Genomic DNA, 54391 nt, shown 5'->3' on the forward strand with positions numbered 1-54391 from the left:
GGCATGAATGTCCTGCTTCTGGGACCCGTGCCGACGCCGGCGGTGGGCTTCCTGACCCGCTCGATGCGGGCCGATCTGGGCGTGATGATTTCGGCCAGTCACAACCCGCACCACGACAACGGCATCAAGTTCTTTGGCCCCGACGGCTTCAAGCTGTCGGACGAGGCGGAGGCAGAGATCGAGGCGATCCTCGAAGGTGAGATCGCCCCGGCGCAACCGCAGAACATCGGGCGCGCGAAACGGATCGAGGATGGCCGTGGGCGGTATCAGGAATTCGTCAAGACCACCTTCCCGGCCGGGCTGCGCCTCGATGGCCTGAAGGTTGTGATCGATTGTGCCAACGGCGCCGCCTACAAAGCCGCGCCCGAGGTTCTATGGGAACTAGGGGCCGAGGTCATCCCGGTGGGCGTGTCGCCCAACGGCACCAACATCAACGACCGCTGCGGATCAACCCACACGCAGACGGCGGCCGAGGCGGTTGTCGCGCATGGCGCACATGTCGGCATCAGCCTTGATGGTGACGCGGACAGGGTGATGATCCTTGACCAGAACGGCCAGGTCGCGGACGGCGACCAGATCATGGCGCTTCTCGCCGCCCGTTGGGCCGAGGAGGGCAGGCTGAACGGCGGCACGCTGGTCGCAACGGTCATGTCGAACCTCGGCCTTGAGCGGTTCTTGTCCGCGCGCGGCCTGCGACTGGAAAGAACCGCCGTGGGGGATCGTTATGTCGTTGAAGCGATGCGTCGGGGTGGGTTCAATCTGGGGGGCGAACAGTCGGGCCATATTGTGATGACCGACTTTGCCACTACGGGTGACGGGCTGATCGCCGGGTTGCAGTTCCTGGCCGAGATGGCGCGGACGGAAAAGCCCGCGTCCGAACTGGTGCGGAACTTTGAAACCGTGCCGCAGCTCTTGAAGAACGTCCGATATGGCGCTGACAAGCAACCGCTATCTGTCGATAGCGTGAAGGCGCGGATTGCCGAGGCCGAGGCGCGGCTTAACGGGCTTGGGCGCGTGCTGATCCGCAAATCGGGAACCGAGCCCCTGATCCGCGTCATGGCGGAATGTGAGGACGAGGCGCTGTTGCTGCAAGAGGTTGAGGGCATCGTCGCTGCCGTCGAGGCCGCGGTCTAACGGCGGCAAGAGGCGCTTGCCCCCTCTGGGCATTCACCCCCGGAAGATGTTCGGACCAGAGTGAACAGGGTCCAAGAATGAAAAAGGGCCGGCGTGTGGTGACGCCGGCCCTTGGTCTTTGCTGCCTTCGCGTCAGTTGCGCGAACGGTCCACCATCTTGCCCTTGGAGATCCAGGGCATCATTTCGCGCAGCTTGGCGCCGACCTGTTCGATCTGGTGCTCGTCATTGGCGCGGCGCGAGGCCTTGAGGAAGGGCTGGCCGACCTGGTTTTCCAGCATGAAGTCACGCACGAACTTGCCACGCTGGATATCCTCGAGAACCGCCTTCATGCGGGCCTTGGTCTCGTCATAGGGCAGGATGCGCGGGCCGGTGACATACTGGCCGTATTCGGCAGTGTTCGAGATCGAGTAGTCCATGTTGGCGATGCCGCCTTCATAGATCAGGTCGACGATCAGCTTCACTTCGTGCAGGCATTCGAAATAGGCCATCTCGGGGGCGTAGCCCGCCTCGACCAGCGTTTCAAAGCCGCAGCGGATCAGCTCGACCAGACCACCGCAGAGCACGGCCTGTTCGCCGAAGAGGTCGGTTTCACATTCCTCGCGGAAGTTGGTCTCGATGATGCCCGAGCGGCCGCCACCGATGGCCGAGCAGTAGCTGAGGCCGATTTCCAGCGCGCGGCCGGTTGCGTCCTGATGTACGGCAACGAGGCAGGGCACGCCGCCGCCCTTGGTGTATTCGCCGCGCACGGTGTGGCCGGGGCCCTTGGGCGCCATCATGATGACGTCAACGCCGGGTTTGGGCTGGATCAGGCCGAAGTGCACGTTCAGGCCGTGGGCAAAGGCGATCGCCGAGCCTTCGCGCAGGTTGTCGTGGACGTATTTCTTGTAGGTCTCGGCCTGCAGCTCGTCCGGCATGGTGAACATGATGACGTCGCACCATTTCGCGGCTTCGGCGATGTCCATCACCTTCAGTCCTTCGGCTTCGGCCTTCTTGGCCGAGGGCGAGCCCGGACGCAGGGCAACGGCGAGGTTCTTCGCGCCGGAGTCACGCAGGTTCAGCGCGTGGGCGTGACCCTGGCTGCCGTAGCCAAGGATGGCCACTTTCTTGTCCTTGATCAGGTTGATGTCGCAGTCGCGATCATAATACACGCGCATGGGCGTTTCCTTCAGTTGGTTTACCCGGCAGAAGATATAGTGTTCCGCGCGACTGATCGTGCAAATGTATCGATTTTCGCGGCATGTATCAGGTAATCAATCTTCATTTAGCGGTATGGTGAAAAAGTCATGCGCGATCTATGATGGGATGCGCAAGGTGATTGCATGGCCGCATGGATCGCATCCTCCAATTCGATGGCAGGGAGGCCACCTGCGTAGGTGCGAAGAAACGAAAACGGGTTGTAGGACATGATCGATGAGGCAGACCGGCGTATCCTGCGGCACCTATTGGCCGATCCTGCGCTGACGACGGCAGAGCTTGCCGAGCGCGCCGGTGTCACGGCGGCGACCTGCTGGCGGCGGATCGAGAAGCTGACGGATGCTGGCGTGATCCGGTCGCGGCAGGCGGTGATCGACTGGCGCCGTCTGGGCTATGAGGTGGAGGTCTCGCTCCGCTTCACGCTGGACAAGACGAACCCGCGCGCCTTTGACGAGTTTCTTGCTGCCGCACGCGAGGTGCCCGAGGTGATCGGGATCGAGACCTTTCTGGGCCGGGTCGACGTGCGGTTGAACGTGATTGCGCGCGACATGGTGCATTACCAGCAGATCTACCGGGAACGGATCCTGACACTGCCACACATCGCAGATATCGAGGCGCTGATGCTGATCTCGACCATCAAGGATAGTGCGGGGGTGCCGCTATGAGGACAGGGGCGTGATCGACCTTGATGATATCGACCGGGCCTTCCTGCGCGAACTGGCCCGCGATGGCACGCTTTCGGCGGGCGAACTCGGGCGGCGCCACGGGCTGAGCCAGCCTGCCGCCTGGCGGCGAATCAAGCGGCTGGAAGAGGCGGGTATCCTGGCCGGTCAGCGGGTAGAGGTTGACCGCACGGCGCTTGGCTTTGGCGTCACGGTCTTTCTGGGGATCAAGCTTGCCACCAAGGGGCGCGTCAGCCTTGAGGATTTCGAGCGCGCCGTGACGGCCATTCCCGAGGTGCAGGTGGTGCAGCACGTTCTGGGCCTGTTTGACTATCGCCTGCGCGTGGTCGCCCGGGATATCGCTGATTTTGAGCGTGTGCTGCGCCGCCGGATCATGACTTTGCCCGGCGTGGGGCAGGTTGAGGCGAATGTCCTTTTGACCGAAGAGGCACGGCCGGGTCCTCTTGGCTAGCGTCGATTGGGGTATTTGGGCCAAGAGGAAGCGGGAAGGTCGGTTTTGGGTGACTTACCTGATCCCGATGCCTGCGCGCATCAGCGTGCGCCGCACCGGGTCAATCGAATAGAGCGCATCAAGCGTTGACGCGCGCAGGTCTCGCAAGGGTTGCGCGCCGATCTGCGAGGCGCGGTTCAGCATGTCGATCCCCATGACGCGGGACTGCACGTCCAGGTGGCGCTTGCGGTGATAGCTCTCCAACATTGCCGCGCTGCCAAGGGCTGAGGGCTGGGCCTCGGCCAAATCCAGAAGGGTGGTCAGGTCAGCAAGGCTCATGTTCAGCCCCTGCGCGCCAATGGGTGGCACCACATGCGCGGCCTCGGCCATCAACGCAGTGCGCTCGGCCACCATGCGATGTGCGATCTGCGCGATGATGGGCCATGCGGTCAGTCGGCTGATCTGGCGAAGCGGGCCAAGCAACCCGCAGGACCGTTCCATCATCTCGGCCGCGAAATCCTCGGTCGGCAGGGCGAGGCGGCGGTCGACTTCTGCGGCGTGATCCATCCAGACCACGGCAGAGCAGGGCTGGCCGTCACGATCCGGCAGCGGCACGAAGGTGAAGGGCCCGCCGGAACGATGGATCTCGGTGGAGATGTTGTGATGTGGAACGGTGTGGCTGACCGCAAAGGCCAGCGCCTTCTGGCCGTAGCGCAGGGTCTTGACCGTGATCCCGACCGCCTCGCGCACGGTACTGCCGCGACCGTCTGCACCGATCAGCAGCCGGGCGGAAATGCGCCGCCCGTCGGAGAGGGTGATCAGGGCCTCGGATTCGCGGGTCAGGACTGCCGCCGTTGCCACCCCCGGCAAGAAGCGCACATTGGGAAGTTCGGCGATCCGCGCCAGCATCTCGCGCCGCAGAAGCCAGTTGGGCAGGTTCCAGCCAAAGGGTTTGTCTGAAAGGTCAGCCGCGTCGAAATCCTTGACGATGCGGGGCTCAGGGCGCGCGCCCCCGGCATCGACGATGCGCATTATCTGCAGGGCCGCCGCATGGGGGGCAAGGCGGGTCCAGAGCCCGGCTTTTTCCAGCACCGGGATTGAGGGGTGGAGGAAGGCCGTGGTGCGCAGGTCCGACCCTTCGGCCTCGCCGCGAGTCACGGGTGGGTTCGGCTCCACGCAGATCACCTCAAACCCGGCGGAACCAAAGGCACAGGCCGCAGCAAGGCCGGCGACGCCGCCGCCGGAAATCAGGATGTCGGTTGTCTCGCGCATCTCGCCCTCCGTTTCGGCTCTAGATAGGGCAAAGGGCCCGGGGCGTCCACGCGGCAAGCTATCCCAGGGTGATGCAGATCAGGATCACGAACATGACCGGCACGAAGGCGAGTGCCGTCATGGCGAGGGCGACCACCCCCCAGGTTTTCACGGCCAGAACCACCAGCGTGACGAAGATCGTCAGCAGGTAGAAGACAACGTTGATATCGCGCGCAATGTCGCGGGCGATGAAGCCGATGATCGGCAGGCGCTCGGCGCCAGAGGGGGCATTCACGGGAAGGGTTGTCATGGATGGCATCTCCTGTTCGCGCGGCCAAATATGCCGCTGCGCAAAAGATGAATCCACGCCGCATCTTGTCGCAGGGGCGGATCAGTCGATCAGCCGCGCGAGGAAGCCCGAGAGGTCATCGGTGTGGTGGTGGATATACGGCGCAGGTGCGGCCTCAGGGGCGACATGGACCGTGCGCAGACCCATCTCATGCGGTGCAGCCAGATTTCGGGGATCATCTTCGAACATGGCGGCGCGGGTTGGGTCAAGACCGTCGACGGCAAAGACCGTCTCAAAGGCCGCGCGATCGGGCTTTGGGCGGAAGCCCGCGTGCTCGACCCCGTAGATCGCATCGAACGTTTCCCCAAGTCCACGTGCAGCAAGCACTTTTTCGGCATAGGGGGCGCTGCCGTTCGTATAGACGATGCGCCGTCCGGGCAGGGCGCTGATGCGGGCGGCAAGGGTGGCATCGGGCGAAAGCACGCCAAAGTCGATGTCATGCACCTCATGCAGATAGGCATGGGGGTCCACGGAATGCTCGGCCATAAGGCCCGCAAGTGTGGTGCCGTAAAGCTGCCAATAGTGCTGGCGCAGCCGGTCGGCCTCGGTGTTCGGAACGCCCAGTTCCCGCATGACATACTGCGTCATGCGTTGCTCGATCTGGTCAAAGAGCCGCGCGGATGGCGGGTAAAGCGTATTGTCCAGATCAAAAACCCAGGTCCGGACATGCGAGAAAGATTGCCTGATCATGTGAACGTCCTAGCCGATTGTACTGTGGCCGACAACGCAACGCACTTGCATGTCATGGCTTTGTGATCCTAGGGTCGCGGCCAGGGAGGCGCGGACTGGACTGCCGCGCAAGACAGAGGACCGATCCGTGCAGAAAGACGCCTACACGCTTATTCTCGAGGCCATCGAGGCGGGTGTGTACAAACCCGGCGACCGGCTGGTGGAATCAGAGCTGGCCGAGCGTCTTGGTGTGTCGCGCACCCCTGTGCGTGAGGCTCTGCAACGGCTTGAGACGCAATCGATGCTGACACGTGACGGGCGAAGCCTGATCGTGGCTTCGCTCGATCACAACCAGCTGGCCGAGCTTTACGCTGTCAGGACAGAGCTTGAAGGACTGGCCGCGCGTCTTGCGGCACGTCATGCAACGGATGAGGAAATCCGCGTCCTGCGCCTGATGGCGGAGGAGGACCGCGCGCTGACAGGTGGCGATCCGCGCGCGCTGAGCCGGGCAAACAAGAGGTTCCACAAGCAGATCCACCTCGCGAGCCACAACCGGTTTCTTGTGCAGCAGCTTGATCTTGTGCACCGCTCCATGGCGTTGATGGCCAATACATCCTTTGCCGCCGAGGGGCGCGACGAGGTTGCGCTGGCCGAACATGATGCGATCGTGGCTGCCATTGCCGCGCGAGATGGCGATGCGGCCTACACGGCGTTGAAGGCCCATATCTCGAAAGCCTTCGAGACGCGGCTCAGGGTCGAGGCTGGAGAATTGAAACTGCGTTAGCCGCCCGTGTGGCTCATGTGGCGCGACATCTGGCCCGCGACCTTCTGGCGGGAATAGTCGAAGTCATGTCCCTTGGGCTTGCGTGCGATGGCGGCGCGGATCGCCTCTGTCAGCACCGCATCGTCGCTTGACGCCCGCAGGGGCGCACGGAGATCAGCCACATCCTCTTGCCCGAGGCACATGTAGAGCTCGCCCGTGCAGGTCAGCCTGACCCGGTTGCAGCTTTCGCAGAAATTATGCGTCATCGGGGTGATGAAGCCGATCTTCTGGCCTGTCTCCTCGACGCTGACATAGCGGGCAGGGCCGCCGGTGCGTTCTGCCAGATCGGTCAGGGTAAAGCGCTGCGCGAGCTGATCGCGCAGGTCTTTCAGTGACCAGTATTGGTCTAGCCGGTCCTCGCCACCCAGATCACCCATCGGCATAACCTCGATGAACGTCAGGTCATGACCCTCACGCGCGCACCAGTCAGTCAGGGTGAAAAGTTCGTCATCGTTCACCCCTTTCAGGGCGACGGTGTTGATCTTGACCCGCAGTCCGGCACGGCGCGCGGCATCAATCCCGTCGAGCACCTGCGGCAGGCGCCCCCACCGGGTGATCCTCTCGAACTTTGCGGGATCAAGCGTGTCGAGCGAGACGTTGATCCGCCGGACACCGCAGTCGGCAAGCTCGGTCGCAAAACGCGCGAGCTGGCTGCCGTTGGTGGTGACCGTCAGTTCTTTCAGCGCCCCGGTATCGAGATGGCGCGACATGGCACGGAAAAAGGTCATGATCCCTTTTCGCACCAAGGGCTCACCCCCGGTGATGCGAAGCTTTTCGACCCCGAGGTCCACGAAAGTGGTGCAGAGCCGGTCAAGTTCTTCCAGCGTCAGCAGATCTGCTTTCGGCAGAAAGGTCATATGCTCGGCCATGCAATAGACGCAGCGGAAATCGCAGCGGTCTGTCACCGATACCCGAAGGTAGCGGATCGCACGGGCAAAGGGATCGATCAGGGGCGCGTTCATGGGCAGAGTCTATGCCCAGTACGTGGGGGCGGCAAGGCGCGGCTTAATCGGCGGGGATAAATTTGTCGGTGGGTGCGGGGCCCATGCGGTAGGTGGGGGGCTGTCTGCCCCCCACGCTTCCCTTCGGGAAGCTCCCCCCGAGGATATTTGTGAAAAGAAGAATGAGGGGGCTATTTTGGCAGATAGAGCGCGGCTTCCTTGCGGGCAAAGGCCTTCATCCCGGCGCCGTGCTCGTCAAGAAAGCGGGCCGTGCGGACCGCGTTATGCTTCGAGAGGTCCCGGAGCCACCAGCCGATGGCCTTCTGGATGAACCAGTCGCGGTCGGGGACATAACTGGCCGCCCAGCCGAGGACACGCTCACGAGCCGCAACCTCGTCGGGTTTGGGGAAATTCAGCTTGGTCAGCGGCAGGGTGATGACCAAGGCCGCTCGGCGCTGCCACACAAGCGGGCTTTGCGTCCAGCGCTCCACCGTGTCGAGGCGCGAGAGGTCGGCCATGATGCGCTTTTCACCGGCCTTGCAGGCATGGTCGGCGATGGCCCAGGCATCGAATTGCGGAACCCAAGACTGGATCAGCGCCCAGACATCGTCATCCGGGCGGATGCGCGCCTGCGTCAGCAACCGGGCGGCTGCAATACGGGCCTCATGGATGTCGGTCTGCCAGAGGGCGTCTGCCAGGTTCAGGCGGTCATCGACCGTGAGGCCCGCGCGCCAGGCACGGGTCAGGGTGTCAATCGCCGGAACCGGGGTGCCCAGATAGCGGCGCGGCGCCTTGTGATAGGCGGCCATCTCGGGCGCCTTGGCCGGATCGGCAGCAGCCTCTATCTGCGCCAGCGCCTCGGTGACGTTGGCGGGCACCGGGATCGCCGGTGCATCGGGCTCGTCCCCCCAGTCCTCGTCGCTCCAGTCCTCGGTACTCATTTGGCGGGGTCCAGGTTGGCCTCGATCCCGGTCGGCAGGCCGTCGATCGAGGTGCGGTTGCGTTCGTCCCAATAGGCGGTGAGGCCATCCTCTCCCTTGAGTTCGGCCCAGTTGCGCAGCACGGGGCGTTCGCGTGCGCCCTCCATCATCGGAACCGCGTAGCCGCAGGAGGTTTGCACCATCTCCACCTGCATATCGACGATCTGCCGGGCACCCGGCACGTCTGGCAGTTCGGCGGCGAGTGTCGTCCAGTCGGCATGGCTGCGATGGACAACCCGCGCCACGCCATAGGCGCGCAGGATCAGCGGGCGCGTACCAAAGCTGCACCACATCACCGTCATGCGCGGATCATGGGGCAGGTGGGCCGCCGTCTCGTTCCCTGATCCGGTGAGGTTCAGCCAGACCAGCCGGTTGGGGCCGAGGATCCGCAGCGAATCCATCCCCTTGGGCGAGAGGTTGATGCGGGCCCCGGGCGCCGATGTCGCAACGAAGAAGATCGCCTGTTCGGCGACGAAACTGGTGTGATCGTCGGTAAAGCCGTCGAACTGCTTTGCCATCACTCCACCGTCACGGATTTTGCGAGGTTTCGCGGCTGATCGACGTCGGTGCCTTTGGCGATCGCGGTGTGATAGGCCAAAAGCTGCGCGGGGATCGCATAAAGGATCGGGGCAAAGACGTCGGGCACCTTTGGCAGCGTGAGCGTGCGCCAGCAGCCCGCGCCCGCCTCGGTCACACCTGCGGCATCCGACATCAGAAGCACCTTGCCGTGGCGCGCCATCACCTCTTGCATGTTCGAGACGGTCTTTTCGAACAGATGGTCGCGCGGGGCGAGCACGATCACGGGTACACGGCTGTCAATCAGTGCGATGGGGCCATGCTTCAGCTCGCCGCTGGCGTAGCCTTCGGCGTGGATATAGCTGATTTCCTTAAGCTTCAGCGCGCCTTCCAGCGCAAGCGGATACATCTGGCCGCGCCCCAGGAACAGAACGTCCTGTGCCTCGGCCAGTTGTTCGGCCAGCTTCTCGATCTCGGGCGCGAGGCTGAGCGCGTGGTTCATCAGCCCGGGCAGAAGGCGGAAGTCGGCGATATGGGTGGCGTGTTCCTCGGCTGTCAATCTGCCACGGTCGCGCCCGGCCTTCAGCGCCATCAGCGCCAGAACGGCAAGCTGGCAGGTGAAGGCCTTGGTCGATGCGACGCCGACCTCTACCCCTGCGAGAATGGGCAGTGCCAGATCGCTTTCCCGCGCGATTGACGATGTGGGCACATTGACGACCGAAAGCACCTTGGCAACCTTGTCGCGGGCATAGCGCAATGCGGCCAATGTGTCGGCGGTCTCGCCCGACTGGCTGACGAACAGCGCCCAGCCCTTATCGGACAGTGGCGGTTCGCGGTAGCGGAACTCGGACGCGATATCGATATCGCAGGGAAGACCAGCGAGGCTTTCGAACCAGTACTTCGCAACGTGGCAGGCGTAATGCGCCGTGCCGCAGGCCACCAGCGTCAGCCGGTCAACGCCGGAGAAGTCGAGCGCCTGAAGCGCGCTGTTCCCATCGTCGGCGACATAGTGCTTCAGCGCATCAGCCAGAACGACAGGCTGTTCGGCGATCTCTTTCGCCATGAAATGCTTGTAGCCGGCTTTTTCGATCCGGGTGGCATCAACCTGGATGCGGGTCATGGCGCGGTTTGCGCGGCGGTTCTGCGCGTCGAAGATCTGTGCGCCCTTGCGGGTGATGACAGCCCAGTCACCTTCCTCGAGATAGGTGATCCGGTCGGTCAGGGGGGCAAGGGCAATGGCGTCAGAGCCCACGAACATCTCACCATCGCCATGGCCGATGGCGAGCGGGCTGCCCTTGCGGGCGCAGATCATCAGGTCGTCCTCGCCCTCGAACAGGAAGCAGAGCGCAAAAGCGCCGTGCAGGCGGGGCAGGACGGCCTCGACCGACTCTGTCGGGGTCTTGCCTTGCGCCATTTCGCCCTGGATCAGCGCAACCACCGTCTCGGTATCGGTTTCAGATTCAAAACTGTGGCCGGCGGCGACCATCTCGGCCCGTAGGTCGCGGAAGTTTTCGATGATGCCGTTGTGAACGACGACGACGTTCCCGGCGCGATGGGGATGGGCATTCGCCACCGTCGCAGCACCGTGCGTGGCCCAACGGGTGTGGCCGATTCCGGCGCGACCTGCGAGGGGGTCATGCACCAGAAGGTCGCTCAGGTTGGCAAGCTTGCCCACTGCGCGGCGGCGGTCGAGCCGGCCGTCGTTGACCGTTGCGATGCCCGCACTGTCATAGCCGCGATACTCCAGTCGCTTCAGGCCTTCCACCAGCAGCGGTGCAACCTGATGATTGCCAAGGATACCGACAATTCCGCACATTATGCTTCGCCCTTCTGGCGTTTGGCCTTGATCGCCTTGTACATTTCGAACAATTTCGGGGCCAGGCCCGGTTTCGTGACCTGACGCGCGCGACCAAGCGCCACGGCCTCAGGCGGGACGTCCTCGGTGATGGTGGAGCCCGACCCGGTCATGGCGTCATCCCCCACCGAGACCGGGGCCACCAGCATGGTGTCAGAGCCGATGAAGGCGCGCCTGCCGATCCGGGTGCGGTGCTTGTTCACCCCATCATAATTGCAGGTGATGGTGCCCGCGCCGATGTTTGTGTGCTCGCCCACATCGGCATCGCCAAGGTAGGTCAGATGTCCGACCTTCACACCCTCGTCGAGGATGGCGTTCTTGATCTCGACGAAGTTGCCGACATGCACGTCCTCGGCCAGTTCCGCACCGGGGCGCAGGCGCGCGAACGGCCCTACAGTGGCCCCGCGCGAGACATGACAGCCCGTCAGGTGGCAAAAGGCCAGGATCTCGGCGCCGCTTTCGATGGTGACGCCGGGGCCGAACACGACATTTGCGCCGATGATGGCATCGCGTCCAACGACCGTATCCAGTGCAAAGAAAACGGTCTCGGGCGCGGTCAGCGTCACACCGTTTTCCAATGCCTCGGCGCGCGCGCGGGATTGAAAGGCGGCCTCGGCCTCGGCCAGTTGCGCGCGGGTGTTCACGCCCATCGTCTCGGCCTCGGGGCAGGTGACGACACCGGCTGACAGCCCGCGGGCGCGGGCCAGTTCGACAATATCGGTCAGATAGTATTCGCCCGCCGCATTCTGGTTGCCCACTTCGGCGACAAGGCTGAAGAGGGTCTGCGTGTCGGCGCAGATCACGCCCGAGTTGCAGAGGGTGATTGCCCGCTCCGCCTCGGTCGCGTCCTTGAACTCGACAATGCGCTCCAGCCGGTCTCCATCGGCGATCAGCCGTCCGTATCTGCCCGGATCGCGCGCCTCAAACCCCAGCACGACCACGGCATGCCGCGCGCGGGCCTCTTGCATGGCCTCCAGCGTTGCAGGCTGGATAAAGGGGGTGTCGCCGTAAAGGACGACCGTGTCGCCTGTTGCGTCCGCCAGGACAGGTGCCGCCTGTGCGACGGCATGGGCGGTGCCCAGCTGTTCTTCCTGCACGACAATGGTGCAGCCTTCATCAAAAGCCTGTGCCGCCTTGCCCACCGCCTCGGCGCCATGCCCGGCCACCACAACCACGCGGTCGGGTTCAAGCGCCTGACCGGCCTGCATGGCGTGATGCAGAAGCGGGGCACCCGCCACGTGATGCAGCACTTTCGGCAGGTCGGAGTTCATCCGCGTGCCTTGCCCCGCGGCGAGAATGACGAGAGAAACCGACATAAGACCCCTTTCAATGGCGCGGCACCCGTTTTAACCCGTGCAGGCCGGGGCGCAAGTCATGCCCCTTCACACATCCTTTCGGCAGGTTTCAAGCCCATGAAAACGGTGGTTTTCGATCTGGACGGCACTTTGGCCGATACCTCGGCAGATTTGATCGCGGCGGCGAATGCCTGCTTTCGTGGCCTTGGCCATGGTGATCTGCTTGATCCGGTGGGCGATGCGCTGACCGCATTTCACGGCGGGCGCGCCATGCTTCGGCTTGGGTTCTCGCGGCTCGGGCAGGGGGATGAGGCGGCGGTGGATGCGCAGTATCCTGTGCTGCTGGCGGCCTATGCTGATGCGATTGACACCCATACCCGTCTCTATCCTGGTGCCGCCGATGCGGTCGTGGCGCTGCGCACGGCTGGCTTCGCGACGGCGATCTGCACCAACAAGCCCGAGGGGCTGGCCGAGACACTGCTGCAAAGGTTGGGCGTGCGCGATTTGTTCGGGGCGCTGATCGGGGCTGATACGCTGCCCACGCGCAAGCCTGACCCTGCGCCCTATCTGGCGGCGGTGCGGCTGGCGGGGGGGAACCCGACGCGCTCTATCCTGATCGGGGATACCGACACCGACCGCAAGACCGCAGCGGCGGCGGGTGTGCCGTGCATCCTTGTCAGCTTTGGGCCCGAAGGCCCCGGCATTTCGCGGCTGCGGCCAGAGGCGATGCTGCACGACTACCGCGACCTGCCTTCGTTGGTGGCGCGGTTTCTGGGCTGATCACTCTTCAGGTTCAAGCTGGGCCGCGCACCAGTCAACGGTGCTGCGGAATTCATCGATCAGTTGGGGCATGGTGCGGGTCGCCATGATCTTTTCCGACCGCTGAACCAGCGCGCGCACGCGGTCACGTTCCGACCCCGGAAGCTGCGCAAGCAAGGCAACGGCAGTGAACTGCGCCTGCTTCAGCGCCTCGGGCGGGATCAGGCCCACGCTTTCCAGCCGGTCGGCCAGAACCACCAGAATGGCCGCGCAATGCAGCTTTTGCGCGTCGCGCCCCTCAATCACCAGATCGGCCTGGGCGGGGGATGCCAGCAGGGCGAGGCAGAACGCCATGGACTGGGCAGAGATAGTCAGGAAACGGGGCATCGGCCGACTCGCGCGTCAGGGGTTGTCCCCTGTGACACGCGCGCCGGGGGAATCCAAGTCACGTTGACAAGAGCCGGGGCCGCGGCGCATGGATCGGGGCATGGAACCATTGACTGAGCGTTTTTCGGGTAGCTTCACCCAGCAGGAACCGCTGCCGGACGAGGCGGTTGAGGCTGCGTTGCGTGTGATGCAATCGGGGCGGCTGCATCGCTACAACACAATCCCGGGTGAGGTGGCCGAGGCGGCCGCGCTTGAGGAAGAGTTCGCCTCCCAGACCGGCGCGCGCTATTGCCTTGCCGTCGCCTCGGGGGGCTATGCGCTGGCTTGCGCCTTGCGCGCAGTGGGGGTGCAGCCGGGCGAGAGGGTGCTGACCAATGCCTTTACACTGGCGCCCGTGCCGGGGGCCATCGCTTCGGTCGGCGCGGTGCCGGTATTCGTGGGGGTGACCGAGGGCTTGGTGATCGACCTTGATGACCTTGCGGCCAAGGCGGGCGAGGCGCGGGTTCTGATGCTGTCGCACATGCGCGGACATATCTGCGACATGGAGGCGCTGATGCGCCTGTGCGATGCGCGTGGAGTTATCGTCATCGAGGACTGCGCCCATACGATGGGGGCAGGCTGGAACGGGCGACTTACGGGGCGTTGGGGCGTTGCCGGATGCTTTTCGACGCAGACCTACAAACACGCCAATTCAGGCGAGGGTGGGCTTCTGATCTCGGACGATCCGCAACTCATGGCGCGCGCAATCCTGCTGTCAGGCAGCTACATGCTCTATGACCGCCACCGTGCCGCGCCGCCACCCGAGGCGTTTCGTGACCTGCGATTGAGCACGCCCAACATATCGGGCCGCATGGACAATCTGCGCGCGGCCATCCTGCGCCCGCAGTTGCGCGATCTGGATCGCCAATGCGCGCGCTGGAATGAACGTTACCGGGTAATCGAGGCGGGTCTGGCGGATACGCCGGGGCTGACACTGGTTGCGCGGCCGGATGCCGAGGGCTTTGTGGCCTCGTCCTTTCAGTTCCTGTTGCTCGACTGGGCTGCTGAGGCGATCCGTGCAGTTGTCGCACGCTGCGCGGCGCGCGGAGTGGAGCTGAAATGGTTTGGCGATCCGCAGCCGGTGGCCTTTACCAGCCGCTATGACAGCTGGACCTATGCGCCGAGCGTGCCGATGCCGGAAAGCGACCGCATCCTGCACGCCATTCTTGATATGCGCCTGCCACTGACCTTCAGCCTTGAGGATTGCGAGCTGATCGCGCAGATCATCCGCGCCGAGGTGTCAGCAGTGTTTCAGGGCGATATGACGTTCCCCGCAGCCTCGGGCCGTGCCGAGTGAGATTGCGCCGGGAGGGGGCTGTCTGCCCCCTCTGGGCCTTGCGGCCCATTCACCCCCGAGGATACTTGGGAAAAGAAGAAGGCCGGAGTGGCGCTGCATTGCGCCGCGGATACCTGCTGTTGGCAGACGCATGTGAAGGTTGAACCCGCCCGCGTTTTCCGACATTTTGCGCGCCAGTGATTGCCACCCCCAAAAACAAGGCCTCCCATGACCGCTGCCGATAACCCCACCGCCCCCGTGAAATACAAGCGCGTCATGTTGAAGATTTCGGGTGAGGCGCTGATGGGCGATCAGGGCTATGGCCTGCACCCGCCGACCGTCGCCCGCATCGCGCAGGAAGTGAAATCGGTCCGCGACATGGGTGTCGAGGTTTGCATGGTGATCGGTGGCGGCAACATCTTCCGCGGGCTGGCCGGATCGGCCCAGGGGATGGAGCGGACGACCGCCGACTATATGGGGATGCTGGCAACGGTCATGAACGCGCTGGCAATGCAGTCGGCGCTGGAGCAGTTGGGCGTCTTTACCCGCGTCATCAGCGCGATCCCGATGGATCAGGTCTGTGAGCCCTATATCCGCCGTCGTGCCGTCCGCCACCTGGAAAAGAAGCGGGTCTGCATCTTTGCCGCGGGCACCGGGAACCCCTATTTCACCACCGATACCGCAGCGACACTGCGCGCCAACGAAATGGCCTGTGAGGCGATCTTCAAGGGCACCAAAGTGGACGGGGTTTACGACAAGGACCCCAAGAAGCATGCCGATGCCAAGCGCTATGAAGAGGTCAGCTATGACGAATGTCTGGCCAAGCATCTGGGCGTGATGGATGCCTCGGCCATCGCGCTTGCGCGGGACAATGACCTGCCGATCATCGTCTTTTCACTGGACGAACCCGGCGGTTTCAAGGGCATCCTGGCCGGGCAGGGGACCTACACGATCGTGCGGGGCTGATCCCACGCCTTTCCGGCAGAGACTGGAAATTCCCCGGCCCGCACGACGCAGGGCCGAGGGACTCGGTCAGACGAGCAGGATGTCGTCAGCCAGATCGGCTTTCCGGTCGACGCCTGCCAGAAGCAGCGTGCCCTTGGCGCCAAAGTCGAAGAACACGCCCTCGGCCGTATTGGTGGCATAGGTGTTCAGAAGCGCGGCCACGGTCTTTGGCCCACTGCCCAGCAAGGCCAGCGATAGTTCCAGCGTGTCGACATCGTCCTGAAAATCAGTGATTCGGTCGCGCCCGTCGTCCGAGTTGAAGACAAAGGCATCCTTGTCGGCATTGCCCGTCATCGTGTCATTTCCCCTGCCGCCGGCAAGAACGTCGCGACCTGCGCCGCCGAGCATCCGGTCGCTTCCGCCGCGGCCGTGGATGTAGTCGCGCCCGGTGCCGCCATCGAGCAGATCGCCCGAGGCCGACCCGATCAGAATATCACCGCCATCGCGCCCATAGAGCTTCGATCCGTTCGGGTCGGCCTGCAAGACGTCGTCTTGCGCCGTGCCCACAACCTTCACCCCCGCCAAGGTGGCCGCCCCGTAGACGGTGATGCTTGCCGGCAGTTCAAGCTGCAGCGTCACGGCGCCCGTATTGGGATTGATGAGGTAGACATCGTTGCCTGCCAGGCCATAAAGCTTGCCGCCCTCGGAGTGCAGGCCGTAGAGGGAGTTGATGTTATGGGCCACGTTGCGGATGACGTCGCCCGTATCAAGGTCGATCGTCAGCAGGCGGTTGCTGGTCGTGGAATAATAGAGTTTGTCGCCGTTGATGTGGATATCGCCCGCCGACTGTACGCCCGCCGGCAGGTCGATGGTGCGGATCGTGTTGAATGTGGTGGAGGAGAGGACGACGATCTCGTTACCCGAGCCGCCGAGGTAGAGCCGCCCCTGACTGTCAGACGCAAGGCCATTGAAAAATCCGGATGGGGTGGGGCGCAAGATCGCGGTATTGGTGTTCAGGTTCAGCTCGTAAAGCCCGGTCCCGGTATTGGCGAAGACCTTGCCGTTGGGCAGGACTGCGATGTCGGTCCAAAGCTGGGCATAGTCTGCCAGTCTTGTGATGTTTCCGGTGGTGATATCGCTTCGGTAGACGCCGCCTTGGCTGTCGATCAGCAGAATTGCCATAACCTTGTTCTCTCTTTTCAAGAATGCGTTCGGCCGGTCCAAATCGATTCCGACCGGGACGGATAGTGGGTGCGCAGAGCCGTTCAGGCAAGCCCGGACAAAGGCTGCTCAGGCATGCGCGGAAATCCCGCAATGCGCGACGTGACCTATACACCTTGCGCCCGAACAGGTTATAGAGGCGGGAAACCCGGCCGACCCGTGCCCCGACCGCAAGGTCGCGACACGCACCGGATGCGGACATTGATCGAAGAGGATAAGATGGCAGACGATATCGAGATCGACCTTGATGCAATCCAGCGCCGGATGGACGGTGCGATGGGCGCGCTCAAGACCGAATTCGCCTCGCTTCGCACGGGGCGCGCTTCGGCGCAGATACTCGATCCGATCCAGGTCGACGCCTATGGCCAGATGACACCGATCAACCAGCTTGGCACCGTGAACGTGCCCGAGCCCCGGATGGTGGTGATCAACGTCTGGGACAAGGGCATGATTGGCAAGGTAGAAAAGGCGATCCGCGAATCCGGTATCGGCATCAACCCCGTGACCGATGGTCCACTGATCCGTCTGCCCATCCCCGAGTTGAACGAAGAGCGCCGGCGCGAGCTGACTAAGGTTGCCGCGCAATATGCCGAACAGGCCCGTATCGCCATTCGTAACGTCCGGCGCGACGGGATGGACCAGATCAAGAAGGCCAAGGGCTCCGGCCTGTCGGAAGACGACCAGAAGATGTACGCCGACGAGATCCAGGAGCTGACCGACAAGGCCATCGCCTTGGTCGACAAGGCGCTGGAGTCCAAGCAACAGGAAATCATGCAGGTCTGAGGGCCTGCATGTTCCGTGCCGCAAGGGGACAGACCTTGGCCTCCAGTTCCACGCATTCGACAAGCGCCGCTGCCGGTTCGGGCCGCAAGGTTGAACATGTCGCCATCATCATGGATGGCAACGGCCGGTGGGCGACCAATCGCGGCTGGCCGCGTCTGGTGGGGCACCGCAAAGGGGCCGAGCGGGTCAAAGAGATTGTGCGCTGCGCGCCCGACCTCGGGATCAAATGGCTGACCGTTTACGCATTTTCGACCGAGAACTGGAAACGCTCGACCGAGGAAGTGCTTGGGCTGATGGCCATTTTCGCCCGCTACATCGAGCGTGAGGCCGACCGGCTTGCCGCCGAAAGCGTCCGGATGCGATTTATCGGGGATCGCAGCCGGCTGGACCCCAAGTTGCAAAAGCTGATGGCGGGGATCGAGGCGCGGACAGCCGTTTACAACCGCCTGAACTTTACAATCGCCATCAACTATGGCGGCCGGGACGAAATCGTGCGGGCGACGCGCGACATTGCCCGCGCCGTAGCCGAGGGCCTTCTGTCGCCAGACCAGATCAGTGACGCGCTGATCAGCCAGCATCTGGATACTGCCGATCTGCCCGACCCCGACCTGGTGATCCGCACCAGCGGCGAGACGCGCACATCGAATTTCCTGCCCTGGCAGACCGCCTATGCGGAATATGAATTCACCGAAACGCTGTGGCCCGATTTCACACCTGAGGAACTGGGGCGCATCGTCTCGCGCTTTGGTGCGCGCGAACGCCGCTTCGGCGGGGTCGTCGGCGCATGAGCGCGCAATGGGGCGACCTTGGCCCGCGCGTAGCATCGGCGGCAGTGATGCTGGCCGTGGGGGGCGCCGCGCTCTGGATCGGGGGCTGGGTCTTTGCCGCGCTGATCGTGCTCGCCGTCGTCGCCATGCTGTGGGAGTTGTGGTCGATGACGCTCCGGCAGGGGCGGGATGGGGTGATCGCTCTGTTCTACGGGGTGGCAATTCTGCTGGCCGGGGCCGCGCTGATCTGGCTGCGCTGCCAGCCGCAGGGGCTGGTGCTGACGCTCTGGTTGCTGGCGGTGGTGATCGCATCCGACATCATGGGATATTTCGGCGGGCGACTTCTGGGTGGGCCGAAGTTCTGGCCGCGTGTCAGCCCCAAGAAGACATGGAGCGGCACAATCGCCGGCTGGATCGGTGCGCTGATCGTAGGCTGGGCTTTCTCGGGCACATTGGGGGCGGTCGTGATCCTTTTCTCGCCCATCGTCGCCTTTGCCGGGCAGATGGGTGACATCGCCGAAAGCGCCATAAAGCGCCGCGTTGGGGTCAAGGACAGCTCCAACCTTATTCCGGGGCATGGCGGCGTACTGGACAGGTTCGATGCGGTAATTTTGGCAGTGCTCGTCGTTGTGGGGGTTCAGATGCTGTTCCCCCAGCTTTGGTAGGGAAGACTGGGTCATGCGCAGCGTATCGATCTTCGGCGCAACCGGGTCCATCGGCGAGCAGACTTTCGATCTGATGCGCCATCAGGGCGGTGCCGCGACCTTTCGCACCGTCGCATTGACCGGTGGGCGCAATATTGCGCGGCTTGCTGAAATGGCGCGCGAGTTGCGGGCCGAGGTCGCCGTGACTGCGCATGACGAGTGCCTGCCTGCGCTGCGCGAGGCGCTGGCCGGATCGGGGATCGAGGCCGCGGCGGGCGCACAGGCGCTGATCGAGGCCGCGGACCGTCGCGCCGACTGGATCATGTCTTCGATCGTCGGGGCGGCGGGGCTGGCGCCGGGCTTTCACGCGCTGCGCCATGGCACCACGCTTGCGCTGGCAAACAAGGAAAGCCTTGTAACCGCCGGGCCGCTATTGCTGGCTGAAGCCGCACGGCATGGCGCACGCATCCTGCCGGTCGACAGCGAGCACAGCGCGATCTTTCAGGCGCTGGTGGGCGAGGATCTGGCCTCGGTCGAGCGTATCGTGCTGACCGCATCGGGCGGGGCGCTGCGTGACTGGCCTGTAGAGCGGTTGCGCCTTGCCACGCTCAAGGATGCTCTGGCGCATCCGAACTGGTCGATGGGCCAGCGCATCACCATCGATAGCGCGTCGATGTTCAACAAGGCGCTGGAAGTTATTGAAACACGTGAATATTTCGGCGTGCAGCCCGATCAGGTCGAAGTGATCGTCCACCCTGAAAGCATCATTCATTCCATGGTGGGCTACCGCGATGGGGGGATCATGGCGCATCTGGGTGCGGCTGACATGCGCCATGCCATCGGATATGCGCTGAACTGGCCGCAGCGTTCCGATCTGCCGGTGGCGCGTCTCGATTTCGCAGCGCTTGGGCAGCTGACGTTCCGCCCGGCGGATGAGACGCGCTATCCCGCGCTGCGCCTTGCGCGCGAAGTCATGGCTGTGCGCGGTCTTGCGGGGACTGCCTTCAACGCGGCCAAGGAGATCGCTCTCGATCATTTCATTGGCGGCGGAATCGGGTTTGCCGATATGTCGGGGATCGTTGAAGATACGCTTGCCGCGCTTTCGAGCGGCGGCGGCCTTGGAAATACCCCGATCCATCTGGATGAGGTTATGCAGATGGATGCCTTGGCCCGACTCGAGGCGACAAGGGTTGCCAAGGCGCTGACCACGCGCCGCGCCGGGTAAGACAGACGGATTCGGTGCCTTGGTGCCGGTTGAAGACAGGATTGGATGAATGGCTGGGTTGATCCCCGATTTCGGGAATATCGCGCTGACGGTGGCGGCCTTTGTGGTGGCGCTCTCGATCATCGTGGCGGTGCATGAATACGGCCATTACATCGTCGGGCGCTGGTGCGGCATCCATGCCGAGGTGTTCTCGCTGGGCTTTGGCCCGCGCCTGTTCAGCCGTGTCGACAGCCGTGGCACGCGCTGGCAACTGGCCGCCCTTCCCTTTGGGGGATATGTGAAATTCATGGGCGACAGCGATGCCGCCTCACGACCGGACGGCGCCGCCCTTCAGGGGCTCAGCGCAGATGAGGCGCGCCATACGATGCAGGGGGCACCCCTGTGGGCTCGGGCGGCGACGGTGGCAGCTGGCCCGCTGTTCAACTTTGCCCTGTCGATCGTGATCTTCTCGGGCTTCTTGTGGGTGTCGGGCATCGCGCGTGACGAGGCGGTCGTGGGCGAGGTGATGGCCGTTCCGGGCGCCGAAGCATTGCAGCCGGGGGACGCAATCCTCGCGATTGATGGCCAGCCCGTCGCCGATCTTGCAGCCTTTTACGCGGTTGCCAGAAGCCTGCCGCCAGCTGCCTCCACGCAGTTCCTGATCAATCGCGGTGGCACCGAACTGGAGGTGACCGGCCCCTATCCCTTCCCGCCACTGGTGAGTGGGGTGCAGCCGATGACCCCCGCAGCTGAATCAGGCATGCAGGATGGCGATTTCGTCACCTCGGTGAATGGAACACCCGTTCTGGCCTTTGACCAGATGCGCGAGATCGTCGGCAATTCAAATGGGGCACCGGTCACTTTGGGTATCCTGCGCGGGGATGAGAGGCTGGAAATCACGATTACTCCGCGCCGCACCGATCTGCCAAAACCCGAAGGCGGGTTCGAGACGCGATGGATGGTCGGCCTCGGCGGCGGACCGGCGATCCTGCCAGCGCTGCGGACACCAGGCCCGATCGAGGGCGTCAGCATTGCCGCCGCGCAGGTTTGGGGTGTAATCACGACCAGCCTTTCGGGGCTGTGGCACATGGCGGCGGGGAATATCTCGACCTGCAACCTGCAGGGGCCGCTCGGGATTGCGGAAACCTCGGGCGCCGCGGCCTCGCTGGGCGCCGAGAGCTTCATTCTGTTCATCGCCACCCTTTCGACCGCAGTGGGACTGATGAACCTGTTTCCGATCCCGGTGCTGGATGGCGGACATCTGCTGTTCCACGCGTGGGAAGCCGTGACGCGGCGCAAGCCTTCGGACCGGGTGGTTCAGGGGCTGATGACGGCCGGTCTTGCGGTTCTGCTGGCGCTGATGGCTTTTGGTCTGTCGAATGACACGGTGCTCTGCCCGTAAGAGGTCAGGGCGAGCCATCGACGCCGCCCAATTCATGCCATATTCAGCATCTAGAACTGCGGCTACGCAAAACTTTCGGGTGCCATCATGAAAACCGTCATCAATGGATATCGCGGGCTTTCGTTCCTCATGGGCCTGAATCTGGACCTGCTGTTCATGCTCGCGACCATTCTGGTCGGCCTGCTGGCAGGTACCTTTGTCAGCTCGTTTCTGACCGCGATTCCATAATCACATCGCTAGTGTGGGGGCGGCTGATAACCGCTAGTTCTTGCATCGGAAACGTGCCCCGCCTTTTGACAATGCATCGCTTTGCGGCTAGTCAGAACGGACTGGAAGGTCTTTGAGATAGGGCAAGTCATGGTGCAGGCACGGAATGCGGATTCGCCGCGGCGCAAACGCAGGTCGCAATTGGTGCGGGGCGCTGCAATCGGCATCCTTCTTGGTACCTCGGGCCTGTCCAGCCCCTTGATTTCACCGGCGATTGCGCAAGGCTATTCCTTCTCGCAGGTCACGATCGAGGGGAACCAGAACGTCGAGGCGGCTTCGATCCTGAAACTCGCGGGAATCACTCGCGGGCAGCAGGTGACGGCGGCGGACCTCAACAACGCCTACCAGGGCCTGCAGAATTCGGGTCTGTTTGAAGAGATCGAGGTTCTGCCGCAGGGCTCTCGGCTTGTGATCCGCGTCAAGGAATACCCGATCATCAACGTCATCGCCTTTGAGGGCAACGCGCGCCTGAAGGACGAGGTGATTTCGAGTGTGATCCAGTCGAAGCCCCGCCGGGTCTACTCGCCCGCGTTGGCCGAGGCTGATGCCGCGTCGATCGCCGAGGGATACCGCGAGCAGGGCCGTCTTGCCGCGACAGTCACGCCAAAGATCATCCGCCGCGACGACAACCGTGTCGATCTGGTGTTTGAAATCACCGAGGGCAAGGTGATCGAGGTGGAACGCCTGTCCTTTGTCGGCAACCGGGCCTTCAGTGACCGCCGTCTGCGGCAGGTTCTTGAAACCAAGCAGGCGGGCGTGCTGCGGGCCTTCATCAAGCGTGACGCGCTGCGCCCCGAACAGATCGAGCTCGACAAACAGCTTCTGCGCGACTTCTACCTGTCGCGCGGCTATGTCGACATGCAGGTCATTGATGCCACGGCCGAGGTTGCACGCGAGCGCGACGGGTCTTTCGTGACCTTCACCATCAAGGAAGGACAGCAGTTCCGCTTTGGCAACATCACGGCCGTCAGCGAGGTTGAAGGCGTCGATGCGGCGGAGTTCCAGCAAGCGCTGCGCTTGCGGTCTGGTTCGGTCTACTCGCCGCAGGATGTCGACTCCAACATTGCCCGGCTTGAATCCCTTGCGCTCAAGAATGGTCTGACCTTCGTCAAGATCGAGCCGGTCGTCACCCGCAACGAGCGGGACATGACGCTGGACGTGGCCTTCACCCTGCGCCGGGGCGAGAAAGTCTTTGTTGAACGCATCGACATCGAAGGCAACACGACCACGTTGGACGAAGTGGTGCGTCGCCAGTTCCGCACGGTCGAAGGCGACCCCTTCAACCCACGTGAGGTGCGTCAGGCTGCGGAGCGGATCCGGGCGCTTGGCTATTTCGCGGACGCCCAGGTGAACGCCGAGCCGGGAACGAACCCGAACGAGGTGATCGTCAATGTCGATGTAGAAGAGCAGCCGACCGGCTCTCTGTCGCTGGGCGCGTCGTATGGTGTCTCTACCGGCATCGGGTTCAATATCGGTTTGCAAGAGACAAACTTCCTTGGCAGGGGGCAGACCGTTGGTCTGAACCTCGCCGTGACATCGGACAGCGGCGACAGCTCGATCCTGTTCATCGAGCCGGCCTTCCTTGGGCGTGATCTGAAGCTCAAGTTCAACGCCTTCTACCGCGAGACCGATAACGACAACGCCACCTACGACACCCGGATGATCGGGATCGTTCCGGCGCTGGAGTTCCCTGTCAGTGAAATGGGCCGGCTTGAGGTGCGCGCCTTTGCCCGCGAATCAAAGCTGTTCGACCTGTATATGGGCACCCCGGATGACCCGGACACCCCAGAGGACGAGTTCCAGCTGGGCACGACGCCGATCATCGTGCGTGACGCTGACCGGGGCCCGCTGCAAAGCTTTGGCGCTGGCCTGACCTATACCTACGATTCCCGGATTACCGGCCTCAACCCCAAGGGTGGCACGTTGCTGCGCTTTGGCCTTGACTACGCGGGCCTTGGCGGTGACGTGGACAGCCTTACCGCCAACGTCCTCGCCATGACCGAAACCAAGGTCTGGAACGAGGATGTGACCCTGCGCGCAGTCTTTGAGGGCGGCGCGATCCACATGTTCAATGACGAAGCAAGCCGCGTCACGGACCGCTTCTTCGGTTCGGGCAAGATACGCGGCTTTGAATCTTCCGGCTTCGGCCCGCGCGACCAGGCGTCGGACGACGCACTTGGCGGGAACTACTTCGCGGTCGCGCGCCTTGAATCGGAATTCCCGCTGGGAACACCCGAAGAGTACGGCATCACGGGCGGTCTTTTTGCCGACTTCGGTTCGGTCTGGAGCCTCGATGACGTTACCGGTTGGGACGACTCGGGCGGGCCAGGGATCAATACAGTCGATGACGGGTTCCATCTGCGGTCCTCGATTGGCTTCTCGGTCTTCTGGGATACGCCGATCGGTCCGCTGCGCTTTAACTTTGCCAAGGCGCTGGCGAAGCAGGACTACGATAAGGAACAGTTCTTCGACCTGACGATCTCGACCAAGTTCTGACATGCCGATGCGCGGGGCATACCGGCGTCTGGTTTGCGCCCTGGCGCTGGCGGCATGGCCAGCGTTGGGAGCCGCACAAAACGCAATTCCATCCGACAGTCTGGCGACGCCCGTTGCGCGCAGCCAGATTGCCGTGATCGAGCAGGAACGCCTGTTCCTCCAGACGCGGTTCGGCAAGGCGATGCAGGCCAGCACCGATTCCGCGCGCAAGGCCCTGCAGGCAGAAAACCAGCGGCTTGAGGCGAATCTCGAGGCGGAAGAGCGCAAGCTTACCGACCAGCGCCCGACCATGCCGGCTGATCAGTTCCGCCCCTTGGCCGAGGCGTTTGATGAAAAGGTCAAAGGAATCCGTCAGGCGCAGGACACCAAAGCGCGCGAGCTTGCGCGCCGGGCCGAGGAAGACCGCGCCCGTTTTGTCGAAACCGCCGCGCCCATCCTTGCGGCGCTGATGTCCGAGCTTGGCGCAGTGGTTCTTATCGACAAATCCGTGGCAGTTCTGTCGATGGACAGCATCGACGTCACGGACGAAGCCATTGCCAAGATCGATGCCGTTCTGGGTGACGGGCAAGATGCGAAGGCACCGCAGCCCTGAGCCGCGGCCGCTCTGACTTGTGATTGATTGGCGGGATAGACGCATCCGCCCCGAAGGAGACCCCGATGACCGAAGCCACTCTGGTTCCGACCACTGCAGACATCGCCCTGATCCAGCGGATCCTGCCGCACCGCTACCCGTTCCTGCTGGTCGACAAGGTGCGCGACATCGTGGTGAACGAAAGCTGCGTCGGTATCAAATGCGTGACCATGAACGAGCCGCAGTTCACCGGCCACTTCCCCGAGATGCCGGTGTTTCCGGGTGTGCTGATCATCGAGGCGATGGCGCAAACCAGCGGCATCCTTGTTGGCCTCTCGATGGATCTGGTGGACAAGAACGCCAAGGTCTTTTTCATGGGCGTGGACGGGGTCAAGTTCCGTCGCAAGGTTGGCCCCGGCGACGTGCTTGAACTGCATGTGAAGGCGCTGCGCGGCGGCGGCAAGGTCTGGAAGTTCGAGGGCAAGGGCATCGTCGATGGCGAGCTTGCCTGCGAGGCCACCTTCACCGCGATGTTCGATCTGCCCAAGGCCTGATCCCATGTCCGATACCCGCATCCATCCCATGGCCGTGGTCGAGCCGGGCGCCGAGATCGGCCCCGGCTGCGAGATCGGCCCTTTTGCCGTGATCGGCCCCGAAGTGCGGCTTGGCGCGGGCGTCGTGGTCAAACCTCATGGCGTGGTGACCGGCTGGACCGAAGTGGGTGATGAAAGCGTCATCTTTTCGGGCGCCGTCGTTGGCGAGGTGCCCCAGGACCTCAAGTTCCGCGGAGAGCGCACGCGGCTGGTCGTCGGCAAGCGCTGCCGCATCCGCGAGGGCGCGACGCTGAACACCGGAACCGAGGGCGGCGGCGGGCTGACGCAGGTGGGCGACGATGTCCTGATGATGACGGGCGCCCATGTCGGCCATGATGCGATCGTGGGTGACCGTGTGGTGCTGGCCAATCAGGCTGCGATTGCCGGTCATTGCCACATCGGCGATGACGTCATCGTGGGCGGCCTCTCTGGCGTGCACCAGTGGGTTCGCGTGGGGCAGGGTGCGATTATCGGTGCGCTGACGATGGTGACGAACGATGTCGTGCCCTACGGCCTCGTTCAGGGGCCGCGCGGTGTGCTCGATGGGCTCAACCTTGTCGGGCTGAAACGTCGCGGAGTAGAGCGGGCTGAAATCACTGCCCTGCGTGCGGCCTATCAGATGCTGGCGCAGGGCGAGGGCACGTTCCTCGACCGTGCCCGCAGGCTTGCCGACGAAACCGACAGCCCACATGTGCGCGAGATGACGGATTTCATCCTCTCGGCCTCGGACCGCAGCTTCCTGACCCCGAAATGACCCGCACCGCCATTATCGCGGGCAGTGGACGGCTGCCTGCAACGCTTGCAGCCGCGATGGATCGCCCGATGGTCTGTGCGCTGGAGGGCTATGCGCCGCAGGGGCTGGTGGTCGATCAGACCTTCCGGGTCGAGCGTCTCGTGCCCTTCCTGCGCAGCCTTGCGGATGCCGATGTGGGGCAGGTGGTCTTTGCCGGCGCCGTCGCGCGCCCACGGCTCGATCCGTCGCTGTTCGATCCGGCAACCGCCCAGATGGTGCCGCGTTTGCTGGCAGCCATGCAAGCAGGTGACGATGCGACCTTGCGGGCCGTGATTACGATCTTCGAAGAGGCCGGCTTTGCTGTGGTTGGGGCGCAGGATCTTGCACCTGATCTGGTACCTATGGCCGGTGTTCTGGCGGGTGCACCCTCGGGTGCCGACCGTCAGGATACTGATCGCGCAGCCACCATCGTCGCGGCCCTTGGGGCGGTGGATGTCGGGCAGGGCGCGGTGGTGGCGCAGGGCCTCTGTCTGGCGGTTGAAACCTTGCCCGGTACCGATGCGATGCTCGACTGGGTCGCGCAGACCGCACGCCGCCCCAATCCAGATGGCCCGAGGGGGGTGTTCTACAAAGCGCCCAAACCCGGGCAGGACCTGCGCATCGACCTGCCGACCCTGGGTCTTGATACCCTTGCGCGCGTCCATGCCGCGGGCCTTGCTGGCATCGCGTTTCAGGCGGGCGGGGTGATCCTGCTCGACCGCTTGGCCATGGTGGCCGAGGCCGAACGGCTGGGCCTCTTTCTCTGGGCGCGCGAGCCATGAAGCTCTTTCTGGTCGCCGGAGAGCCCTCGGGTGATCGTCTGGGCGCGGCGCTGATGGCGGGTCTGCGGACCCTTGCGCCAGACGTCACCTTCGCCGGTGTTGGCGGCCCTTTGATGCAGGCCGAGGGGATGGACAGCCTGTTCCCGATGGAGGAGTTGTCGGTCATGGGCATCGCCGAGGTGCTGCCCAAGTACCGCCACCTCAAGCGTCGCATCCGCGAAACCGCGCAGGCCGTGATCGACAGCGGCGCGGAGGCGCTTATCACCATCGACAGCCCGGATTTCTGTCTGCGCGTGGCGCGGATCTTCAAGGACGCGCGCCCTGACCTGCGAACGATCCACTACGTGGCGCCTTCGGTCTGGGCATGGCGACCGGGGCGGGCCGCGAAGATGGCCAAGATCATCGACCACGTGCTGGCGCTTCTGCCCTTCGAGCCGCCCTATATGACTGCCGCCGGCATGACTTGCGATTTTGTGGGTCACCCGGTCGTGGCCGAGCCGCTTGCAACATCCGCCGAGCGCGCGGCCTTTGCGGGTGAGGGGCCGCTGATCCTTGCCCTGCCGGGCTCGCGACGGGGCGAGGTGAGCCGCCTTGCGCCGGTCCTGGGTGAGGTGCTTGAACGGGTGCGTGCGGCGCACCCGCAGGCTCGCGTTGCATTACCCACGGTGCGCGGTGTTGCCGATCTGGTGGCCGATCTGACGGCCGATTGGCCGATCCGACCCCAGATCATCACCGATCCCGCCCTGAAGCGGGGTGCCTTTGCGGCGGCCGATGTGGCGCTGGCCGCCTCGGGCACCGTCAGTCTTGAGCTTGCCGCAAATGCCTGCCCGATGGTCATTGCCTACCGCTTGCACCCGATCAGCTTCTGGCTGATGCGCCGCGCTGCGCTGATCGATACGGTGACGCTGGTCAATCTGGTGTCAGAGACCCGTGCGGTGCCCGAATTCCTCGGCCCCGAATGCTCCGCCGACCGGATTGCGCCAGCGCTGCTTGACTTGCTGCACCCCGGTCCGGCCCGGCAGGCGCAGCTTGACGCCATGGCGCGAACCATGCAGCGGCTTGGCCAAGGCGGAGAGCCGCCGGGCCTGCGCGCCGCCCGGTCGGTTCTTTCGGCACTTATGCCACGTCCTCTTGGCTGAAATGCCCCCGCCGGAGGCATGATCCTTCGCAGAAGGATCAGCTCACCGGCCGCGCCAGATCCAGCCGCCGCCGAGGATGCGCGAACCCTCCGGCGCATAGAAGACGCAGGCCTGACCGGCACTGACCCCGTCCTCGGGGCTCAAGAGTTCCACCTCGGCCTCGGTCGCCGAGATTGGGCGGATGACCGCGGGCCGGGGCGGGCGGGTCGAGCGGACCTTCACGTTGATGTGCCATTCGGCCTGACTGTCGAAGGGCGCATCGCCCAGCCAGTTGACCTCACGCACCGGGATGACGCGTGTTGAAAGCGCCTCTTTCGGGCCGACGATCACGCGGCGCGCGTCGGGATCCAGCTTCACGACATAGACCGGCTCGCCCAGACCGCCGATGCCAAGCCCCTTGCGCTGGCCGATCGTGTAATGGATCACGCCGCGATGGGTGCCGACCACCTGTCCCGACATGTCGACGATCTCGCCCGGTTCGGCGGCGCCGGGGCGCAGCTTCTCGATCACGGCAGCATAGTTGCCATTTGGGACAAAGCAGATGTCCTGACTGTCGGGCTTGTCGGCCACCGGAAGCCCGTATTTCGCGGCCAGCGCCCGGGTCTCGGCCTTGCTTGCCAGATGGCCCAGCGGAAAGCGTAGATAGTCCAGCTGTTCCGGCGTGGTCGAAAACAGGAAATAGCTTTGATCGCGGTTCGCATCGGCCGCACAGTGCAGCTCGGCCCCGGCATCGCCCATCTTGCGCTGGATGTAGTGCCCCGTCGCCATGCAGTCGGCGTCCAGATCCTTTGCCGTGGCCAGCAGATCCTTGAACTTCACCCGCTCATTGCAGCGGATGCAGGGCACAGGCGTTGCCCCGGCCAGATAGGCGTCGGCAAATTCCTCGATCACTGCCTCGCGGAAGGTGTTCTCGTAATCCAGAACATAATGCGGAAAGCCCATGGTTTCGGCCACGCGGCGGGCGTCGTGGATGTCACGCCCGGCGCAGCAGGCCCCCTTCTTTGCCAATGCCGCCCCGTGATCATAAAGCTGCAGGGTGACGCCGACCACGTCATACCCTTCTTCCTTCAGCTGTGCCGCCACCACAGAGCTGTCCACGCCGCCTGACATGGCGACGACGACACGGGTTTCGGACGGGGGCTTGGCAAAGCCCAATGAGTTGAGCGGATGATCGAGCATGGTGGTTCCGGGGGAAGGGCGCGCAAGGCACCAACTGCGTCGCAATATAGGAAAATGCCACACACTCTCAAGAGACGGCTTCACCACTGGTTAAGCGAGATTGCCGATAGTCGGGGCATCACGGAAGGGGGTGTTCCATGTATCTCAAACGCGTTGACGGCCCGCGAAGGGTCACCTTGCCCGATGGCTCGACCCTGAGCCGCGCTGATCTTCCGCCCGCAGATACCAGCCGTTGGGTTGCCTCGCGCAAGGCGGTTGTCGTGCGGGCGGTGGTGCACGGGCTGATCTCTGAGGCCGAGGCGCTGGAGCGGTATGGCCTGTCGGGCGAAGAGTTCGCCTGCTGGCGCAACGCACTGGAAAAACACGGAGATCGGGCGTTGAAGGTCACATCACTGCAAAGATTTAGACAACTTTGAGTTGAGTTGCGCCTTACCAGTGCCACAGTAACGTGCGGTTAACTAATGACCATCAGTATCGTTAATGCGAATGACGCCGGAGCGGAGATAACGAATGCGCATCTTGCTGGTCGAAGATGACCCGACAACCTCTCGTAGCATCGAATTGATGCTGACCCATGCAAACCTGAACGTCTATTGCACGGACCTGGGCGAAGACGGGATCGACCTTGCAAAGCTCTATGACTACGATCTGATCCTGCTGGACCTTAACCTTCCGGACATGAGCGGGCATGAGGTTTTGCGCCAGTTGCGGCTTGCACGGGTCGAAACGCCGATCCTGATTCTCTCGGGTGTGGATGATACCGACAGCAAGTTGAAGGGATTCGGCTTCGGTGCGGATGACTACATGACCAAGCCCTTCCTTCGTGAGGAACTGGTTGCCCGCATCCACGCCATCATTCGCCGGTCAAAAGGGCACTCGCAGTCCGTGATCCGCACGGGCCGGATCTGCGTCAACCTTGATGCCAAGACTGTTGATGTCGAGGGCAAGGCCGTGCACCTGACCGGCAAGGAATACCAGATGCTGGAGTTGCTTTCGCTGCGCAAGGGCACCACGCTGACAAAGGAGATGTTCCTCAATCACCTCTATGGTGGCATGGATGAGCCCGAATTGAAGATCATCGACGTCTTCATCTGCAAGCTGCGCAAGAAACTGGCCGAGGCAACAGGTGGTCAGAACCATATCGAAACGGTCTGGGGTCGGGGATATGTGCTGCGCGATCCGATGCCGGTTGAGGCGACGACAAAGATTGCCATGCGGGCGTAAATCTTTACCTCTCTGATGCGCTCCCATACACCTTGCGCAAAGGGGAGATGATCATGCCCAGATTGAAGGCGGTTGAAGACCTGACCGAGGCAGAGGCGCGCGACGAGCTTGCACGCCTTGCCCATGAGATCACGCAGGCGAACGAGGCCTATCACCTGCGCGACGCGCCTGAGATCAGCGACGCTGATTACGACGTCATGCGCCAGCGCAATCTGGCCATTGAGGCCCGTTTTCCAGGACTGAAACGCGCCGACAGCCCATCCGGGCTGGTCGGGGCCGCCGTGGCTGATGGCTTTGGCAAGGTTCGCCACGAAGTGCGGATGCTCAGCCTCGAGAATGCCTTCGATGAGACGGATGTTGCGGATTTCATCGCACGCATCCGCAGTTATCTGGGCCATGACGGTGCGCTGGCGTTTACGGCCGAACCCAAGATCGACGGGCTCTCGCTCAGCCTGCGGTACGAGGGGGGGCGCCTTGTGCAGGCGGCGACCCGTGGCGATGGCGAAACCGGTGAGAATGTGACCGAGAACGCCCGCACCATCGCCGACATTCCGCAGACCCTTGAGGGTGCCCCCGAGGTCCTTGAAGTGCGCGGCGAGGTCTATATGGCGCACGCCGATTTCACCGATCTGAACGCGCGGCAACAGGCGGCGGGCGAGAAGACCTTTGCCAACCCGCGCAATGCAGCGGCGGGATCGTTGCGCCAACTGGATGCCCGCATCACGGCGGCGCGCCCACTGCGTTTCTTTGCCTATGCCTGGGGGGCGCTGTCCGAACCACTGGCAGACACGCAATTCGGGGCCATTGATCGCCTGCATGCGCTTGGTTTCAAGACCAATCCCCTGACCCGGCTTTGCGATGATGCCGACGGGCTGCTTGCCCAGTACCGGGCCATCGGCGCAGAGCGCGCGATGCTGGGCTATGACATTGACGGCGTGGTCTACAAGGTCAACGACCTGACACTGCAGCGCCGCCTCGGGTTCCGCGCAGCCACCCCTCGCTGGGCGATCGCGCACAAGTTCCCGGCAGAACTAGCCTGGACACGGCTGGAGGCGATTGACATTCAGGTGGGCCGGACGGGTGCGCTCAGCCCTGTCGCGCGTCTGCGGCCGATCACCGTGGGCGGCGTGGTTGTCTCGAATGCCACATTGCACAACGAGGACTACATCGCCGGGCGCGACGCAAAGGGTGAGCCGATCCGCGACGGCAAGGACATTCGCGTCGGGGACTGGGTGCAGGTTTACCGTGCCGGGGATGTCATTCCCAAGGTGGCCGATGTGGACCTTGCCAAGCGGCCCGATGGCGCGGTTCCCTTCGTTTTTCCACAGGTCTGCCCCGAATGCGGCTCTGCCGCCATCCGCGAAGAGGGGGATGCCGTGCGGCGCTGCACCGGGGGACTGATCTGCCCGGCGCAGGCGGTCGAGCGGTTGAAGCACTTTGTCAGCCGAAATGCCTTTGACATCGAGGGGCTTGGCGCAAAGCAGGTCGAGGCTTTCTTCAACGATCCGGAACTTTCGGTCCGAACCCCTGCCGACATCTTCACCCTTGCCGAGCGTGATGCCGCCAGCCCATTGAAAAAGCTGAAGAACCGGGATGGCTGGGGGGAAACCTCGGCACGAAAGCTGTTTGCCGCAATCGAACAGTGCCGGACGATTTCGCTGAACCGGCTGATCTTTGCGCTTGGCATTCGCCATGTCGGTGAAACCTCGGCCAATCTGCTGGCGACGCATTACGCGACCTGGCCTGCCTTCGAGGCGGCAATGACCGCCGCCGAAGTCGGCGCGGGGGCCGAGTGGGCGGAGCTGACCGGTATCGACGGCATTGGCGCGGTGCTCGCGACATCGCTCATCACCGCCTTCCACCAGGACGCCGAACGCGCCGAGATTGACCGGCTGGTCGCCCATCTCGACGTGCAGCCGGTGGTGCGGCGTGTGGCGGCGGACAGTCCGGTTGCAGGCAAGACGCTCGTTTTCACCGGCACGCTGGAAAAGATGACACGGGCCGAGGCCAAGGCGCGGGCCGAGGCGCTTGGGGCCAAGGTGTCGGGCTCGGTCAGCGCCAAGACCGATCTGGTGATCGCGGGACCGGGGGCCGGATCCAAGGCCAAGCAGGCCGAGGCGCTTGGCGTGCGCATCATCGATGAGGATGAGTGGCTGGACCTGGCAGGGCGCGCCTGATGAGCCGCCCGGCCGTTCTGTTCCCGCTGTTCGCCGATCTGGTCACGCTTGGGGGCGTTGGCCCCAAGACAGCCAAGGCGATGGCGGGGCTTGGGGTCGAACGGCCAAAGGATCTGCTGTTCCTCTTGCCGCATGGCGGCGTGGACCGCAGGCGCCTCGATTCCGTCCGTGATGCGACCCTGCCAGCGACCGTGACGGTTGAGGTCACGGTGGGCGCCCATCATCCGCCAACCGGGCGCGGGCGGTCCTATCGCGTCTCTGTCCGCGATGCCGCGCAGGACTTTCAGATCGTGTTCTTTCATGCGCGCGGTGACTATCTGAAGTCGCTGCTGCCGATGGGGCAACGCCGCATCATCTCGGGTCGGGCCGAGATGTTCGATGGCGTGGTTCAGCTGGTCCATCCGGACCACGTTTTGCCCCCGGAAGAGGCCGACGATCTGCCGCGGTTTGAGCCGGTCTATCCCTTGACTGCCGGCCTTGGGCAAAAGCAGGTGGCAAAGGCGGTGGCTGCCGCGCTTGACCGTCTGCCAGACCTGCCGGAATGGATCGACCTGCCGCTGCGGCAACGCGAGGGCTGGCCCGATTGGACCGATGCGTTGCGCAAGGCCCATCATCCCGATGGCGCGGCCGATCTGGCGCCAACGGCACCCGCGCGTCAGCGTCTGGCCTATGACGAGATGTTTGCCCATCAGCTAACGCTCGCCCTTGCGCGGCTGCGGGTGCGGCGCGGTAAGGGCCGCAGTTCGCGCGGCACTGGAGCTTTGCAGCAGAAGGTTCTGAAATCGCTACCATATGAGCCGACGACAGCGCAGGTTCGTGCCAGCGCCGAGATTGCCGCCGATATGGCATCCGACCAGCGGATGAACCGGCTTTTGCAGGGGGATGTCGGCGCCGGAAAGACCCTGGTTGCGTTTCTCGCGCTGCTGGTTGCGGTCGAAGCGGGCGGTCAGGGCGTGATGATGGCCCCGACCGAGATCCTCGCCCGCCAGCACCTTGAGGGGTTGCAGCCGCTGGCCGAAGCCGCGGGCGTCCGTCTTGAGCTGCTGACAGGGCGCGACAAGGGGGCGGACCGCGCCGCCAAGTTGCGGGCGCTTGCGGCGGGAGAGATCGGTATTCTTGTGGGCACCCACGCCGTGTTCCAGAAGGATGTGGTCTTTCACGACCTGCGGCTGGCGGTGGTGGACGAACAGCACCGCTTTGGCGTCGCGCAACGCATGGAGCTTGCCGGAAAGGGGATTGCGGCCGATGTTCTGGTGATGACCGCGACCCCCATTCCGCGCAGCCTCGCACTGGCAAGCTATGGCGACATGGATGTTTCGGTGCTGGATGAAAAGCCGGCGGGGCGCAAGCCGGTCAAGACCGCACTGGTCACCACGCAACGCATGGACGAGGTCGTGGCCCATCTGCGCGCCGCGATTGCCGAGGGACGGCAGGCCTATTGGGTCTGTCCCCTGGTCGAAGACAGCGAAGTGGTCGACTATGCCAGCGCCGAGGCGAGGTTCCAGCATCTGCGCGCTGCCCTTGGCGATTGCGTGGGTCTTGTGCATGGCCAGATGCCGCCCGCCGAAAAGGACGCCGCCATGGCGCGTTTCGTGGCCGGTGAGACGGCCGTTCTGGTTGCGACGACGGTAATCGAGGTGGGGGTGAACGTGCCCAACGCCTCGATCATGGTAATCGAGCGGGCCGAGATCTTTGGCCTCGCGCAGCTTCACCAATTGCGCGGGCGTGTGGGGCGAGGCACGGCGCAGTCAACTTGCCTGTTGATGTATCAGGCCCCGCTCAGCGAAGGGGGGCGTCGGCGCCTGTCGATCCTGCGGGATACCGAGGACGGTTTCCGCATCGCCGAGGAGGATCTGGCCATTCGTGGGGCGGGCGATCTGATCGGCACGGCGCAATCCGGTCTGCCGCGCTTTCGCATCGCCGATCTGGAACGGCAGGCCGCCCTGATGGCGGTGGCGCAAAGCGACGCCCGTCGGCTTTTGGCCGATGATCCGGGGCTGGAAAGCGACCGGGGGCGGGCCGCGCGCAACCTGCTGTGGTTGTTGGATCAGGACCGGGCGATCCGTCTGATCTCGGTCGGCTGACACGCCATTCTTAGAATGTTCCGAAATGTTCTTAAAAAGTTCTTTACTTTGTTCGCGCAGGGTGAGAACAATATGGGAACAAGCAACGGAGGTCGCCATGCTGAAGGAAGTGAAAGCCGTCTTCTCCCGTTCATCCGCCACCATGGTGGAGGATGCCGTTGGAACTGTCGCGATCTTCGCGCTCTTGTTGATGGGGCTGCATCTGCTGCCTGCTGCCGTCTGATCTGACGGACCGGATTTCTGCCTGCGGTCTGCGCCTATGGCGCATCGTTCCCCAAGCGATGCCTCGCGTCACTGTCCCGACGCCCGCCCTGCCAGACACGCCACTTCCGCCGCGAGTATCTCGCGGCGGTTTTTTTTAGGCGGCGGCTGTTTCTGCGGCGGCCATCGCCTCGGCCAAGGCCTCGATCGACAGCAGTATCGAGGCATGACGATTCTTGTAATCCCGCGCGGGGATCAGAACCTCGAACCCGTCGAACGGGGCCGAAGGCGGCGGCGCGCCCTCTTTCAGCATGGCCTTGAGCGCATCTCGCGCGGCCTCCACCTCGGCCCGGCTGCGCCCGATGGCCGAGGCGCCGACGACAGCCGCTGCCGCCTGACCAAGCGCGCAGGCCTTCACATCCTGAGCGAATTCCGCGACGCGGCCATCCTTCATCACCACCTCGGCTGTGACGGTCGAGCCGCACAGCGGCGACCGGCGGCGCGCGCTGCCTTGGGGGGCCGGAAGGTGACCCAGATGCGGAATATCGGCCGCCAGTTCCAGAATCCGGCCGGAATAGAGTTTCACCAGATCGTCGCTCATGCTTTTCTCCGCCGTCCTCTGGGCATAGATAGACCCGCGAATAGCCTTTGCAAAGGAGCCTCACGCATGGACTTTGATCCCGCGAGCCTGAAATACGACGCGAATGGCCTGATCCCGGCGATCGCGCAGGACCATGCCTCGGGTGAGGTGTTGATGATGGCGTGGATGAACGAAGAGAGCATCGCCCGGACACTCCAGACCGGCAATGTCACCTATTGGTCGCGGTCGCGGGCAAGCTTCTGGGCCAAGGGCGAGACCTCGGGCCACGTTCAGCGCCTGATCGAGTTGCGCATCGATTGCGATCGCGATTGCCTGCTTTTGCTGGTGACGCAAGAGGGGCCAGCCTGTCACACCAATCGCCGTTCGTGTTTTTACACCGCATTGCGTGATGGCGCCGAGGTGGTGATCACCGAGCCAATGTGCTGAGCGCATAAAAAAACCGCGCGAGGGGGTGCCCCGCGCGGTTTCATCTCTGATCGGTCGATCACTCGTCCGAAGCGGCAGCGCCAACTTCGTCGAACAGCTCGGCGATCTCGAACTCGGCCGCAGCATCAGCTTCGGCTGCCAGTTCCTGGATCGATTTGCCCGAAGCCTGCAGTTCGGCTTCTTCGTTCGAACGGGCCACGTTGATCGTGACTTTGACCGAAACTTCCGGGTGCAGGACAACCGTCACGGTGTGCAGGCCCAGGTCCTTGATCGGACGGTCCAGCACGACTTGGCCGCGCGAAACGGTGAAACCGCCCTCGGTCGCGGCATCTGCCACGTCGCGGGTGGTGACCGAGCCATAGAGCGCGCCCGAATCCGATGCCGAACGGATCACGATGAAAGCCTGACCGTCGAGCTTGGCGCCCACGACTTCGGCTTCTTTCTTCGTTTCCAGGTTCTGCACTTCGAGTTGGGCCTTGCGGGCCTCGAACGACTTGATGTTGGCGTCGGTCGCGCGCAGCGCCTTGCCTTGCGGCAGCAGGAAGTTGCGGCCGTAGCCGTCCTTCACCTTGACCACATCGCCCATCTGGCCAAGCTTGGCCACGCGCTGAAGAAGGATCACTTGCATGTCAGCTCTCCTTATTTCACGGCGTAGGGCAGCAGGGCCAGGAAGCGGGCGCGTTTGATGGCCTGGGCCAGTTCACGCTGCTTCTTGGCCGAGACGGCGGTGATGCGCGACGGGACGATCTTGCCGCGCTCGCTGATGTAGCGCTGCAGCAGACGGACGTCCTTGTAGTCGATCGCAGGAGCATTGTCGCCCGAGAACGGGCAGACCTTGCGGCGGCGGAAGAAGGGTTTGTTTGCCATGTTCTGGTCCTTTCCCTTTCAGATCAACGACGACGGTCGCCAGCGGCGCCGCGGTCACCGCCACGATCGAAGCTGCGCTCACGACGCTCGCCCTCGGGGCGGTCGCCACGCTCGCCGCGCTCGCGGTCGTCACGCTTCTGCATCTGGACCGAAGGGCCCTCGGCATGGGTGTCGACCTTGATGGTCAGCACGCGCATGACGTCATCATGCAGACGCATCAGGCGTTCCATCTCCTGCACGGCAGCGGCGGGCGCGTCCGATTTCAGGAAGGCGTAGTGCCCCTTGCGGTTCTTGTTGATCTTGTAGGCCATCGTCTTGACGCCCCAGTATTCGTGTTCAACGACTTTGCCGCCGTTGTCTGCGAGAACCGTGGAGAAATGTTCGATAAGACCTTCGGCCTGCGCGTTGGACAGATCCTGACGCGCGATCATGACATGCTCGTAAAGCGGCATGTAAGCTCCGTATCTTCAAGGCGCATTTCATAGGTCGGGCCGGTGGTCCTTCTGCGGCCCGTCCACGAGAGGCTGCGCCGGTTCATGGGTATTGCAGAAGGATGGGGTCGCATACACGCGAAGGGGCGGGTTTGCAAGCTGCAAGATGGCCGGGGGGCGATACGGGCCGGAAGGCGTTTGCCTTTCGTGCTGCATATGCCAATCTGGGCGAAGTGGCGCAAGTGGCGACGGGGAGGGGGCCTCATGTCCGAAATGGCACGCGCGCGGCATGACCAGATCGCCGAGACCGCGTTGGAGTGGCATCGCACGGGGCGGGGTGCAGTCCTGGCGACGGTTGTCGAGACCTGGGGATCCGCCCCCCGGCAGCCCGGAAGCCAGCTTGTGATCGATGCCGAGGGGCGGATCATGGGCTCGGTCTCGGGCGGCTGTGTCGAGGGTGCGGTGATCACCGAGGCGCAGGATGCCCTGGCGGATGGCCAGTCGCGGGTTCTGACATTCGGTGTCAGCGACGAGACTGCCTTTTCCGTGGGCCTCGCCTGCGGCGGCACCATCCGCGTGCTGGTCGAGCCGGTGGGCGCGGGTATGCCTGAGCAGATGCTGGCCGATCTGGTTGCCGCCCGTGCCACACGGCAGGCGCGCGCCTATCAGGTGAACCTACAAAGCTGGGAGCGGCGGCTGACCGACGGCGCCGATGTCGCCGCGCGCATGCGGTCGGACAAGTCGGGGATGGAGGAGGGCGACTGGTTCGTTGCAATCCACAACCCTGCGCTGCGTATGGCCATCGTGGGGGCCGTGCATATTGCGCAACCGTTGTGCCAGATCGCGCGGGCCTGCGGATATGACGTAACGCTGATCGATCCGCGGGGCGCCTTTGCCTCGGCGGAGAGGTTTCCGGGTGAGCATATCCTCGACGATTGGCCGGATGAGGCGCTGGCAGCGCTCGGGCTCGATGCGCGCACCGCCGTCGTCACCCTGACCCATGACGCCAAGCTGGATGATCCGGCCATACGCGCGGCGCTTGGCTCGGATTGCTTTTATCTGGGCTGCCTTGGCTCTGCCCGCACCCATGCCAAACGGGTGGAGCGGCTGACCGAGGCGGGCTTTGCCGATCGGATCGGACGCATCCATGCCCCGGTCGGGCTTGATATCGGTGCCAAGACCCCGGCCGAGATTGCCGTCTCGGTCATGGCGCAGGTGACACAAGTCCTGAGGCACGGCTGATGCGTTTTGGTCCCGTTCCGCTTGAGCAGGCAGAGGGTGCCATTCTGGCGCATCGGATAGAGGCTGCGGGGAAGGTTCTTGCCAAAGGCAGTGTCGTGGGGCCAGAGGCATTGTCGATCTTGCGCGCGTCGGGCGTGGACTCTGTCATCGTAGCGCGCCCCGATCCTGATGAGGTTGACGAGAACGAGGCCGCCGCCCGACTGGCTGCCGCCCTTGTGCCGGAGGGTACGCCCGGTCTGCGATTGACCAAAGCCAGCACCGGCCGGGCCAATGTGATGGCGACGGGGCCGGGTCTTTTCCTGCCCGATGTCGCGCGGATCAATTCGCTGAATGCTGTGCATCCGATGATTACACTTGCGACACTGCCCGCCTTCACACGTGTCGAGGATCGCGCGATGGTAGCGACGGTGAAGATCATCGCCTACGCGGTGCCCGAAGCCGCGCTGGCCAAGGCCTGTCACCACGCCGTGGGGGCCATGCGAGTCGCGCTGCCCGCCTTGCGCAGCGCAACGCTGATTGAAACCACGCTGTCAGATGATCCCATGCCCGAGAAAGGGCGTAAGGCCGTCGAGTTGCGCATTGAGCGCCTCGGAGGCGTGCTGGATGCGCGCCAGGTCGTGCCGCATCGAACAGAGCCTTTGGCAGAGGCGATCCGCGCGGCGAAGGGGGATGTCATTCTGGTGCTGACAGCCTCGGCCACATCCGACGAGAATGATGTGGCGCCGGCAGCCCTGCGTCAGGCTGGTGGGCGGCTTGAGCGGTTCGGCATGCCCGTCGATCCGGGGAACCTGCTGTTCATCGGTGATCTGGCGGGGCGGCCGGTTATCGGTCTTCCGGGTTGCGCGCGCTCGCCCGCGATGAATGGCGCTGACTGGGTGCTTGAACGCGTCTTCTGTGGCCTGCAGGTCAGCGGTGCCGACATCGCCGGGATGGGAGTTGGCGGGCTCTTGAAAGAGATCCCGCAGCGCGGACGACTCAGGTCACAGGAATGAAAACGGGGGCCCGAGGCCCCCGTATCCGTTCGATCGATGATGCGCTTACTTGGGCGCGATCATCATCACCATCTGCCGGCCTTCCAGCTTGGGCATCGATTCGATCTTGCCCGTCTCGGTCACATCGGCCGCAACCCGGTTCAGCAGTTCAAGGCCAAGTTCCTGGTGTGCCATCTCGCGGCCGCGGAAGCGCAGGGTCACTTTCACCTTGTCGCCTTCGGCCAGGAACTTCTGCACCGACCGCATCTTCACATCATAATCGTGGTCATCAGTGCCCGGACGGAACTTGATTTCCTTGATTTCGATGATCTTTTGCTTCTTGCGCGCCTCTGCTTCACGCTTCTGCGTCTCGTACTTGTACTTGCCGAAGTCCATGATTTTGCAGACCGGCGGTTCCGCGTTGGGCGAGATCTCGACCAGATCGAGCCCAGCCTCTTCCGCCATCGCCATTGCCCTGGCGGGTGTGACGACACCCACATTCTCGCCATCAGCGCCGATCAGGCGAATTTCAGGGGCGCGGATGCGTTCGTTCACACGGGGGCCCGTCTCGCGCTGCGGAGGGGCATTGTGGGGTCTGCGGGCTATGGCCTTTATCCTTCTGTCATTAAGGTGCGCGCGCGGAAAATAAAGACAGCGGCGGCGCAATTCAACCGGAATCGCAGTGACTTTGCGGCGGGCTTTCGCGCATGATGCAAACCGAGGCAAATCCTCGCAGCATTTTTTGATCGAGATCTTTCATATTCGCGTCGTCGATGCCATCTCATGCCGGCGACTGTGCGAGAAACACAGCAAGGAAGGAGAACGGAATGAGCAACAAGGTCATCATCGGTGCCGTTGTAATCGCGGCGGCCGTGGCGGGCTACTATTTCATGGGGCGCCCGGCCGATCAGGTGGCAGAGGATGCCGCCAAGACCGCAACCGAGGCCGCCGGCACGGCGACTGACGCCGCGAAAGCGGCAGGCGAGGCCGCGACGGATGCGACCCAGGCTGCTGCCGGTGCTGCAACTGATGCCGCGACCGACGCCGCGGGTGCTGCGACCGACGCGGCAAGCGAAGCGGCCACCGCTGCAACCGACGCCGCCGAAGCCGCGACCGAGGCTGCAGGTGCTGCTGCCACTGCCGCGACCGATGCGGCTGCTGACGCGGCGGCCACCGCTGCCGGTGCCGCGACCGATGCCGCTGCCGCAGCAGGCGCTGCCGCAACTGACGCGGCGAACGCCGCCGGTACTGCGGTTTCGACCGCTGTGGGCGACATGGCGGCCGTGCTTGACCCGGCAAACTTCGATGCGGCCAAGATCAACGCCCTGATCGACGGCTCGTCGCTGTCGGCCGAGGTGAAGACCACGCTGAAAACCGCAGTGGATGGCGCGGCGAAGAACCCCTCGCTGGTCGAAGCTGCGGTCAATCAGGTCAAGACCGCGCTCGGGATGTGATCTGACAGACTTGAATGACGAAACGCCGCGAGTTTTCTCGCGGCGTTTTCTTTTGTGTCAATGCGTTGCGGCGAAAAGTTCAGATGCCGTCGCCGACAAATGCCTTTTCGACCACATATTCGCGGGGCTCGGAATTGGCGCCTTCGCGCAGGCCGAAACCTTCGAGCACTTCCATGACATCCTTGTTGAAGGCAAGGCTGCCGCAAACCATAGCGCGGTCGGTTTCGGGGTTCATCGGCTCCAGCCCCAGATCGGCAAAGACCTTGCCGCTGGTCAGGTTATCGGTGATGCGCCCCATGTGGTGGAACTCTTCCCGCGTGGTGGTGGGATAGTATTTCAGCTTGTCGCCCACCAACTCGCCGATCAGTGGATCGTCCTTCAGGCTCTCCACCAGTTGCCGGCCGTATTCCAGCTCGGCCACGGTGCGGCAGGTGTGCATCATGATGACTTCGTCATACTTTTCATAGGTTTCCGGCTCGCGCATCAGCGAGGCGAAGGGGGCGATGCCGGTGCCGGTCGCAAGGAACCAGACCCGCTTGCCGGGCAAGAGCGCGTCATGGACCAGCGTGCCGACGGGTTTCGGACGCAGGATAATCTGGTCGCCCGGCTGGATATGCTGCAGCTTTGACGTCAGGGGGCCATCCGGCACCTTGATCGAATAGAACTCAAGCTCTTCGTCCCATGCGGGAGAGGCAATGGAATAGGCCCGCAGAAGCGGCTTTCCATTCTCGCCCAGCAGGCCGATCATCACGAACTCACCCGAGCGGAAGCGCAGGCTTTGTGGCCGCGTGACGCGGAACGAGAACAGGCGGTCCGTCCAATGCGTGACCGAATTCACGGTTTGCGCGTCGGGCAGGGTGACTTTGGTCGCGGCGGTGTCGGACACGGGTTTTTGCTCGGTCATGGGATATCGGTTCCTGAATATGTCAGGCCAAGGCAGAGGGGAAGCCGGAAATCAGGCGCGCAGGCGCGACTGATAGTCATGGGCCTTCCAGTTGGCGCGGAATTTCCATTGGTCTTCGGGCTGGCGTTCGGCGAGCGTGTCGGGGATCTCCACCGCGTCAAAGCCGACGCGGCGGGCCATCGCATATTGGTCGGCAATCACCGGACCATAGGCGCGCAGCTCTCCGGTGTACCCCAGCATGCGCAGACGGCGACCGATGGTGAAGGCGCGGCCGTCGTTGAAGGCAGGGAAGGTCACGCGGATCAGCGTCAGCTGCGCGATGACCGGCTCCAGCAGCGCCGGGTCATCGGTATGCGCCATGTCGAGCGCGGTGCCGCTGCCCAGATCGGCAAGGCCGGGGTTGGTGGTGTCGGCCACGGGGGTGAAGCCGGTATCGGTGACGATCACGCTCATGCCGCGTTCTCCTCGGTCGAGACGGGGCCGCGCACGGCCTTGCCGTTGATGAAATGGATGCCGCATTCGGTCTTGTTCGACCCGCGCCAACGGCCCGCCCGCGGGTCCTCGCCAGGCTTCACGGGGCTGGTGCAGGGGGCGCAACCGATCGAGGGATAGCCCTTTGCCACCAGCGGATGCCGGGGCAGGCGGTTCTCGACCATGTACTCCTCAAGGTCCTCGCGACCCCAATGGGCCAGCGGGTTCACCTTGATGCGGAAATCGCCCTCGGCTTCAAAGAAGTCCACCGTCTCGCGCGTGGCGCCTTGATAGCGCTTGCGCCCGGTGATCCAGCCCTCAAAGTCCTTGAGCGCACGCTCCAGCGGCTCAACCTTGCGGATGGCGCAGCAGGCGTCGGTGTTGAACTGGTGCAGCGTTCCGTCAGGATCGTCGAACTCAACCTTCTTCGGATGCGCGCGGATGGTGCGGATGTCGCAGAGCGCCAGCTTTTCGGCCAGCTCACGCTGATAATCCAGCGTCTCCTTGAACAGCATCCGGGTATCGACGAACAGCACCGGGGTTTCCGGCGCGATGACCGAAACCAGATGCAACAGCACCACCGATTCCGCCCCGAAGGATGACACCAGTGCCACCTTGCCAAGGTCGGGATCGTGCAGCGCATGCTCCAGCACCGCAGTCGCGCCGTGATGGCGGTAGCGGGCGTTCAGCGCGGCGACCCGCTCGGCGACCGAGCCGAGGGGGCCATGCGATGTGTCACGCGGCATCCTTGGTTCCTTCCGCCGGATAAAGCGCCTCTTTGAACGGGCCAAGGCCGAGGCGACGATAGGCTTGCAGGAAGGTTTCCTGCGGTCCTTCGCGCTGTTCAAGATAGGCGCGCACGATCCGTTCGATCGCGGGCACGATTTCGTCATAGGCAAAGCCGGGGCCGGCGCGCTCACCAACGACCGCCGTTTCCGAACCGTCGCCGCCCAGCGTGATCTGGTAGTTCTCGACCCCTGCGCGGTCCAGCCCGAGGATGCCGATATGGCCCACATGGTGATGCCCGCAGGCGTTGATGCAGCCCGAGATCTTGATCTTGAGCGGACCGATGTCGTGTTCAAGCTTCAGCTCTTCGAACCGCATCGCAATCTCTTGCGCCACGGGTATCGAGCGGGCCGTCGCCAGCGCGCAATAGTCCATGCCGGGGCAGGCGATGATGTCCGAGATGAGTCCGACGTTCGCGGTGCCCAGACCCGCCTTCACCAGCGCCGCGTGGATCGCGGGCAGGTCGCCCTTGTGGACATGCGGCAGGATGACGTTCTGCTCATGGCTGATGCGCAGTTCGGAATGGCCGTATTGCTCGGCCAGATCCGCCATCAGGCGCATCTGGTCGGCGGTGGCGTCGCCGGGCGTCTCGCCATGCTTCTTCAGGCTGATCGTGACGATCGCATATTGATCGTTGCGGTGCTGCGCGAGGTTCGTGTCAGCCCAGGCCCGGAACACGGGGTCGGCCTTGTAGAAAGCGTCATAGGCATCGACCGGCGCATTGCGGAAGGCGGGCGGCGCGAAGGCTGCCTTGATCTCGGCCAGCAGGTTCTGGTCGGCGCCACCGAACAGCGGACGCAGCTCGGCAAAGCGCGCCTCGATCAAGCGCGTGATCTCTTCCTTGCCGGTCTCGTGCAGGGTGATCTTGATGCGGGCCTTGTACTTGTTGTCGCGACGTCCCAACGTGTTGTAGACGCTGAGCACGGCCTCGACATAAGGCAGCAGGTCATTGACCGGTAGGAACTCCCGCACGGTCATCCCGATCATCGGGGTGCGGCCCAGGCCACCGCCCACGATCACCTCAAAACCGGTCTCGCCCTGTTCATTCTTAAGCACGCGCAGTCCGATGTCATGCGCCTTGATCACGGCGCGGTCATGTTCCGCACCGGTGACGGCGATCTTGAACTTGCGTGGCAGGAACTGGAATTCCGGGTGGTCGGTCGACCACTGGCGCAGCAGCTCGGCATAGGGGCGCGGGTCCTCGACCTCATCCGCGGCAGCGCCGGCGAAGTGGTCAGAGGTGACGTTCCTCACGCAATTGCCGCTGGTCTGGATGGCGTGCATCCCCACATCCGCCAGCGCGGTCAGAATCGCCGGCACGTCGGGCAGCTTGGGCCAGTTGAACTGGATGTTCTGGCGCGTTGTGAAGTGGCCATAGCCCTTGTCCCAGGTCTGGGCGATATGGGCCAGTTGGCGCATCTGGCGCGGGTTCAGCGTGCCATAGGGAATGGCCACGCGCAGCATATAGGCATGCAGCTGCAGATAGAGCCCGTTCATCAGGCGCAGCGGGCGGAACTCGTCTTCGGTCAGGCTGCCGTCGATGCGGCGTTCCACTTGCTGGCTGAACTGCGCGACACGGGCGCGCACGAAGGCTTCGTCGAATTCGGAATAGCTGTACATGCGTCGGATCCTGCCTGCGTAGTCAGTTCAGCTCGGCCTGTTTGCCGTGAAGGTAGTTGGAGGGGCCGCGGGTGCGGAACACTTCGCGGAAATGGGTGGGCTCGGGGCCGTTCTCGCCCGCCTTGGCATCCGCCAGATAGGCGCCGACAACGACATTCCCTTGCGACATCGCGTGCAGCAGACGCAACTGTGCGTGGGCCTCGTCCTCGATCAGCTCGGCGTCTTCATGGCGGCGGGTCCAGCGGTCATCGGCCGTCAGATAGACCACATCGCCCTCAAGCAGGGCATTGGCGGTGACGACTTTGGGCGTGAAGCGTGCCATCGGAAAACTCCGGTCGGGTTCGGGTAGATGTTTCTGGTTATGTATATAGAAGATTTTCCCGGATTCGTGCCAGATGCTCTTGCAGATAAGGAAATCCGTTCCAATATGGCGGCCAGATGGAACCTCGTTCCCAATACTTGGAGCAAAGCAGAATGTCGGCCCGGCTTGACGAGATGGATAGGAAAATCCTTGCAGAACTTCAGGAGGACTCGGGGCAATCACTGGACGAAATCGCACGGAAAGTCGGATCAAGCAAGACCCCGGTCTGGAACCGCATCAAGCGGATGAAGGACGCGGGCGTCATCACCCGCCAGACCGCGCTTCTGGACCCCGAGGCGCTTGGGTTCGAGGCCTGTTTCTTCGTCCTGATCCGCACCAGTGAGCATGAGACGGATTGGCAGCGCCGCTTCCTGCAAGCCCTGCGTGAGCGCCCTGAGGTGCTTGAGGCGCATCGTCTCGCCGGCGAGATCGACTATATCCTGAAGGTTCGCGTCAAGAACGCCCGCGCCTATGACACCTTCTACCAGTCGCTGATCAGCCAGGTGAAGATCCACAACGTCACGGCCCTTCTGAGCATGGAAGAGATCAAGTCGACGACGGCCCTGCCTCTCTAGCTGCTTCTTCTTTTCCTAAATATCCTCGGGGGTGAATTGCCGCAGGCAAGAGGGGGCAGACAGCCCCCTCCATCCTTTCAGTCCCGCGCCACCATAAGCCTCTCAAGTCCATGGAAATGATAGACATTTCCGTATACCGGCGCTGCCGCCAGCCGCAGCCCCGGCAGTCGGTCAAACAGGATCGGCAGCGCCGTCTGCAACTCCAGCCGTGCCAGCGGCGCGCCGACGCAGAAGTGGATGCCTGCGCCGAAGCTTGTATTGGGCTTGATCGGGCGCGCGGGGCTGAAGCGCGCCGGGTCTTCCCAGACGCCGGGATCGCGGTTCGCCGCGGCAAGCAGCAACTGAACCTCTGACCCCTTGGGAATGGGGGTGCCCATCACTTCGACATCTTCATAGGCCCAGCGGGTAAAGATATGCAGCGGCGGGTCGAGGCGCAGGATTTCTTCGACCGTGCCCTCGATCGCATCAGGGCCAAGGGCGCTAACTGGCGTACGGTTCTCCAGCAGGCACTTCACGCCGTTGCCGATGCTGTGCACCGTCGCCTCATGCCCGGCATTCAGCAGAAGGATGCAGGTGGTGATCAGCTCATCGGTCGAGAGCTTCTCACCCTCTTGCTCGGCCTGAATCAGCGCGGTGATCAAGTCATCACTTGGCGTCTTGCGCCGCTGATCGACATAAGAGCGCATGAAGGCCACGAACGCCTCGGTCGCCGCCACCGCTGCATCCTCCCGCGCCCGGTCGCGCCCGGCCTGATACATGCCGACCATGGCATTCGACCAGCGCAACAGATCATCTCCCATGTCCTCGGGCACGCCCAGCAGGCGGGCAATCACGATCACGGGCAGGCGCTGGCCGAATAGGCCAAGCAGGTCGAATTCGCCATCGGGGAGGGCATCGATCAGATCATGGCAAAGCTGGGCGATCTCGGGTTGCAGCGCGGCGATGCGCCGCGAGGTGAAGGCGCGCAGTACCAGGCTGCGCAGACGGGTATGGCGCGGTGGCTCCAGCTCCAGCATGGAATGTGCCTCAACCGCGTAGAACGGGCGCAGGTGATCGGGCACGGGCGCACGCTTTTCGACCGGCACTTCGCGACCAAAGCGGCGATCGCGGAAAATGGCGCTGACCGCCGCATGATTACCCGTTGAAAGGCGGCCATAGTCTGCCCAAAGGAAGAACGGACCCGCGGCGCGGGCGCGTTCGTAAAAGGGGTAGGGGTTCTGCACAAAGGCGGGATCGGTCGGCGATTGGGACAGTGTCAGCATGGGGTTCAGTTCATTCGCAAAGAGGGTTTTGCCGGCTGGATCTGTGCCACCATAACACCGGCCGCGACGATAGCGGCGCCTGCCGCCTGTATCCAGTTCCATGGCGCGCCAAGGGCGACCATGAAAACCATCACGTAGAAGGGGGCGGCGTTCATGTGCAGCGAGGCAAGCCCGATCCCCAGATTTCCGATGGCGCTGATCCAGAAAAGCTGCGCCAGCGTGACGCCGAAGAGGGCAAAGACCAGAAGTGCCACGCCTTCGCGCAGGCCAAGGGCGGGCCAGTCAACGGATGGCGCGCCGAGGATTGCGCCGCCAGCGGCGACGAGCGTCGTGGCAATCGCCGCGCCGGCCAGCGTCAGCGTGCAACGCCCCAGGGGTGTCATTCCCGGCAGGCCCGTGATCGTCAGATGCGAACCCAGCGTATAGCAGGCGATCAGCCCAAGTGCGGCCAGCGCGCCGATCCCGAACTGGAACCCGCCCATCGACTCGGCATAGGCCAGAACACCCCCGGCGATCGACAGGACCAGGCCGAAGATCAGAAACAGCGTGACGCGTCGTCCGGTCGTCATGCACTCGAGCGTGATGCCCATCACTGGCATTGCGGCCGAAACTATGGCTACCGTCACCGGATCACTATGGGCTTGTGCGACCACGAGCAGAATTCCCGCCATCCCCAGCATCAGCCAGCCGATCAGGATACCTCGCACCCATGGCGCGCGCCGGATTGTTCCGGCCCCTTCCTGCCACCACCACAGTGGCAGCAGCAGTGCTGCCGCCAGCACCATGCGCAGGGCGGTCAGGGGCAGGGGCGGTATTGCATCGATCAGATATTCAGCCGCCGGCAGGCCCGCTGCCCAGGCCAGCATCGACAGAAGGCAAAGCAGGTTGGCCTTGATCGGGGACACGTGGGGCGGGACCTTCCGCAACGGGGCAATCCGGGCAATCTGCAGCCCCATCGCCCCCGGCGCTGTGCCGGAAGCGACGGATCGTGTCGCCCAGGTCTCAGGCAGCGGCGAGGGCCGCGACAATTGCGCCGAAATCCGCAGCCTTCAGGCTCGCCCCGCCGACCAGCGCCCCATCCACATCCTTGACGGCAAAGATCTCGGTCGCGTTGGAGGGTTTGACCGACCCGCCATAGAGCAGCCGGACCCCGGCAGCATCGGCACCGAAGCGTGTCGTCAGCTCCGCGCGCATGAAGGCATGCACCTCGGCGATTTCCTCCAGCGTCGGCGTGCGTCCGGTCCCGATCGCCCAGACAGGCTCATAGGCGATGACCAGTTGCGTCATCGGCGCATCCGCAGGAACCGAGCCTTTGAGTTGTTCGCCCACCACGGCCAGCGTACGACCGGCATCGCGTTGCGCCTCGGTCTCGCCAACGCAGACGATGGCGACCAGACCCTCGGCAATTGCGGCCTGGGTCTTGCTGCAGATCAGCGCATCGGACTCGCCGTGATCGGCGCGCCGCTCGCTGTGGCCAAGGATCACATGGGTTGCGCCCGCGTCCTTGAGCATCGCCGCCGAGACATCGCCCGTATGCGCGCCCGAGGCTTTGAAGTGGCAATCCTGACCACCGACCAGCAAGGGGCGCCCGCTCACCCGATCCGCCATGCGCGCAATCAGCGTGGCGGGCGGGCACAGCAGCATCTCGCATCCCGGATCCGGAAAAGCCGACAGCAGCGCGTCTACCTCAGCCAGCGACGATGCGGTTCCGTTCATTTTCCAGTTGCCTGCAGCAAGCTTGCGCATCTCATCCTCCTGTTGTCGGTGGACTTATGGCAGGTGCTGACGCAGCGGAAAAGGGGGGAGCGGGGCACATGTTGAACTTGCGCCCCGAAGTTCCGCGCTGTCAGGCGGCGGGCTGGTCCTTGAACTTGATCGACTCGCCGCAGCCGCAGGCCTCGGCCACGTTTGGATTGTTGAAGCGGAACGAGGCTTCAAGCGCAGAGACGTGATAGTCGATCTCGGTGCCGAACAGGAACATCTGGGCCATAGGCGCGATCATCACGCGGGCACCGTCCTGCTCGACGACCTCGTCCATCGGGTTCACCTCGGACACATAGTCCATGGTGTATTCCATGCCTGCGCATCCGCCCTTCTTGATGCCGATACGCAAGCCTTGCGATCCCTGCTTGGCCATCAGCCGCGCGATTTGCGCCGCTGCGGCGGGGGTCAGGGAAACGGCTTGTTTGCCGGGGATGCCGAACATGGGATAGTCCTTATGCTATGGCATAAAGATAGGTTTTACGGCGTGAAGGCTCAAGCCCCCAACCGATCTATTACATGAAGCCAAGTTCCAGCCGTGCCTCGTCGGACATCATGTTCATGCCCCACGGCGGGTCGAAGGTCATCTGCACCTGTACGGATTGCACGCCGGGAATGGACTCGACCGCGTCCTGCACCCAACCCGGCATCTCTCCGGCCACGGGGCAGCCCGGCGCGGTCAGCGTCATCACGATACCCACTTCGCCCGCGTCACTGATCTCGACGGTATAGACCAAGCCCAGGTCATAGATATTGACCGGGATCTCAGGGTCGAACACCGTGCGGCATGCCTCGACCACGCTGTCATAGAGCGGGTGGTCGGTGGTCGAGGGCTTGATCAGCGGCGCACCCTCAAGCGGCGGTGAAAGGTCGGTCATCTTGTGTCCCGTCAGGCATTCTTGAGGGAATATATAGGGAATGATTGCGCCAAGGTCCAGCGCCGAGGCCGCCCTTACAACAAGCGCCTCGAAAGACCGCTTCGCAGGATCGCCCAGGTCAGGGCAAGCGCCCCCGCCAGTGTCAGCACAAAGATCAGCGGGGTTGGCAGCGTGGTGACCGAAAACACCGCCCTGCAGGCTGCATCAGCGGTGCCTGCGTCAAAGGCCCTCTCACACCCCTCGCGAAAGCGGAAGAGCAGGGCGCAGGGGATGATATGGGTGAAGTAGATCCCCGATGACCAGAGGCCGAGCGTCGGGCCGTTTGAAAGTCCTGGGATGGTCAGCGCGACCAGAACAACCGCCGGCGCCGCCAGCGCCAGCGCGACAAGGTTGTCGTGCCCAACCCCCTGCGGTGCGGCGAAGGCCAGCGCCAGCGATTCCGCCAAGACCAGCGCAACCCCGACAAACGCAGGCCAAAGCGCGCTCTGCCAAGTGATCTTTGCGGGCAGGTCGTGCCGTCGCATCACATAGCCGAGAATCAGGAAGGGCAGGCCAAGCGTCAGCCCGTTGCGATGCAGATGCGGGCTGACCCAAGGGTCAACAAGACCCCAGGCCACCGACCAGCTGATCCCCACTCCAAGCGCATAGGCAGCCGCCGCGACGGCAAGCAGCGCAGCCGTTGACCAGCTCCGCATCAGCCCAAGCAGCGCGGCCGCCAGCGTCAGCCCCGACAGATACCACAGATGCCAGTAACCAAGGATCAGCTCGCGCCAGAAGCCGGGTACGGTCATGTTCCAGAACCCGGTGTAGTGGCGCCACGAGATCGGGATGTAGATCAGCATCCACAGCACGAAAAGCGTGGCCGTGCGGCGCACATAGGGCAGAACCCGCCCAGATTGCGCCGCGCTGTAGAAGAAATAGCCGCTGATCACAAAGAACGCGGGCACCGCGATGCGGTAAAGCCCCTCGCCGGTCAGCAGGTTGGCGATGCGGCCAAGCGGTTGAAAGGGGTTGGCATGGATGCCAACCACCATGACAGCCATGCCGATCTTCAAAAGATCGACGGCAAGGCTTCGCCCGCTACCTTGCCCCTTCGACATCGCGGCCTGCATCCGACGTCATTTCCCGATCAGAACGGGATCTCGTCATCCATGTCGCTTCGACCGCCGCCGAAGCCGCCGCCCTGACCGCCACCACCGGCGCCGCCGCGGCCACCAGAGCCGCCGCCATAGCTGCCGCCACGTCCGCCGCCGCCCGAGCCGCCCTCGTAGTCGCCGCCGCCGTAGCCGCCGCCCTGATCCTCATAGCCGCCACCGGAGCCACCACCGCCTTCGCCGCGCCCGTCAAGCAGCGTAAGCTCACCACGATAGGGACGCAGTACGATCTCGGTCGTATAGCGGTCCTGGCCCGACTGATCCTGCCACTTGCGGGTTTCGAGCGCGCCTTCGATATAGACCTTGCTGCCCTTGCGCAGGTACTGCTCGGCGATCTTGGCCAGCGGTTCGCTGAAAATCGCGACCGAGTGCCATTCGGTGCGCTCTTTCCGCTCTCCCGAGTTGCGGTCGCGCCAGGTTTCAGAGGTTGCGATCCGCAGGTTCACCACCTTGCCGCCATTCTGGAAGCTGCGCACCTCGGGGTCGCGCCCAAGGTTGCCGACCAGAATGACCTTGTTGACTGAACCCGCCATGGGCGCCCTCCGATTCTCGTTGCGGGGCAAGCATCGCCCCGAGTGGTTAATGAAGTCCTTCCGCCTCCTATACCGACGCGGGTCAATGCTTTCAACGGCAGTGGCCGTGCAGCATTCCGCCGGTCGGGCGGCCATCAGGCGGATCATGGGCGATAGCGTCTGGAGGATGCAGAAAAAATCGCTATAGTTGCGCCGAATTGAGAACGAGGGGCGCATGCGTCGCAAGGCAGTATTTGTAGCCATTCTTGCCGGTCTGGTCAGCGGACCTGCCTTGGCTGAAGGCCTTAAACTATCAGCCTCGAGCAAGTCCCGTCTGACCTTGTTCAAGTCGCAGGCGGCGTTGCTGGATGGGCGGTTGGCCAAGCAGTACTCGGGGTCCAACCGGCTGAAACCCAATGCGCCAGAGGATGGCGAGGTGACTGATGCCTCGCTGCCGGCCTATCGCGGCAACTACAAGGGCGCGTATCTGGAAAACGCCAAGGCGGCCGCGCGCAAGCATGGCGTGCCCGAGGATCTGTTCCTGCGTCTGGTGCAGCAGGAAAGCGGCTGGAACGCCGGCGCGGTTTCGCCCAAGGGCGCCACAGGGCTGGCACAGTTGATGCCCGACACGGCACGGCTGTTGCGCGTGGATATCAATGACCCCATCCAGAATCTGGAAGGTGGGGCGCGGTATCTGTCGATGATGTATTCCAAGTTCGGCAACTGGCGCCATGCGCTTGCCGCTTATAACGCTGGGCCGCTGGCGGTTGAGGCGCACAATGGCGTGCCGCCCTATGAAGAGACGCAGAACTACGTAAAGGTCATTCTGGGTGGTTGAGGAACGCCGCCTAATGGATTGAAAGAAAAGGGGCCTTTCGGCCCCTTTGTCATTCCAGCCTGCCGTCGGCGGTGATGCGGGTCTTGCCGCCCAGATAGGGATGAAGCACCGCAGGAAGATCGACCGACCCATCGGCCTGCTGGCCGTTTTCAAGCACGGCGATCAGGCAGCGCCCGACGGCGAGGCCTGAGCCGTTCAGTGTATGCACGAACTCGGGCTTTCCACCGGCGGGGCGGTAGCGCGCGTTCATGCGCCGCGCCTGGAAGTCGCCGCAGACTGAAACCGAGCTGATCTCGCGGTAGGTATTCTGGCCGGGCAGCCAGACCTCAAGGTCATTCGTCTTGGTGGCGCCGAACCCCATGTCGCCGGTGCAGAGCACGATGGTGCGATAGGGCAGGCCCAGCTTCTCAAGGATCGCCTCGGCACAGCGGGTCATGCGCTCATGCTCGGCAAGGCTGGAGTCCGGCGTGGTAATCGAGACCATCTCCACCTTCTCGAACTGGTGCTGGCGCAGCATGCCGGTCGTGTCCTTGCCCGCCGAGCCCGCCTCGGACCGGAAGCACTGCGTGTGGGCGGTCATGCGAATGGGCAGGGCGGCTTCATCGAGGATGTCGCCCGCCACGGTGTTGGTCAGCGTCACCTCTGATGTCGGAACAAGCCACCAGCCATTCGTGGTCTGATAGCTGTCCTCGGCGAATTTCGGCAGTTGGTTCGTGCCATACATCGCCTCTTCCTTGACCAGGACCGGGGTCCAGGTTTCGGTCAGGCCATGCTCGTTTACATGGGTATCCAGCATGAACTGCGCCAGCGCCCGGTGCACCCGGATCACCGCACCACGCAGCACCACAAAGCGCGCACCCGAGAGCTTGGCGGCGGTGGCGAAATCCATGCCGGGCTGTACACCCTTGATTTCAAAGTGCTCTTTCGGCTGAAAGTCGAAGGTGCGCGGCGTTCCCCACCGGCGGATCTCGACGTTGCCGGCCTCGTCAGCGCCTTGGGGCACCTCGGGCAAAGGGCTGTTCGGGATACGCAGCAGAACATCTCGCAGCTCGGCGTCCTTGGCATCGGCCTCGGCGTTCATGCGGGCGACCTCGGACTTCTTGTCCGCGACCAGCGCGCGCAGGCGTTCGAACTCGGCGTCGTCACCCTTGGCCTTGGCTGCACCCACCAGCTTTGAGGCCGCATTCTGTGCCGCCTGCGCCGTTTCTGCCGCATGGATCAGCGCGCGGCGGGCCTCGTCCAGCGCCAGCACCTGCGACGACATCGGCGACAGACCCCGGCGTGCCAGGGCGGCATCGAACTGATCGGGATTTTCGCGGATGGCGCGGATGTCGTGCATGGGATCACCTTGAATTTATGGTGCCCCTGATATGCAACATCGGCCCGACGGGGGAAAGGGGGCTTGGGTCGCGCGGTGCGCTCACCGGCATGTCATCGGGGCGCGGGCGGTCTTCGCCTTGCCTTCGACTAGCGTGGGCTTTAGGGTGCGCGGCCAATCGCAGGGCCAAGGCCCATGCTTTCAACAGAGGACGCCACATGTTCGTGACCCCCGCCTTTGCCCAGGCCGCCCCCGCTGGTGGTGGTGCCGCAGCCTTCGGAAGCTTCATCCCGCTGATCCTGATCGTCGGGATCATGTACTTCCTGATCATCCGCCCGCAGCAGAAAAAGCTGAAGGAACACCGCGCGATGGTCGAGGCCCTGCGCCGCGGTGATCAGGTACTGACCCAGGGCGGTCTGATCGCCAAGGTCGTGAAGGTGCATGAGGATGGCATCCTCGATGTGGAGATCGCGCCCGGCGTCATCGCCAAGACGCCGCGCAGCACCGTTCAGCAAGTCATGAACAAGACGGAACCGGCAGCCTGAGGGCGCCGAAGACGGGACATCCGACATGAGCGATACGCCGCTTTGGAAAAGCCTGCTTGTCTGGGCGGTGGTCGCCCTTGGCATCGTCTTTGCCGCGCCGAACCTGTTCTATAACCGGGTCGAGATGCACAATGATGCCGTTGCCGCGATTGACGCGGCTGGCGGCGCGGCCACGGCCGAGCAAGAGGCCGACCGCGGACTGTGGCCGGACTGGCTGCCGTCGCGCATTGTGCCGCTTGGGCTGGACCTGCGGGGCGGGGCCCATCTGCTGGCCGAGGTTCAGGTCGCAGATGTCTACGCCCAGCGGATCGACGGCATGTGGCCCGATGTGCGCGACGCCCTGCGCGACGTGCGCGATCAGGTGGGCAACGTCCGCCGGAT

General features: G+C 63.7%; 62 protein-coding genes (2 of these 62 cut by a window edge). 32 read left to right on the forward strand and 30 right to left on the reverse strand.

Annotated features, from left to right (window positions below; all coding sequences use genetic code 11):
• A protein-coding gene (gene glmM / locus FQU74_RS06190) for a phosphoglucosamine mutase (protein WP_146285536.1) crosses the window boundary here: on the forward strand, positions 1-1134 show its 3' portion. It extends 210 nt beyond the left edge of the window; only the last 1134 of its 1344 coding nucleotides appear in the window; its start codon lies off the left edge, out of view; the stop codon is at positions 1132-1134.
• A 132-nt stretch (positions 1135-1266) separates the two neighbouring features.
• On the opposite strand, the gene ilvC is transcribed toward glmM, so the two are convergent.
• On the reverse strand, positions 1267-2289 hold the full coding sequence (gene ilvC, locus FQU74_RS06195; protein WP_146285537.1) for a ketol-acid reductoisomerase: 1023 nt from the start codon (positions 2287-2289) through the stop codon (positions 1267-1269).
• Between the two features lie 249 nt (positions 2290-2538).
• Between ilvC and FQU74_RS06200 the strand changes: the two genes are divergently transcribed.
• The gene (locus FQU74_RS06200; RefSeq protein WP_146285538.1) at positions 2539-2994 is read left to right on the forward strand and encodes an Lrp/AsnC family transcriptional regulator; all 456 of its coding nucleotides are present in this window, start codon (positions 2539-2541) and stop codon (positions 2992-2994) included.
• 10 nt (positions 2995-3004) lie between these two features.
• The gene (locus FQU74_RS06205) at positions 3005-3463 is read left to right on the forward strand and encodes an Lrp/AsnC family transcriptional regulator (protein WP_146285539.1); all 459 of its coding nucleotides are present in this window, start codon (positions 3005-3007) and stop codon (positions 3461-3463) included.
• Between the two features lie 54 nt (positions 3464-3517).
• Here FQU74_RS06205 and FQU74_RS06210 read toward each other — a convergent pair whose 3' ends face one another.
• The 3 genes from FQU74_RS06210 to FQU74_RS06220 all read right to left on the reverse strand — a co-directional run bounded on the left by FQU74_RS06210 (position 3518) and on the right by FQU74_RS06220 (position 5732).
• Positions 3518-4714, reverse strand: coding sequence for a UbiH/UbiF family hydroxylase (locus FQU74_RS06210; RefSeq protein ID WP_146285540.1), 1197 nt, complete (start codon positions 4712-4714; stop codon positions 3518-3520).
• A gap of 58 nt (positions 4715-4772) precedes the next feature.
• Positions 4773-5003: a hypothetical protein gene (locus tag FQU74_RS06215; RefSeq protein WP_146285541.1), complete on the reverse strand. Its 231-nt coding sequence runs from the start codon at positions 5001-5003 to the stop codon at positions 4773-4775.
• Between the two features lie 81 nt (positions 5004-5084).
• Positions 5085-5732 (reverse strand): pyrimidine 5'-nucleotidase, encoded by a 648-nt coding sequence (locus FQU74_RS06220; RefSeq protein WP_146285542.1) that lies wholly within the window; start codon positions 5730-5732, stop codon positions 5085-5087.
• Positions 5733-5859: 127 nt separating this feature from the next.
• Here FQU74_RS06220 and FQU74_RS06225 point away from each other — a divergent pair, with 127 nt between their 5' ends.
• The gene (locus tag FQU74_RS06225) at positions 5860-6495 is read left to right on the forward strand and encodes a GntR family transcriptional regulator (protein WP_146285543.1); all 636 of its coding nucleotides are present in this window, start codon (positions 5860-5862) and stop codon (positions 6493-6495) included.
• Here the strand turns inward: FQU74_RS06225 and moaA are convergent.
• From moaA to glmU, 5 genes are all read right to left on the reverse strand, one after another.
• Positions 6492-7496, reverse strand: a complete 1005-nt coding sequence (moaA, locus tag FQU74_RS06230; protein WP_146285544.1) for a GTP 3',8-cyclase MoaA — start codon at positions 7494-7496, stop codon at positions 6492-6494. The two genes, FQU74_RS06225 and moaA, sit on opposite strands and share 4 nt — an antisense overlap.
• A gap of 170 nt (positions 7497-7666) precedes the next feature.
• A complete protein-coding gene (locus FQU74_RS06235) occupies positions 7667-8416 on the reverse strand; it encodes a DNA alkylation repair protein (RefSeq protein WP_146285545.1) in 750 nt (249 codons plus the stop codon).
• Complete coding sequence (locus tag FQU74_RS06240) at positions 8413-8973, reverse strand: pyridoxamine 5'-phosphate oxidase family protein (RefSeq protein ID WP_146285546.1); 561 nt, start codon at positions 8971-8973, stop codon at positions 8413-8415. Before FQU74_RS06240 ends, FQU74_RS06235 begins: the two co-directional genes overlap by 4 nt.
• A complete protein-coding gene (gene glmS, locus FQU74_RS06245) occupies positions 8973-10787 on the reverse strand; it encodes a glutamine--fructose-6-phosphate transaminase (isomerizing) (RefSeq protein WP_146285547.1) in 1815 nt (604 codons plus the stop codon). Before glmS ends, FQU74_RS06240 begins: the two co-directional genes overlap by 1 nt.
• On the reverse strand, positions 10787-12142 hold the full coding sequence (gene glmU, locus FQU74_RS06250; protein WP_188781561.1) for a bifunctional UDP-N-acetylglucosamine diphosphorylase/glucosamine-1-phosphate N-acetyltransferase GlmU: 1356 nt from the start codon (positions 12140-12142) through the stop codon (positions 10787-10789). The genes glmS and glmU overlap by 1 nt, the downstream gene beginning before the upstream one ends.
• Before the next feature lie 96 nt (positions 12143-12238).
• Here glmU and FQU74_RS06255 point away from each other — a divergent pair, with 96 nt between their 5' ends.
• The gene (locus FQU74_RS06255) at positions 12239-12901 is read left to right on the forward strand and encodes an HAD-IA family hydrolase (protein WP_146285549.1); all 663 of its coding nucleotides are present in this window, start codon (positions 12239-12241) and stop codon (positions 12899-12901) included.
• On the opposite strand, the gene FQU74_RS06260 is transcribed toward FQU74_RS06255, so the two are convergent.
• Entirely contained in the window at positions 12902-13267 is a 366-nt protein-coding gene (locus tag FQU74_RS06260) for a hypothetical protein (RefSeq protein WP_146285550.1), read from the reverse strand.
• Positions 13268-13376: 109 nt separating this feature from the next.
• Between FQU74_RS06260 and FQU74_RS06265 the strand changes: the two genes are divergently transcribed.
• Positions 13377-14603, forward strand: coding sequence for a DegT/DnrJ/EryC1/StrS family aminotransferase (locus tag FQU74_RS06265; protein ID WP_146286226.1), 1227 nt, complete (start codon positions 13377-13379; stop codon positions 14601-14603).
• Between the two features lie 207 nt (positions 14604-14810).
• Positions 14811-15548, forward strand: a complete 738-nt coding sequence (gene pyrH, locus FQU74_RS06270) for a UMP kinase (protein WP_146285551.1) — start codon at positions 14811-14813, stop codon at positions 15546-15548.
• A gap of 66 nt (positions 15549-15614) precedes the next feature.
• Here the strand turns inward: pyrH and FQU74_RS06275 are convergent, their stop codons facing one another.
• Positions 15615-16709, reverse strand: a complete 1095-nt coding sequence (locus tag FQU74_RS06275; RefSeq protein ID WP_146285552.1) for a PQQ-binding-like beta-propeller repeat protein — start codon at positions 16707-16709, stop codon at positions 15615-15617.
• A 258-nt stretch (positions 16710-16967) separates the two neighbouring features.
• On the opposite strand from FQU74_RS06275, the gene frr reads away from it, so the two are divergent.
• The 12 genes from frr (at position 16968) to lpxB (ending at position 28168) form a co-directional block, all read left to right on the forward strand.
• Positions 16968-17531 (forward strand): ribosome recycling factor, encoded by a 564-nt coding sequence (frr, locus tag FQU74_RS06280; protein WP_146285553.1) that lies wholly within the window; start codon positions 16968-16970, stop codon positions 17529-17531.
• A gap of 110 nt (positions 17532-17641) precedes the next feature.
• A complete protein-coding gene (gene uppS, locus FQU74_RS06285) occupies positions 17642-18319 on the forward strand; it encodes a polyprenyl diphosphate synthase (protein WP_229704348.1) in 678 nt (225 codons plus the stop codon).
• Complete coding sequence (locus FQU74_RS06290; RefSeq protein WP_146285555.1) at positions 18316-18963, forward strand: phosphatidate cytidylyltransferase; 648 nt, start codon at positions 18316-18318, stop codon at positions 18961-18963. Before uppS ends, FQU74_RS06290 begins: the two co-directional genes overlap by 4 nt.
• Before the next feature lie 13 nt (positions 18964-18976).
• On the forward strand, positions 18977-20167 hold the full coding sequence (dxr, locus tag FQU74_RS06295) for a 1-deoxy-D-xylulose-5-phosphate reductoisomerase (RefSeq protein WP_146285556.1): 1191 nt from the start codon (positions 18977-18979) through the stop codon (positions 20165-20167).
• Positions 20168-20216: 49 nt separating this feature from the next.
• Entirely contained in the window at positions 20217-21548 is a 1332-nt protein-coding gene (rseP, locus tag FQU74_RS06300) for an RIP metalloprotease RseP (protein WP_146285557.1), read from the forward strand.
• An 87-nt stretch (positions 21549-21635) separates the two neighbouring features.
• Positions 21636-21776, forward strand: coding sequence for a hypothetical protein (locus FQU74_RS19400; RefSeq protein WP_170246198.1), 141 nt, complete (start codon positions 21636-21638; stop codon positions 21774-21776).
• Between the two features lie 129 nt (positions 21777-21905).
• A complete protein-coding gene (gene bamA, locus FQU74_RS06305; RefSeq protein WP_146285558.1) occupies positions 21906-24311 on the forward strand; it encodes an outer membrane protein assembly factor BamA in 2406 nt (801 codons plus the stop codon).
• Positions 24312-24375: 64 nt separating this feature from the next.
• Positions 24376-24903 carry an OmpH/Skp family outer membrane protein gene (locus FQU74_RS06310; protein WP_158635545.1) on the forward strand — a complete coding sequence of 176 codons (528 nt, stop codon included), beginning with the start codon at positions 24376-24378 and terminating at the stop codon, positions 24901-24903.
• A 65-nt stretch (positions 24904-24968) separates the two neighbouring features.
• The gene (fabZ, locus tag FQU74_RS06315; RefSeq protein WP_146285560.1) at positions 24969-25436 is read left to right on the forward strand and encodes a 3-hydroxyacyl-ACP dehydratase FabZ; all 468 of its coding nucleotides are present in this window, start codon (positions 24969-24971) and stop codon (positions 25434-25436) included.
• Between the two features lie 4 nt (positions 25437-25440).
• On the forward strand, positions 25441-26229 hold the full coding sequence (gene lpxA / locus FQU74_RS06320; RefSeq protein WP_146285561.1) for an acyl-ACP--UDP-N-acetylglucosamine O-acyltransferase: 789 nt from the start codon (positions 25441-25443) through the stop codon (positions 26227-26229).
• Positions 26226-27029, forward strand: a complete 804-nt coding sequence (locus FQU74_RS06325) for an LpxI family protein (RefSeq protein ID WP_146285562.1) — start codon at positions 26226-26228, stop codon at positions 27027-27029. Before lpxA ends, FQU74_RS06325 begins: the two co-directional genes overlap by 4 nt.
• A complete protein-coding gene (lpxB, locus tag FQU74_RS06330; protein ID WP_146285563.1) occupies positions 27026-28168 on the forward strand; it encodes a lipid-A-disaccharide synthase in 1143 nt (380 codons plus the stop codon). Before FQU74_RS06325 ends, lpxB begins: the two co-directional genes overlap by 4 nt.
• Before the next feature lie 42 nt (positions 28169-28210).
• Here the strand turns inward: lpxB and mnmA are convergent, their stop codons facing one another.
• Complete coding sequence (mnmA, locus tag FQU74_RS06335; protein WP_146285564.1) at positions 28211-29347, reverse strand: tRNA 2-thiouridine(34) synthase MnmA; 1137 nt, start codon at positions 29345-29347, stop codon at positions 28211-28213.
• 137 nt (positions 29348-29484) lie between these two features.
• On the opposite strand from mnmA, the gene sciP reads away from it, so the two are divergent.
• The 5 genes from sciP to FQU74_RS19690 all read left to right on the forward strand — a co-directional run bounded on the left by sciP (position 29485) and on the right by FQU74_RS19690 (position 35055).
• Positions 29485-29763 (forward strand): CtrA inhibitor SciP, encoded by a 279-nt coding sequence (sciP, locus tag FQU74_RS06340; protein WP_146285565.1) that lies wholly within the window; start codon positions 29485-29487, stop codon positions 29761-29763.
• A gap of 94 nt (positions 29764-29857) precedes the next feature.
• Positions 29858-30571 carry a response regulator transcription factor CtrA gene (ctrA, locus tag FQU74_RS06345; RefSeq protein ID WP_146285566.1) on the forward strand — a complete coding sequence of 238 codons (714 nt, stop codon included), beginning with the start codon at positions 29858-29860 and terminating at the stop codon, positions 30569-30571.
• A gap of 53 nt (positions 30572-30624) precedes the next feature.
• Positions 30625-32748 (forward strand): NAD-dependent DNA ligase LigA, encoded by a 2124-nt coding sequence (ligA, locus tag FQU74_RS06350; RefSeq protein ID WP_146285567.1) that lies wholly within the window; start codon positions 30625-30627, stop codon positions 32746-32748.
• Entirely contained in the window at positions 32748-34832 is a 2085-nt protein-coding gene (gene recG / locus FQU74_RS06355) for an ATP-dependent DNA helicase RecG (RefSeq protein ID WP_146285568.1), read from the forward strand. The genes ligA and recG overlap by 1 nt, the downstream gene beginning before the upstream one ends.
• A 97-nt stretch (positions 34833-34929) precedes the next feature.
• Positions 34930-35055 carry a hypothetical protein gene (locus FQU74_RS19690; RefSeq protein WP_268236743.1) on the forward strand — a complete coding sequence of 42 codons (126 nt, stop codon included), beginning with the start codon at positions 34930-34932 and terminating at the stop codon, positions 35053-35055.
• A gap of 135 nt (positions 35056-35190) precedes the next feature.
• Here the strand turns inward: FQU74_RS19690 and FQU74_RS06360 are convergent, their stop codons facing one another.
• Positions 35191-35634 carry an iron-sulfur cluster assembly scaffold protein gene (locus FQU74_RS06360; protein ID WP_146285569.1) on the reverse strand — a complete coding sequence of 148 codons (444 nt, stop codon included), beginning with the start codon at positions 35632-35634 and terminating at the stop codon, positions 35191-35193.
• Positions 35635-35700: 66 nt separating this feature from the next.
• Here FQU74_RS06360 and hisI point away from each other — a divergent pair, with 66 nt between their 5' ends.
• Positions 35701-36060: a phosphoribosyl-AMP cyclohydrolase gene (gene hisI / locus FQU74_RS06365; RefSeq protein WP_146285570.1), complete on the forward strand. Its 360-nt coding sequence runs from the start codon at positions 35701-35703 to the stop codon at positions 36058-36060.
• Between the two features lie 58 nt (positions 36061-36118).
• On the opposite strand, the gene rplI is transcribed toward hisI, so the two are convergent.
• Genes rplI through rpsF form a run of 3 tightly spaced genes read right to left on the reverse strand, consistent with a single transcriptional unit; the run spans position 36119 to position 37379 of the window.
• Positions 36119-36688 carry a 50S ribosomal protein L9 gene (rplI, locus tag FQU74_RS06370; RefSeq protein WP_146285571.1) on the reverse strand — a complete coding sequence of 190 codons (570 nt, stop codon included), beginning with the start codon at positions 36686-36688 and terminating at the stop codon, positions 36119-36121.
• 11 nt (positions 36689-36699) lie between these two features.
• Positions 36700-36927: a 30S ribosomal protein S18 gene (gene rpsR, locus FQU74_RS06375; protein ID WP_023666208.1), complete on the reverse strand. Its 228-nt coding sequence runs from the start codon at positions 36925-36927 to the stop codon at positions 36700-36702.
• Positions 36928-36950: 23 nt separating this feature from the next.
• Positions 36951-37379 (reverse strand): 30S ribosomal protein S6, encoded by a 429-nt coding sequence (rpsF, locus tag FQU74_RS06380; RefSeq protein WP_146285572.1) that lies wholly within the window; start codon positions 37377-37379, stop codon positions 36951-36953.
• A 243-nt stretch (positions 37380-37622) separates the two neighbouring features.
• Between rpsF and FQU74_RS06385 the strand changes: the two genes are divergently transcribed.
• Together FQU74_RS06385 and FQU74_RS06390 are read left to right on the forward strand one after the other, a co-directional pair.
• Positions 37623-38600 (forward strand): XdhC family protein, encoded by a 978-nt coding sequence (locus FQU74_RS06385; protein WP_229704309.1) that lies wholly within the window; start codon positions 37623-37625, stop codon positions 38598-38600.
• Entirely contained in the window at positions 38600-39592 is a 993-nt protein-coding gene (locus FQU74_RS06390; protein ID WP_146285573.1) for a molybdopterin-binding protein, read from the forward strand. Before FQU74_RS06385 ends, FQU74_RS06390 begins: the two co-directional genes overlap by 1 nt.
• 45 nt (positions 39593-39637) lie before the next feature.
• On the opposite strand, the gene infC is transcribed toward FQU74_RS06390, so the two are convergent.
• Positions 39638-40126: a translation initiation factor IF-3 gene (infC, locus tag FQU74_RS06395; protein ID WP_229704308.1), complete on the reverse strand. Its 489-nt coding sequence runs from the start codon at positions 40124-40126 to the stop codon at positions 39638-39640.
• A 272-nt stretch (positions 40127-40398) separates the two neighbouring features.
• On the opposite strand from infC, the gene FQU74_RS06400 reads away from it, so the two are divergent.
• On the forward strand, positions 40399-41025 hold the full coding sequence (locus tag FQU74_RS06400; RefSeq protein WP_229704307.1) for a hypothetical protein: 627 nt from the start codon (positions 40399-40401) through the stop codon (positions 41023-41025).
• A gap of 79 nt (positions 41026-41104) precedes the next feature.
• Here the strand turns inward: FQU74_RS06400 and FQU74_RS06405 are convergent, their stop codons facing one another.
• From FQU74_RS06405 to FQU74_RS06425, 5 genes are read right to left on the reverse strand one after another with little or no spacing between them, the layout of a single operon-like run.
• Positions 41105-41929 (reverse strand): ferredoxin--NADP reductase, encoded by an 825-nt coding sequence (locus tag FQU74_RS06405; RefSeq protein ID WP_146285574.1) that lies wholly within the window; start codon positions 41927-41929, stop codon positions 41105-41107.
• Positions 41930-41980: 51 nt separating this feature from the next.
• Positions 41981-42382, reverse strand: coding sequence for a DUF934 domain-containing protein (locus tag FQU74_RS06410; RefSeq protein ID WP_146285575.1), 402 nt, complete (start codon positions 42380-42382; stop codon positions 41981-41983).
• Positions 42379-43146 carry a phosphoadenylyl-sulfate reductase gene (locus FQU74_RS06415; RefSeq protein ID WP_146285576.1) on the reverse strand — a complete coding sequence of 256 codons (768 nt, stop codon included), beginning with the start codon at positions 43144-43146 and terminating at the stop codon, positions 42379-42381. The genes FQU74_RS06410 and FQU74_RS06415 overlap by 4 nt, the downstream gene beginning before the upstream one ends.
• Positions 43136-44806, reverse strand: a complete 1671-nt coding sequence (locus FQU74_RS06420; protein ID WP_146285577.1) for a nitrite/sulfite reductase — start codon at positions 44804-44806, stop codon at positions 43136-43138. The genes FQU74_RS06415 and FQU74_RS06420 overlap by 11 nt, the downstream gene beginning before the upstream one ends.
• A 22-nt stretch (positions 44807-44828) precedes the next feature.
• A complete protein-coding gene (locus tag FQU74_RS06425; protein WP_146285578.1) occupies positions 44829-45128 on the reverse strand; it encodes a DUF2849 domain-containing protein in 300 nt (99 codons plus the stop codon).
• Positions 45129-45280: 152 nt separating this feature from the next.
• Here FQU74_RS06425 and FQU74_RS06430 point away from each other — a divergent pair, with 152 nt between their 5' ends.
• Positions 45281-45742 (forward strand): Lrp/AsnC family transcriptional regulator, encoded by a 462-nt coding sequence (locus FQU74_RS06430; RefSeq protein WP_146285579.1) that lies wholly within the window; start codon positions 45281-45283, stop codon positions 45740-45742.
• Positions 45743-45819: 77 nt separating this feature from the next.
• On the opposite strand, the gene FQU74_RS06435 is transcribed toward FQU74_RS06430, so the two are convergent.
• The 7 genes from FQU74_RS06435 to ssb form a co-directional block, all read right to left on the reverse strand.
• A complete protein-coding gene (locus FQU74_RS06435) occupies positions 45820-47004 on the reverse strand; it encodes a cytochrome P450 (RefSeq protein WP_146285580.1) in 1185 nt (394 codons plus the stop codon).
• Positions 47005-47009: 5 nt separating this feature from the next.
• Complete coding sequence (locus FQU74_RS06440) at positions 47010-47909, reverse strand: DMT family transporter (protein WP_158635546.1); 900 nt, start codon at positions 47907-47909, stop codon at positions 47010-47012.
• Between the two features lie 97 nt (positions 47910-48006).
• Positions 48007-48750 (reverse strand): triose-phosphate isomerase, encoded by a 744-nt coding sequence (tpiA, locus tag FQU74_RS06445; protein ID WP_146285582.1) that lies wholly within the window; start codon positions 48748-48750, stop codon positions 48007-48009.
• 100 nt (positions 48751-48850) lie between these two features.
• On the reverse strand, positions 48851-49210 hold the full coding sequence (locus FQU74_RS06450) for a HesB/IscA family protein (RefSeq protein WP_146285583.1): 360 nt from the start codon (positions 49208-49210) through the stop codon (positions 48851-48853).
• 70 nt (positions 49211-49280) lie between these two features.
• Positions 49281-49643 (reverse strand): SUF system Fe-S cluster assembly protein, encoded by a 363-nt coding sequence (locus tag FQU74_RS06455; RefSeq protein ID WP_146285584.1) that lies wholly within the window; start codon positions 49641-49643, stop codon positions 49281-49283.
• Between the two features lie 74 nt (positions 49644-49717).
• Positions 49718-50743, reverse strand: a complete 1026-nt coding sequence (locus FQU74_RS06460; RefSeq protein WP_158635547.1) for an acyltransferase family protein — start codon at positions 50741-50743, stop codon at positions 49718-49720.
• A 29-nt stretch (positions 50744-50772) separates the two neighbouring features.
• Positions 50773-51330 (reverse strand): single-stranded DNA-binding protein, encoded by a 558-nt coding sequence (gene ssb / locus FQU74_RS06465; RefSeq protein WP_146285586.1) that lies wholly within the window; start codon positions 51328-51330, stop codon positions 50773-50775.
• A gap of 214 nt (positions 51331-51544) precedes the next feature.
• Between ssb and FQU74_RS06470 the strand changes: the two genes are divergently transcribed.
• Complete coding sequence (locus tag FQU74_RS06470) at positions 51545-52147, forward strand: lytic transglycosylase domain-containing protein (RefSeq protein WP_146285587.1); 603 nt, start codon at positions 51545-51547, stop codon at positions 52145-52147.
• A 49-nt stretch (positions 52148-52196) separates the two neighbouring features.
• Here FQU74_RS06470 and serS read toward each other — a convergent pair whose 3' ends face one another.
• Positions 52197-53486, reverse strand: a complete 1290-nt coding sequence (gene serS / locus FQU74_RS06475) for a serine--tRNA ligase (protein ID WP_146285588.1) — start codon at positions 53484-53486, stop codon at positions 52197-52199.
• 197 nt (positions 53487-53683) lie between these two features.
• On the opposite strand from serS, the gene yajC reads away from it, so the two are divergent.
• Positions 53684-54010, forward strand: coding sequence for a preprotein translocase subunit YajC (gene yajC, locus FQU74_RS06480; RefSeq protein WP_146285589.1), 327 nt, complete (start codon positions 53684-53686; stop codon positions 54008-54010).
• A 25-nt stretch (positions 54011-54035) separates the two neighbouring features.
• Positions 54036-54391: the 5' portion of a protein translocase subunit SecD gene (gene secD / locus FQU74_RS06485; RefSeq protein WP_146285590.1), read on the forward strand. Its footprint extends 1312 nt past the window's final position; the window shows 356 of its 1668 coding nt (coding positions 1-356); it begins with the start codon at positions 54036-54038; the stop codon falls past the right edge of the window.

Origin of the sequence: Gemmobacter aquaticus, from assembly GCF_007859075.1 — a bacterium.
In the GTDB taxonomy this organism is placed as follows: Bacteria; Pseudomonadota; Alphaproteobacteria; order Rhodobacterales; family Rhodobacteraceae; genus Gemmobacter; species Gemmobacter aquaticus.

What these genes read in the sequence shown, in the direction of transcription:
- ilvC (WP_146285537.1), bottom strand. Translation starts at nt 2,289, where the DNA reads ATGCGCGTGTATTATGATCGCGACTGCGACATCAACCTGATCAAGGAC.
- FQU74_RS06200 (WP_146285538.1), top strand. Translation starts at nt 2,539, where the DNA reads ATGATCGATGAGGCAGACCGGCGTATCCTGCGGCACCTATTGGCCGAT.
- FQU74_RS06210 (WP_146285540.1), bottom strand. Translation starts at nt 4,714, where the DNA reads ATGCGCGAGACAACCGACATCCTGATTTCCGGCGGCGGCGTCGCCGGC.
- FQU74_RS06215 (WP_146285541.1), bottom strand. Translation starts at nt 5,003, where the DNA reads ATGACAACCCTTCCCGTGAATGCCCCCTCTGGCGCCGAGCGCCTGCCG.
- FQU74_RS06220 (WP_146285542.1), bottom strand. Translation starts at nt 5,732, where the DNA reads ATGATCAGGCAATCTTTCTCGCATGTCCGGACCTGGGTTTTTGATCTG.
- moaA (WP_146285544.1), bottom strand. Translation starts at nt 7,496, where the DNA reads ATGAACGCGCCCCTGATCGATCCCTTTGCCCGTGCGATCCGCTACCTT.
- FQU74_RS06235 (WP_146285545.1), bottom strand. Translation starts at nt 8,416, where the DNA reads ATGAGTACCGAGGACTGGAGCGACGAGGACTGGGGGGACGAGCCCGAT.
- FQU74_RS06240 (WP_146285546.1), bottom strand. Translation starts at nt 8,973, where the DNA reads ATGGCAAAGCAGTTCGACGGCTTTACCGACGATCACACCAGTTTCGTC.
- glmS (WP_146285547.1), bottom strand. Translation starts at nt 10,787, where the DNA reads ATGTGCGGAATTGTCGGTATCCTTGGCAATCATCAGGTTGCACCGCTG.
- glmU (WP_188781561.1), bottom strand. Translation starts at nt 12,142, where the DNA reads ATGTCGGTTTCTCTCGTCATTCTCGCCGCGGGGCAAGGCACGCGGATG.
- FQU74_RS06255 (WP_146285549.1), top strand. Translation starts at nt 12,239, where the DNA reads ATGAAAACGGTGGTTTTCGATCTGGACGGCACTTTGGCCGATACCTCG.
- FQU74_RS06260 (WP_146285550.1), bottom strand. Translation starts at nt 13,267, where the DNA reads ATGCCCCGTTTCCTGACTATCTCTGCCCAGTCCATGGCGTTCTGCCTC.
- pyrH (WP_146285551.1), top strand. Translation starts at nt 14,811, where the DNA reads ATGACCGCTGCCGATAACCCCACCGCCCCCGTGAAATACAAGCGCGTC.
- FQU74_RS06275 (WP_146285552.1), bottom strand. Translation starts at nt 16,709, where the DNA reads ATGGCAATTCTGCTGATCGACAGCCAAGGCGGCGTCTACCGAAGCGAT.
- frr (WP_146285553.1), top strand. Translation starts at nt 16,968, where the DNA reads ATGGCAGACGATATCGAGATCGACCTTGATGCAATCCAGCGCCGGATG.
- uppS (WP_229704348.1), top strand. Translation starts at nt 17,642, where the DNA reads ATGGATGGCAACGGCCGGTGGGCGACCAATCGCGGCTGGCCGCGTCTG.
- FQU74_RS06290 (WP_146285555.1), top strand. Translation starts at nt 18,316, where the DNA reads ATGAGCGCGCAATGGGGCGACCTTGGCCCGCGCGTAGCATCGGCGGCA.
- dxr (WP_146285556.1), top strand. Translation starts at nt 18,977, where the DNA reads ATGCGCAGCGTATCGATCTTCGGCGCAACCGGGTCCATCGGCGAGCAG.
- rseP (WP_146285557.1), top strand. Translation starts at nt 20,217, where the DNA reads ATGGCTGGGTTGATCCCCGATTTCGGGAATATCGCGCTGACGGTGGCG.
- FQU74_RS19400 (WP_170246198.1), top strand. Translation starts at nt 21,636, where the DNA reads ATGAAAACCGTCATCAATGGATATCGCGGGCTTTCGTTCCTCATGGGC.
- bamA (WP_146285558.1), top strand. Translation starts at nt 21,906, where the DNA reads ATGGTGCAGGCACGGAATGCGGATTCGCCGCGGCGCAAACGCAGGTCG.
- fabZ (WP_146285560.1), top strand. Translation starts at nt 24,969, where the DNA reads ATGACCGAAGCCACTCTGGTTCCGACCACTGCAGACATCGCCCTGATC.
- lpxA (WP_146285561.1), top strand. Translation starts at nt 25,441, where the DNA reads ATGTCCGATACCCGCATCCATCCCATGGCCGTGGTCGAGCCGGGCGCC.
- FQU74_RS06325 (WP_146285562.1), top strand. Translation starts at nt 26,226, where the DNA reads ATGACCCGCACCGCCATTATCGCGGGCAGTGGACGGCTGCCTGCAACG.
- lpxB (WP_146285563.1), top strand. Translation starts at nt 27,026, where the DNA reads ATGAAGCTCTTTCTGGTCGCCGGAGAGCCCTCGGGTGATCGTCTGGGC.
- mnmA (WP_146285564.1), bottom strand. Translation starts at nt 29,347, where the DNA reads ATGCTCGATCATCCGCTCAACTCATTGGGCTTTGCCAAGCCCCCGTCC.
- sciP (WP_146285565.1), top strand. Translation starts at nt 29,485, where the DNA reads ATGTATCTCAAACGCGTTGACGGCCCGCGAAGGGTCACCTTGCCCGAT.
- ctrA (WP_146285566.1), top strand. Translation starts at nt 29,858, where the DNA reads ATGCGCATCTTGCTGGTCGAAGATGACCCGACAACCTCTCGTAGCATC.
- ligA (WP_146285567.1), top strand. Translation starts at nt 30,625, where the DNA reads ATGCCCAGATTGAAGGCGGTTGAAGACCTGACCGAGGCAGAGGCGCGC.
- recG (WP_146285568.1), top strand. Translation starts at nt 32,748, where the DNA reads ATGAGCCGCCCGGCCGTTCTGTTCCCGCTGTTCGCCGATCTGGTCACG.
- FQU74_RS19690 (WP_268236743.1), top strand. Translation starts at nt 34,930, where the DNA reads ATGCTGAAGGAAGTGAAAGCCGTCTTCTCCCGTTCATCCGCCACCATG.
- FQU74_RS06360 (WP_146285569.1), bottom strand. Translation starts at nt 35,634, where the DNA reads ATGAGCGACGATCTGGTGAAACTCTATTCCGGCCGGATTCTGGAACTG.
- hisI (WP_146285570.1), top strand. Translation starts at nt 35,701, where the DNA reads ATGGACTTTGATCCCGCGAGCCTGAAATACGACGCGAATGGCCTGATC.
- rplI (WP_146285571.1), bottom strand. Translation starts at nt 36,688, where the DNA reads ATGCAAGTGATCCTTCTTCAGCGCGTGGCCAAGCTTGGCCAGATGGGC.
- rpsR (WP_023666208.1), bottom strand. Translation starts at nt 36,927, where the DNA reads ATGGCAAACAAACCCTTCTTCCGCCGCCGCAAGGTCTGCCCGTTCTCG.
- rpsF (WP_146285572.1), bottom strand. Translation starts at nt 37,379, where the DNA reads ATGCCGCTTTACGAGCATGTCATGATCGCGCGTCAGGATCTGTCCAAC.
- FQU74_RS06385 (WP_229704309.1), top strand. Translation starts at nt 37,623, where the DNA reads ATGTCCGAAATGGCACGCGCGCGGCATGACCAGATCGCCGAGACCGCG.
- FQU74_RS06390 (WP_146285573.1), top strand. Translation starts at nt 38,600, where the DNA reads ATGCGTTTTGGTCCCGTTCCGCTTGAGCAGGCAGAGGGTGCCATTCTG.
- FQU74_RS06400 (WP_229704307.1), top strand. Translation starts at nt 40,399, where the DNA reads ATGAGCAACAAGGTCATCATCGGTGCCGTTGTAATCGCGGCGGCCGTG.
- FQU74_RS06405 (WP_146285574.1), bottom strand. Translation starts at nt 41,929, where the DNA reads ATGACCGAGCAAAAACCCGTGTCCGACACCGCCGCGACCAAAGTCACC.
- FQU74_RS06410 (WP_146285575.1), bottom strand. Translation starts at nt 42,382, where the DNA reads ATGAGCGTGATCGTCACCGATACCGGCTTCACCCCCGTGGCCGACACC.
- FQU74_RS06415 (WP_146285576.1), bottom strand. Translation starts at nt 43,146, where the DNA reads ATGCCGCGTGACACATCGCATGGCCCCCTCGGCTCGGTCGCCGAGCGG.
- FQU74_RS06420 (WP_146285577.1), bottom strand. Translation starts at nt 44,806, where the DNA reads ATGTACAGCTATTCCGAATTCGACGAAGCCTTCGTGCGCGCCCGTGTC.
- FQU74_RS06425 (WP_146285578.1), bottom strand. Translation starts at nt 45,128, where the DNA reads ATGGCACGCTTCACGCCCAAAGTCGTCACCGCCAATGCCCTGCTTGAG.
- FQU74_RS06430 (WP_146285579.1), top strand. Translation starts at nt 45,281, where the DNA reads ATGTCGGCCCGGCTTGACGAGATGGATAGGAAAATCCTTGCAGAACTT.
- FQU74_RS06435 (WP_146285580.1), bottom strand. Translation starts at nt 47,004, where the DNA reads ATGCTGACACTGTCCCAATCGCCGACCGATCCCGCCTTTGTGCAGAAC.
- tpiA (WP_146285582.1), bottom strand. Translation starts at nt 48,750, where the DNA reads ATGCGCAAGCTTGCTGCAGGCAACTGGAAAATGAACGGAACCGCATCG.
- FQU74_RS06450 (WP_146285583.1), bottom strand. Translation starts at nt 49,210, where the DNA reads ATGTTCGGCATCCCCGGCAAACAAGCCGTTTCCCTGACCCCCGCCGCA.
- FQU74_RS06455 (WP_146285584.1), bottom strand. Translation starts at nt 49,643, where the DNA reads ATGACCGACCTTTCACCGCCGCTTGAGGGTGCGCCGCTGATCAAGCCC.
- FQU74_RS06460 (WP_158635547.1), bottom strand. Translation starts at nt 50,743, where the DNA reads ATGTCGAAGGGGCAAGGTAGCGGGCGAAGCCTTGCCGTCGATCTTTTG.
- ssb (WP_146285586.1), bottom strand. Translation starts at nt 51,330, where the DNA reads ATGGCGGGTTCAGTCAACAAGGTCATTCTGGTCGGCAACCTTGGGCGC.
- FQU74_RS06470 (WP_146285587.1), top strand. Translation starts at nt 51,545, where the DNA reads ATGCGTCGCAAGGCAGTATTTGTAGCCATTCTTGCCGGTCTGGTCAGC.
- serS (WP_146285588.1), bottom strand. Translation starts at nt 53,486, where the DNA reads ATGCACGACATCCGCGCCATCCGCGAAAATCCCGATCAGTTCGATGCC.
- yajC (WP_146285589.1), top strand. Translation starts at nt 53,684, where the DNA reads ATGTTCGTGACCCCCGCCTTTGCCCAGGCCGCCCCCGCTGGTGGTGGT.